The organism is Halorubrum alkaliphilum, assembly GCF_017873815.1.
Taxonomy (GTDB): domain Archaea; phylum Halobacteriota; class Halobacteria; order Halobacteriales; family Haloferacaceae; genus Halorubrum; species Halorubrum alkaliphilum.
This window is the reverse complement of sequence record NZ_JAGGKQ010000008.1, coordinates 1-54,954: the sequence shown is the minus strand read 5'-3', so window position 1 is coordinate 54,954 and position 54,954 is coordinate 1. Positions and strand designations below refer to the sequence as shown.

At 67.0% G+C, this 54,954-nt stretch carries 59 protein-coding genes (1 of these 59 only partly in view); 17 read left to right on the top strand and 42 right to left on the bottom strand.

Annotated elements, in window-relative coordinates:
• Together J2751_RS07350 and J2751_RS07345 are read left to right on the top strand one after the other, a co-directional pair.
• Nucleotides 1–172, top strand: partial view of a thiol-disulfide oxidoreductase DCC family protein gene (locus J2751_RS07350; RefSeq protein WP_209484664.1) — the 3' portion only. The gene continues 263 nt to the left of window position 1, outside the view; only the last 172 of its 435 coding nucleotides appear in the window; the start codon falls outside the window, past its left edge; the stop codon is at nucleotides 170–172.
• A gap of 2 nt (nucleotides 173–174) precedes the next feature.
• Entirely contained in the window at nucleotides 175–648 is a 474-nt protein-coding gene (locus J2751_RS07345; RefSeq protein ID WP_209484662.1) for a GIY-YIG nuclease family protein, read from the top strand.
• 10 nt (nucleotides 649–658) lie between these two features.
• On the opposite strand, the gene J2751_RS07340 is transcribed toward J2751_RS07345, so the two are convergent.
• The 3 genes from J2751_RS07340 to J2751_RS07330 all read right to left on the bottom strand — a co-directional run bounded on the left by J2751_RS07340 (nucleotide 659) and on the right by J2751_RS07330 (nucleotide 2,578).
• Nucleotides 659–1,102: an acyl-CoA thioesterase gene (locus J2751_RS07340; protein WP_245202671.1), complete on the bottom strand. Its 444-nt coding sequence runs from the start codon at nucleotides 1,100–1,102 to the stop codon at nucleotides 659–661.
• 151 nt (nucleotides 1,103–1,253) lie between these two features.
• The gene (locus J2751_RS07335) at nucleotides 1,254–1,724 is read right to left on the bottom strand and encodes a bifunctional nuclease family protein (RefSeq protein WP_209484659.1); all 471 of its coding nucleotides are present in this window, start codon (nucleotides 1,722–1,724) and stop codon (nucleotides 1,254–1,256) included.
• An 80-nt stretch (nucleotides 1,725–1,804) separates the two neighbouring features.
• Nucleotides 1,805–2,578 (bottom strand): ArsR/SmtB family transcription factor, encoded by a 774-nt coding sequence (locus J2751_RS07330; RefSeq protein ID WP_209484657.1) that lies wholly within the window; start codon nucleotides 2,576–2,578, stop codon nucleotides 1,805–1,807.
• 190 nt (nucleotides 2,579–2,768) lie between these two features.
• Between J2751_RS07330 and J2751_RS07325 the strand changes: the two genes are divergently transcribed.
• From J2751_RS07325 to purM, 3 genes are all read left to right on the top strand, one after another.
• Complete coding sequence (locus J2751_RS07325; protein WP_209484655.1) at nucleotides 2,769–4,532, top strand: TraB/GumN family protein; 1,764 nt, start codon at nucleotides 2,769–2,771, stop codon at nucleotides 4,530–4,532.
• Between the two features lie 13 nt (nucleotides 4,533–4,545).
• Entirely contained in the window at nucleotides 4,546–5,214 is a 669-nt protein-coding gene (locus J2751_RS07320) for a zinc metalloprotease (RefSeq protein ID WP_209484653.1), read from the top strand.
• Between the two features lie 71 nt (nucleotides 5,215–5,285).
• On the top strand, nucleotides 5,286–6,260 hold the full coding sequence (gene purM, locus J2751_RS07315; protein WP_209484651.1) for a phosphoribosylformylglycinamidine cyclo-ligase: 975 nt from the start codon (nucleotides 5,286–5,288) through the stop codon (nucleotides 6,258–6,260).
• Nucleotides 6,261–6,291: 31 nt separating this feature from the next.
• On the opposite strand, the gene J2751_RS07310 is transcribed toward purM, so the two are convergent.
• From J2751_RS07310 to J2751_RS07245, 14 genes are all read right to left on the bottom strand, one after another.
• Nucleotides 6,292–7,362 carry a sensor histidine kinase gene (locus tag J2751_RS07310; protein WP_245202667.1) on the bottom strand — a complete coding sequence of 357 codons (1,071 nt, stop codon included), beginning with the start codon at nucleotides 7,360–7,362 and terminating at the stop codon, nucleotides 6,292–6,294.
• 121 nt (nucleotides 7,363–7,483) lie between these two features.
• The gene (locus J2751_RS07305; protein ID WP_209484650.1) at nucleotides 7,484–8,023 is read right to left on the bottom strand and encodes a CBS domain-containing protein; all 540 of its coding nucleotides are present in this window, start codon (nucleotides 8,021–8,023) and stop codon (nucleotides 7,484–7,486) included.
• 63 nt (nucleotides 8,024–8,086) lie between these two features.
• Entirely contained in the window at nucleotides 8,087–8,464 is a 378-nt protein-coding gene (locus J2751_RS07300) for a DUF555 domain-containing protein (protein WP_209484648.1), read from the bottom strand.
• Between the two features lie 110 nt (nucleotides 8,465–8,574).
• Nucleotides 8,575–9,573 (bottom strand): isocitrate/isopropylmalate dehydrogenase family protein, encoded by a 999-nt coding sequence (locus J2751_RS07295; RefSeq protein ID WP_209484646.1) that lies wholly within the window; start codon nucleotides 9,571–9,573, stop codon nucleotides 8,575–8,577.
• Complete coding sequence (leuD, locus tag J2751_RS07290; protein WP_209484644.1) at nucleotides 9,574–10,197, bottom strand: 3-isopropylmalate dehydratase small subunit; 624 nt, start codon at nucleotides 10,195–10,197, stop codon at nucleotides 9,574–9,576.
• Entirely contained in the window at nucleotides 10,197–11,657 is a 1,461-nt protein-coding gene (gene leuC, locus J2751_RS07285; protein ID WP_209484642.1) for a 3-isopropylmalate dehydratase large subunit, read from the bottom strand. The genes leuD and leuC overlap by 1 nt, the downstream gene beginning before the upstream one ends.
• On the bottom strand, nucleotides 11,657–12,715 hold the full coding sequence (gene ilvC / locus J2751_RS07280) for a ketol-acid reductoisomerase (protein ID WP_209484640.1): 1,059 nt from the start codon (nucleotides 12,713–12,715) through the stop codon (nucleotides 11,657–11,659). Before ilvC ends, leuC begins: the two co-directional genes overlap by 1 nt.
• A gap of 7 nt (nucleotides 12,716–12,722) precedes the next feature.
• Nucleotides 12,723–13,406, bottom strand: a complete 684-nt coding sequence (ilvN, locus tag J2751_RS07275; RefSeq protein ID WP_209484638.1) for an acetolactate synthase small subunit — start codon at nucleotides 13,404–13,406, stop codon at nucleotides 12,723–12,725.
• The gene (ilvB, locus tag J2751_RS07270) at nucleotides 13,403–15,250 is read right to left on the bottom strand and encodes a biosynthetic-type acetolactate synthase large subunit (protein WP_209484635.1); all 1,848 of its coding nucleotides are present in this window, start codon (nucleotides 15,248–15,250) and stop codon (nucleotides 13,403–13,405) included. The genes ilvN and ilvB overlap by 4 nt, the downstream gene beginning before the upstream one ends.
• 367 nt (nucleotides 15,251–15,617) lie before the next feature.
• Complete coding sequence (locus J2751_RS07265; RefSeq protein WP_449405238.1) at nucleotides 15,618–16,820, bottom strand: LeuA family protein; 1,203 nt, start codon at nucleotides 16,818–16,820, stop codon at nucleotides 15,618–15,620.
• Between the two features lie 545 nt (nucleotides 16,821–17,365).
• Nucleotides 17,366–18,118 carry an ABC transporter ATP-binding protein gene (locus J2751_RS07260; RefSeq protein ID WP_209484633.1) on the bottom strand — a complete coding sequence of 251 codons (753 nt, stop codon included), beginning with the start codon at nucleotides 18,116–18,118 and terminating at the stop codon, nucleotides 17,366–17,368.
• Nucleotides 18,102–18,920, bottom strand: coding sequence for an ABC transporter permease (locus J2751_RS07255; RefSeq protein ID WP_209484632.1), 819 nt, complete (start codon nucleotides 18,918–18,920; stop codon nucleotides 18,102–18,104). Before J2751_RS07255 ends, J2751_RS07260 begins: the two co-directional genes overlap by 17 nt.
• A gap of 1 nt (nucleotide 18,921) precedes the next feature.
• A complete protein-coding gene (locus J2751_RS07250; RefSeq protein WP_209484629.1) occupies nucleotides 18,922–19,908 on the bottom strand; it encodes an aliphatic sulfonate ABC transporter substrate-binding protein in 987 nt (328 codons plus the stop codon).
• A 276-nt stretch (nucleotides 19,909–20,184) separates the two neighbouring features.
• Entirely contained in the window at nucleotides 20,185–20,457 is a 273-nt protein-coding gene (locus J2751_RS07245) for a DUF7111 family protein (RefSeq protein ID WP_209484627.1), read from the bottom strand.
• Nucleotides 20,458–21,012: 555 nt separating this feature from the next.
• Here J2751_RS07245 and J2751_RS07240 point away from each other — a divergent pair.
• Both J2751_RS07240 and J2751_RS07235 read left to right on the top strand, forming a co-directional pair.
• Nucleotides 21,013–21,942, top strand: a complete 930-nt coding sequence (locus J2751_RS07240; protein ID WP_209484625.1) for a 1,4-dihydroxy-2-naphthoate polyprenyltransferase — start codon at nucleotides 21,013–21,015, stop codon at nucleotides 21,940–21,942.
• The gene (locus tag J2751_RS07235) at nucleotides 21,942–23,027 is read left to right on the top strand and encodes a mandelate racemase/muconate lactonizing enzyme family protein (protein WP_209484623.1); all 1,086 of its coding nucleotides are present in this window, start codon (nucleotides 21,942–21,944) and stop codon (nucleotides 23,025–23,027) included. The genes J2751_RS07240 and J2751_RS07235 overlap by 1 nt, the downstream gene beginning before the upstream one ends.
• A gap of 19 nt (nucleotides 23,028–23,046) precedes the next feature.
• On the opposite strand, the gene J2751_RS07230 is transcribed toward J2751_RS07235, so the two are convergent.
• From J2751_RS07230 to J2751_RS07220, 3 genes are all read right to left on the bottom strand, one after another.
• Nucleotides 23,047–23,598 carry a hypothetical protein gene (locus J2751_RS07230; RefSeq protein ID WP_209484621.1) on the bottom strand — a complete coding sequence of 184 codons (552 nt, stop codon included), beginning with the start codon at nucleotides 23,596–23,598 and terminating at the stop codon, nucleotides 23,047–23,049.
• 66 nt (nucleotides 23,599–23,664) lie between these two features.
• Entirely contained in the window at nucleotides 23,665–24,045 is a 381-nt protein-coding gene (locus J2751_RS07225; RefSeq protein ID WP_209484618.1) for a hypothetical protein, read from the bottom strand.
• Between the two features lie 77 nt (nucleotides 24,046–24,122).
• Nucleotides 24,123–24,494 (bottom strand): hypothetical protein, encoded by a 372-nt coding sequence (locus J2751_RS07220; protein ID WP_209484616.1) that lies wholly within the window; start codon nucleotides 24,492–24,494, stop codon nucleotides 24,123–24,125.
• A gap of 134 nt (nucleotides 24,495–24,628) precedes the next feature.
• On the opposite strand from J2751_RS07220, the gene J2751_RS07215 reads away from it, so the two are divergent.
• Nucleotides 24,629–27,316 carry an AAA domain-containing protein gene (locus tag J2751_RS07215; protein ID WP_209484614.1) on the top strand — a complete coding sequence of 896 codons (2,688 nt, stop codon included), beginning with the start codon at nucleotides 24,629–24,631 and terminating at the stop codon, nucleotides 27,314–27,316.
• A 154-nt stretch (nucleotides 27,317–27,470) separates the two neighbouring features.
• Nucleotides 27,471–28,976: a DUF790 family protein gene (locus J2751_RS07210; protein WP_209484612.1), complete on the top strand. Its 1,506-nt coding sequence runs from the start codon at nucleotides 27,471–27,473 to the stop codon at nucleotides 28,974–28,976.
• A 52-nt stretch (nucleotides 28,977–29,028) separates the two neighbouring features.
• Here J2751_RS07210 and J2751_RS07205 read toward each other — a convergent pair whose 3' ends face one another.
• Entirely contained in the window at nucleotides 29,029–29,784 is a 756-nt protein-coding gene (locus tag J2751_RS07205; protein ID WP_209484610.1) for a cohesin domain-containing protein, read from the bottom strand.
• A 278-nt stretch (nucleotides 29,785–30,062) separates the two neighbouring features.
• Between J2751_RS07205 and J2751_RS07200 the strand changes: the two genes are divergently transcribed.
• Entirely contained in the window at nucleotides 30,063–31,295 is a 1,233-nt protein-coding gene (locus tag J2751_RS07200) for a YncE family protein (protein WP_209484608.1), read from the top strand.
• A 100-nt stretch (nucleotides 31,296–31,395) separates the two neighbouring features.
• Here the strand turns inward: J2751_RS07200 and J2751_RS07195 are convergent, their stop codons facing one another.
• The 16 genes from J2751_RS07195 to J2751_RS07120 form a co-directional block, all read right to left on the bottom strand.
• Nucleotides 31,396–33,189 (bottom strand): Na(+)/H(+) antiporter subunit D, encoded by a 1,794-nt coding sequence (locus J2751_RS07195; protein WP_209484606.1) that lies wholly within the window; start codon nucleotides 33,187–33,189, stop codon nucleotides 31,396–31,398.
• A complete protein-coding gene (locus J2751_RS07190; protein ID WP_209484604.1) occupies nucleotides 33,186–35,297 on the bottom strand; it encodes a cation:proton antiporter in 2,112 nt (703 codons plus the stop codon). Before J2751_RS07190 ends, J2751_RS07195 begins: the two co-directional genes overlap by 4 nt.
• A complete protein-coding gene (locus tag J2751_RS07185; RefSeq protein WP_209484746.1) occupies nucleotides 35,294–36,904 on the bottom strand; it encodes a proton-conducting transporter transmembrane domain-containing protein in 1,611 nt (536 codons plus the stop codon). The genes J2751_RS07190 and J2751_RS07185 overlap by 4 nt, the downstream gene beginning before the upstream one ends.
• Nucleotides 36,905–36,914: 10 nt before the next feature.
• Entirely contained in the window at nucleotides 36,915–37,412 is a 498-nt protein-coding gene (locus J2751_RS07180) for a cation:proton antiporter subunit C (RefSeq protein WP_209484602.1), read from the bottom strand.
• Nucleotides 37,409–38,041 carry an MnhB domain-containing protein gene (locus J2751_RS07175; protein WP_209484600.1) on the bottom strand — a complete coding sequence of 211 codons (633 nt, stop codon included), beginning with the start codon at nucleotides 38,039–38,041 and terminating at the stop codon, nucleotides 37,409–37,411. Before J2751_RS07175 ends, J2751_RS07180 begins: the two co-directional genes overlap by 4 nt.
• The gene (locus J2751_RS07170) at nucleotides 38,038–38,631 is read right to left on the bottom strand and encodes a DUF4040 domain-containing protein (protein WP_209484598.1); all 594 of its coding nucleotides are present in this window, start codon (nucleotides 38,629–38,631) and stop codon (nucleotides 38,038–38,040) included. The genes J2751_RS07175 and J2751_RS07170 overlap by 4 nt, the downstream gene beginning before the upstream one ends.
• Nucleotides 38,628–38,954, bottom strand: a complete 327-nt coding sequence (mnhG, locus tag J2751_RS07165; RefSeq protein ID WP_209484744.1) for a monovalent cation/H(+) antiporter subunit G — start codon at nucleotides 38,952–38,954, stop codon at nucleotides 38,628–38,630. Before mnhG ends, J2751_RS07170 begins: the two co-directional genes overlap by 4 nt.
• Complete coding sequence (locus J2751_RS07160) at nucleotides 38,954–39,259, bottom strand: cation:proton antiporter (protein ID WP_209484596.1); 306 nt, start codon at nucleotides 39,257–39,259, stop codon at nucleotides 38,954–38,956. The genes mnhG and J2751_RS07160 overlap by 1 nt, the downstream gene beginning before the upstream one ends.
• Nucleotides 39,256–40,455: a monovalent cation/H+ antiporter subunit E gene (locus tag J2751_RS07155; protein WP_209484594.1), complete on the bottom strand. Its 1,200-nt coding sequence runs from the start codon at nucleotides 40,453–40,455 to the stop codon at nucleotides 39,256–39,258. Before J2751_RS07155 ends, J2751_RS07160 begins: the two co-directional genes overlap by 4 nt.
• A gap of 148 nt (nucleotides 40,456–40,603) precedes the next feature.
• Nucleotides 40,604–41,773 (bottom strand): bifunctional phosphopantothenoylcysteine decarboxylase/phosphopantothenate--cysteine ligase CoaBC, encoded by a 1,170-nt coding sequence (coaBC, locus tag J2751_RS07150; RefSeq protein ID WP_209484592.1) that lies wholly within the window; start codon nucleotides 41,771–41,773, stop codon nucleotides 40,604–40,606.
• Nucleotides 41,774–41,911: 138 nt separating this feature from the next.
• A complete protein-coding gene (psmA, locus tag J2751_RS07145) occupies nucleotides 41,912–42,682 on the bottom strand; it encodes an archaeal proteasome endopeptidase complex subunit alpha (protein WP_209484590.1) in 771 nt (256 codons plus the stop codon).
• A 4-nt stretch (nucleotides 42,683–42,686) separates the two neighbouring features.
• A complete protein-coding gene (locus J2751_RS07140; RefSeq protein ID WP_209484589.1) occupies nucleotides 42,687–43,166 on the bottom strand; it encodes an Rpp14/Pop5 family protein in 480 nt (159 codons plus the stop codon).
• 43 nt (nucleotides 43,167–43,209) lie between these two features.
• Nucleotides 43,210–43,845 (bottom strand): class I SAM-dependent methyltransferase, encoded by a 636-nt coding sequence (locus J2751_RS07135; RefSeq protein WP_209484587.1) that lies wholly within the window; start codon nucleotides 43,843–43,845, stop codon nucleotides 43,210–43,212.
• Nucleotides 43,826–44,530 carry an RNase P subunit p30 family protein gene (locus J2751_RS07130; protein WP_209484585.1) on the bottom strand — a complete coding sequence of 235 codons (705 nt, stop codon included), beginning with the start codon at nucleotides 44,528–44,530 and terminating at the stop codon, nucleotides 43,826–43,828. The genes J2751_RS07135 and J2751_RS07130 overlap by 20 nt, the downstream gene beginning before the upstream one ends.
• Before the next feature lie 926 nt (nucleotides 44,531–45,456).
• Entirely contained in the window at nucleotides 45,457–45,654 is a 198-nt protein-coding gene (locus J2751_RS07125; RefSeq protein ID WP_209484583.1) for a DUF5800 family protein, read from the bottom strand.
• Between the two features lie 75 nt (nucleotides 45,655–45,729).
• The gene (locus J2751_RS07120) at nucleotides 45,730–45,909 is read right to left on the bottom strand and encodes a DUF5786 family protein (RefSeq protein WP_209484581.1); all 180 of its coding nucleotides are present in this window, start codon (nucleotides 45,907–45,909) and stop codon (nucleotides 45,730–45,732) included.
• Nucleotides 45,910–46,062: 153 nt separating this feature from the next.
• Between J2751_RS07120 and J2751_RS07115 the strand changes: the two genes are divergently transcribed.
• Nucleotides 46,063–47,262, top strand: coding sequence for a polymer-forming cytoskeletal protein (locus J2751_RS07115; RefSeq protein ID WP_209484579.1), 1,200 nt, complete (start codon nucleotides 46,063–46,065; stop codon nucleotides 47,260–47,262).
• 41 nt (nucleotides 47,263–47,303) lie between these two features.
• Here the strand turns inward: J2751_RS07115 and J2751_RS07110 are convergent, their stop codons facing one another.
• From J2751_RS07110 to J2751_RS07090, 5 genes are all read right to left on the bottom strand, one after another.
• Nucleotides 47,304–48,083, bottom strand: a complete 780-nt coding sequence (locus J2751_RS07110) for a ribonuclease H-like domain-containing protein (protein WP_209484577.1) — start codon at nucleotides 48,081–48,083, stop codon at nucleotides 47,304–47,306.
• A 68-nt stretch (nucleotides 48,084–48,151) separates the two neighbouring features.
• A complete protein-coding gene (locus J2751_RS07105; RefSeq protein ID WP_209484574.1) occupies nucleotides 48,152–49,192 on the bottom strand; it encodes an NAD(P)-dependent alcohol dehydrogenase in 1,041 nt (346 codons plus the stop codon).
• Between the two features lie 58 nt (nucleotides 49,193–49,250).
• Nucleotides 49,251–49,958, bottom strand: coding sequence for a metallophosphoesterase (locus J2751_RS07100; protein ID WP_209484572.1), 708 nt, complete (start codon nucleotides 49,956–49,958; stop codon nucleotides 49,251–49,253).
• The gene (locus J2751_RS07095) at nucleotides 49,955–50,674 is read right to left on the bottom strand and encodes a J domain-containing protein (RefSeq protein ID WP_209484570.1); all 720 of its coding nucleotides are present in this window, start codon (nucleotides 50,672–50,674) and stop codon (nucleotides 49,955–49,957) included. Before J2751_RS07095 ends, J2751_RS07100 begins: the two co-directional genes overlap by 4 nt.
• Before the next feature lie 87 nt (nucleotides 50,675–50,761).
• On the bottom strand, nucleotides 50,762–51,019 hold the full coding sequence (locus J2751_RS07090; RefSeq protein WP_209484568.1) for an MTH865 family protein: 258 nt from the start codon (nucleotides 51,017–51,019) through the stop codon (nucleotides 50,762–50,764).
• A 168-nt stretch (nucleotides 51,020–51,187) separates the two neighbouring features.
• Between J2751_RS07090 and J2751_RS07085 the strand changes: the two genes are divergently transcribed.
• From J2751_RS07085 to J2751_RS07060, 6 genes are all read left to right on the top strand, one after another.
• On the top strand, nucleotides 51,188–52,240 hold the full coding sequence (locus tag J2751_RS07085) for a M42 family metallopeptidase (protein WP_209484566.1): 1,053 nt from the start codon (nucleotides 51,188–51,190) through the stop codon (nucleotides 52,238–52,240).
• Nucleotides 52,241–52,373: 133 nt separating this feature from the next.
• Entirely contained in the window at nucleotides 52,374–52,655 is a 282-nt protein-coding gene (locus J2751_RS07080; protein WP_209484564.1) for a 50S ribosomal protein L44e, read from the top strand.
• Between the two features lie 2 nt (nucleotides 52,656–52,657).
• On the top strand, nucleotides 52,658–52,831 hold the full coding sequence (locus J2751_RS07075) for a 30S ribosomal protein S27e (protein WP_209484562.1): 174 nt from the start codon (nucleotides 52,658–52,660) through the stop codon (nucleotides 52,829–52,831).
• Nucleotides 52,832–52,849: 18 nt separating this feature from the next.
• A complete protein-coding gene (locus J2751_RS07070; protein WP_209484560.1) occupies nucleotides 52,850–53,650 on the top strand; it encodes a translation initiation factor IF-2 subunit alpha in 801 nt (266 codons plus the stop codon).
• A gap of 49 nt (nucleotides 53,651–53,699) precedes the next feature.
• Entirely contained in the window at nucleotides 53,700–53,894 is a 195-nt protein-coding gene (locus J2751_RS07065) for an RNA-protein complex protein Nop10 (RefSeq protein WP_209484558.1), read from the top strand.
• A 122-nt stretch (nucleotides 53,895–54,016) separates the two neighbouring features.
• Entirely contained in the window at nucleotides 54,017–54,772 is a 756-nt protein-coding gene (locus J2751_RS07060; protein ID WP_209484557.1) for a proteasome assembly chaperone family protein, read from the top strand.
• The last annotated feature ends 182 nt before the right edge of the window (nucleotides 54,773–54,954 follow it).

Below are 54,954 nucleotides of genomic sequence, written 5' to 3'. Positions count from 1 at the left end.
CGGTCTCGTTCGCGACAACTACGACCGGATCGCCGGGGTGGTCGGCGCGCTCTCGGGTCGCGGTCGCGACCCGGACGACTTCCACGACACGTACGAGCTGACCGACGAGGCGGCGGAGCTGGTCGACTCGCTCCGCCCGGCGGCGAGCGATCCGCCGGAACGGACCGCGTGACCGTGGCCGACGACGCGGCGGAGCGGGCTCCCGTCGGCGGCACCTATACCCTCGTCGTCGAGCTCCCGGAGCCGATCGCCATCGACGTCGGCGCGCTCGGCGAGCACGAGTTCCCCGCCGGCGCGTACGCCTACACCGGGAGCGCGCTCGGGTCGGGCGGGTTCTCGCGGGTTCGTCGGCACCGCCGGACCGCTCGCGGCGACCACGACGTGCGCCACTGGCACGTCGACTACTTCCTCGGACGCCCCGCGGCTCAGATCGACCGGGTCGTTCACGGGCCGGGAGCGGACGTCGAGTGTGCGGTGGCCGACCGGCTTCCCGACGGTCCGGTCGCTGGCTTCGGCGCGTCCGACTGTGACTGCGCCAGCCACCTCTCGTGGGCGACGGAGTTGGAAGACCTGATCGATCGGGTCGTGGAGACGTACGAGTCCGTGACCGAAACCGAGACACGGGGCTGTCGGAGATCGGATCCGTAACGCGGAGCCGTCAGACGTCGTAGCGCTCGACGACTTCCCGGAGCTGTTCGCGTCGCCCCTCCACGGCGCGCTCGCGGAGGGCCGCCTCCTCCGCGGTCGGGCTTTCGAGGTCCGGAACGGTCGTCGGCCCCCCCTCCTCGTCGAGCGCGACGAAAGTGAAGTACGAGGTGGTGGTGCGCCGGGTCTCTCCGGTTCGCGGGTTCTCCGCGCGCACCTCGACTTTCACGTCGAGGCTCGTCCGTCCGGTGTTGAACACGTACCCTTCGATGGTGACGACCTCACCCATCTCGATCGGCGCGATGAAGTCGACGTGGTCCATCGACGCGGTGACCACCTGTCGGCTGGCAAAGCGCATCCCCGCGATGGCGCCACAGATGTCCATCCAGTGGAGTACCGCTCCCCCGAGCGCCCGGCCGAGGTTGTTGGTGTCGTTCGGCAGGAGCATCTCCGTCATCTCGGTGTACGACTCGGCGAGCGTCGCCGTGGCCGTTCCCGCTTCTGGTTCCTCGTTCCCGCTCGTTTCCGTGTCCGGACTCGTCTCCGCGTCCGCCGTCGATTCCGGGTCGGTCATGTTCGCGATGGACGGTCCGGGAACTTGAACCCAGCTACCTTCCCTCGAATCCTCCGTCACCCTCGCCACCGTCTCCGCCGAACCGGATCGAGTCCGGCGGCCGCCCCGCCTCGTCTATCACCTCGTCGGAGACGACGACCGGGCACTCGACGCGGACCGCGAGCGCGAGCGCGTCCGACGGTCGGGCGTCGAAGACGAACGTCTCCGGCTCGCCGTCCTCGTATCGTTCGACGTCGACCTTGGCGTAGAAGGTGCCGTCCGTGAGGTCGTCGATCCGGATCCGATCCACCGCACCGCCGAACTCCGTGAGCACCTCGACGAAGAGATCGTGCGTGAGCGGGCGGTCGAACGGCTCCCCCTCGATGACGGTGCCGATCGACCGCGCCTGATCGCCGCTGACGAAGATCGGGACGTACCGATCCCGTGCGCGGAGGATGACTGCCGGGACGTCGCCACCGGGCGCGGAGCCGGCACCGACGCCGACGACCTCGGCTTCGTGTTCCATGTTTACGGGTTCGGTACGGCCGCATGAATAGTTGTCCCCGGGGGACGCACTGGGGCCCATCGATCGGTTTCTGCGGTCATCTATCGCTTGCTCCGGTACCAGTATGCCCACGCGAGCGTGAACACGAGTCCGGCCCCGAGAAAGAACACCACGCCGGGCTCCGCAAGCACTTCCGCGATGTCGACGAGGAGGTCCGCCCGCTCGCTCGCGCTGTCCTCGATCGCGAACCCGTCGTCGGGCTCGACGTCCGCCGCGGAGTCGAAGTCATCGACGTCTTCGTCCGCGGCCACGTCTTCCTCGACGTCCCCCGCTTCGTCTGACTCCTCGGCTGCGAACCCCACGTCGTCGTCCGCAGCATCCTCGTCGGCCGTTGCTGCCGGCGCGTCGTCGGCACCCCCCGTCGCGGTCTCCGAGAGGAACGACGTGAACGCTTCCTGGGTGGCGAGGGCGGCGAGACCGATGATCCCGTAGCCGCCGAGCAGTTTCTTCAGGGCGGTTTTGATCCCGGTCGACTCCTCGGAGCCGCCCGCGAACAACACGAGCGGCTCGTCGGTCGGCGCGTACACGTTCATCTCGCGGCCCTTCTCCGAGTAGGTCGTGTCGACGACGTCGACGACGTCGGCCTCGGAGAGCTTCGAAAGGTGGTACTGGACGTTCTGGAGGGACGTGTCGAGCTCGTCGGCGAGCTCCGAGGTCGTTGCCGGTTCCTCGTGCAGCGCGGAGAGGGCGTTCCTGGCGGTCTCGGAGCCGAGCGCGGAGATGACGTCCTCGGCGTCGTCGTCGTCGACGCCGACGACGCGCGGATCGCGGTCCTCCGGCGTGGAGTCCGGCAGGGAGGGTAACAGCCGGGACATGTGCCCGTATGAACGGTGCTATGATACAAATCTGTCGGGACGACCGGGCCGGAACGAACCGGTGCGTCGAACCGGGTGGACCGACGAGACTGCCGGTGCGTCGAACCGGGTGGACCGACGAGACTGCCGGACCGCTCGCCCCGGCACGGACTCACAAGCCCTAAACGCGGTGGCGAAGTACGTCGTGGTGATGACAGAGACGCCTGGGGGCTCGTCCGACGCGCCGTCGGATCCGTCGGCTCCCGCGGCGAACGCCGACGCGGACGCTCCCGGCAACCGCGACCCCGGATCGGTGACGGTCGTCGGGACCGCCCACATCTCGGAGCACTCCGTCGAGGAGGTCGAGGAGACGATCGATCGGGAGCGTCCCGATGTCGTCGCCGTCGAGCTCGACGAGGGTCGGTACCGCCAGATGAAAGGCGAGACTCCCGACGACCTCGACGCGGGCGACCTCCTGAAGGGGAACACCGTCTTCCAGTTTCTCGCCTACTGGATGCTCTCGTACGTCCAGACGCAACTCGGCGAGCGGTTCGACATCGATCCCGGCGCGGACATGAAAGCCGCTGTCGACGTCGCCGAGGGGCTCGGCATCGACGTCGCCCTTGTTGACCGCGACATCCAAACGACGATCCAGCGGTTCTGGGCCCGAATGACGATCATCGAGAAGCTGCGGATGGTCGGCGGCCTTGCGTTCGGGATCACGGACCCACGAGTCGTCGGCGTGACCGCCGGCTTGCTGGCCGGGATCTTCGCCGGTCCTGCGATCGGCGTTTTCGGTGGATCGGTCGGCATAACGGAACCGATCCTAACGAGCGTAACTGCGGGCGTGTTGGTAGCGGTCGTCGTCGGGGTCGTGGTCGATCAGGTCGGCCGGGTCGGACTCTCGCCCGACACCCGCCTGTTCGCCGCGGCGGGGGTCGGTGCGACGGCTGGACTCGCCGCAGTCGCACTCGGCTTCGCCGACGGGGTCGTTGCGACGTATCTCGGCGGGTTCACGGTCAGAGCGATCGGGAGCCTCGGGATCGGGATCGCGCTCGGCCTCACCGTCGGCTTCCTCGCGGCGTCGGCGTTGAGCGTGCTCGGGGTGCTCGGAAGCAACGAGCCCACCGACCACGGCGGAATCGAGTCGCTCGACATGGAGGATCTTACCGACACGGACGTGGTGACGATGATGATGGAGGAGTTCCGCCAGTTCTCGCCGGGCGGCGCGGAGGCACTCATCGACGAACGAGACGCCTTCATCGCCCACCGGCTCGTCGCGCTCCGGGACGCCGGCCACGACGTCGTCGCCGTCGTCGGCGCGGGCCACCGGGCCGGGATCGAGCGCTATCTCGCGGACCCGGACAGCCTCCCGCCGGTCGAGGGGTTAGTGGGGAAAGAGCAGGGTCGCGGGCTCCCCTGGAAGAAGCTGATCGGCTACGGGATCGCGATCGCATTCATCGCCTTCTTCGTCCTGCTGGCGATGGCCGGCGTTCGCAACGAGTTCCTGCTCCGGCTGTTCGGCGCGTGGTTCCTCATCAACGCCGTCTTCGCGTTCGGCTTCGCGAAGGTGGCCGGCGCGCGCTGGTCGTCGGCCGGCGTCGGCGGCGCGGTCGCGTGGATGACCTCGATCAACCCGCTTCTCGCTCCCGGCTGGTTCACCGGGTACGTGGAGTTGCGACACCTCACCGTGAACGTCGGCGACATTGGGAAACTCAACGAGTTGCTCTCGGACGAGAGCCTCTCTCCTACCGCTCTCGTTTCGTCGATGCTCGACGTGCCGCTGTTCAAACTCATCGTGGTCGTCGCGCTGACGAACGTCGGCAGCATCGTCGCGAGCTTCCTGTTCGTCGTGTACGTGATCCCGGTCATGTTCGGCGCGGAGATCGGCGGCGTCGACGAGATCAGCCGGCTCATGCTCGATGGCGCGCGAAACAGCGTCGACCTGATCCGCGGACTGGTCACAGCGGTCTAACACCTCGACACACATGGGAACCAACGTACGCGGTCGCCGGATCGGCGGCCTCTACTTCAGCGGCACCGAACTCAGAGATCTGCTCGTCGCGTGGCTCGCGCTCGGCGTCGCATTCATGCTGTTTTTCGCGGGTGGTGCCGCCGGCTTCGACCGGCTCCTCGCGGCGGGGGTCGTGTTACCGCTCGCGGTCAGTCTGTTGACTGCCGGGGTCGCCTTCCTGCTCCACGAGGTCGCCCACAAGGTCGTCGCCGTCCGATACGATCAGGTTGCGGAGTTCCGGGCCGACAACGGAATGCTGTTCGTGGCGGTGATGAGCGCACTACTCGGATTCATCTTCGCGGCCCCGGGCGCGGTCCACCACCGCGGGCGACTGACCGCGGCCGAGCACGGGCGGATCGCGCTCGCCGGCCCAGTGGTCAACCTCCTGTTGCTGGCGGTTTTCCTGCCGGTGCTGGCCGCCGGGATCCTGCTCGGCAACGAAGTCGTGAGTCTGATCGGTGAACGCGGCCTCGCGATCAACGTCTTCCTCGCGGCGTTCAACCTGATCCCGTACGGCCCCCTCGACGGGAGGACGGTGCTCGACTGGAGCAAGCCCGTCTGGGTCGCGATCTTTGTCCCCTCTGTTCTCCTCACGGTTGGTCTGGTGTTCGTCGGCGGACTCGGCTTCGGCGGACCCTTCTGATCGGCAACGCTGGCGGACGGCGATCGACGGGTAAGCGGTGTGTTTTTGCTCCGGCGCGCCACGAGACGTGTATGGCCGACAACGACGGCGACGAACTCACGTACGCCGACGCGGGCGTCGACATCGACGCGAGCGAGGCGGCGACGGCGGCGCTGATCGGGATGGTCGGGGACGGCGAGGGCGACTACGCCGGGCTCCTCGACATCGGTGACCGCTACCTCGCGCTCGCGACCGACGGCGTCGGGACGAAACTGCTCGTCGCGGAGGCGCTCGCCGACTACTCGACGGTCGGGATCGACTGTATCGCGATGAACGTCAACGATCTCGTCGCTGCCGGCGTCCGACCGGTGGCGTTCGTCGACTACCTCGCGGTCGAGGAGCCGGACGAGGCGTTCGCCGAGCAGGTCGGCGAGGGGCTCGCTGCCGGTGCGGACCGTGCCGACATCGAACTCGTTGGCGGCGAGACGGCGGTGATGCCCGAGGTCGTCCGCGGACTCGACCTCGCCGGGACCTGTGCTGGGCTCGCCGGCAAGGGCGCGGTGTTCGACGGCGAGGCAAAACCGGGTGACGCGCTCGTCGGCTGGCGCTCCTCGGGGATCCACTCGAACGGACTGACGCTTGCGCGCGAGGCAGTCACTCGAAGTCACGACTACGCCGATCCTGCGCCGTTCGAGGGGTACGAGACGCTCGGCGAAGCGCTACTTGAACCGACCCGAATCTACACCGATCTCCTCGATCCGATGCGTGACCACGGCGTCCACGGGGCGGCCCACATCACCGGCGGGGGCTGGAGCAACCTCGAACGGCTCGGCGAGAACCGGTACGCGGTTGAAGACCCGTTTGACGCACAGCCAGTGTTCGGCTTTGTCCAGTCCGAAGGCAACGTGTCCGACGAGGAAATGCATCGAACCTTCAATATGGGTACCGGGTTCGTCGCCGCGCTCGATCCCGAATCTGCCGAGTCGCTGGCGGCGGCTACCGGCGGTCGCGTCATTGGGCGCGTGGAGACAGGTGAGACCGTCGCGATCCGTGGACTCGAACTATAGCGATCGCAGGGTTCAACCCGTCCTGCGTTCGTCAGTCAAGGTCGACGTCGGTGATTTCGAGGCGCGCACCGCCCGTCTCGCTTTCCGTGACGCGCATGTCCCATCCGTGTGCTCTCGCTATCTCCCGGGCGATGTTGAGTCCGAATCCGGTTCCGTCGGCGTCGCTCGAAACGCCCGTGTCGAACACTCGCTCCCGCTCTGCTTCGGGGATCCCCGGCCCGTCGTCGGCAACGTAGATCCCTGTCGGACGGTTACTGTCGGCCCGCGTCGACGTGAACATCGGCTCCATCGTCCCGATCCGAACCGTCACGTCTGAGCCCCCGTGACGGACCGCGTTGCCGATTAGGTTCTCAAAGAGCTGTTTCACGCGCCCCGGATCGCCACGAATCGTCCGGTCGGTCTCGACGACGAGCGTCGCATCGGCCGTCTCGACGGTGTCCCAACAGGCCTCAATAAGCTCTCTAAGGTTAATTTCAGTGGCGTCCGTGACGGTTTTTCCCTCTCGCGCAAGGGTCAACAGATCGTCGATGAGCGTTAGACTCCGGTCAACGGCGTTGGCCGCGGGTTCGAGGTGTTCGCTTTCACACTCGTCACGCGCGAGCGCCAGTCGCCCCTGCGCGACGTTCAGCGGGCTCCGGAGGTCGTGTGAGACCACGGAAACGAACCGTTCCAGCCGCTCTCGCTCTCGTTGAGCGCGAATTCGGGCGTGATACGACGCCACCGCCGTGGGGATCCAGTCAGCGAGCGCCGCGTGGTCGTCGCCGGCAGTGGCGGCTCGGATGTACCCGGTTGCGCCGGCGGAGACGGCTCGACTGGCTATCGCCTCGCTTCCCGTGTCGGTGTAGAGAAGGAAGGGGAGGTCGGCGTCACGCTCCCGAACCGATTCCAGAAGATCGATTCCGTCCCGGTCCGGCAGTTCGTACGCCGACACGACACAGTCGTACTCACGGACCTCCAGTCGTCGTAACGCGCTGTCGGCGTCCACCACGGTGAACACATCGAGGCGGTCGTCCGTGCGTTCGAGCGCCGTCGCTATCGATGCTCTGGCGTCCGCGGTCCACCCGACGAGGAGGACTGATATCGAGCCGCCGATCGGATCCATCTCGGAATACCCTGTGTCGGATAGCATGACGTTTGTATTTAAAAGTGGGTGCTATGCTGGCTTCTCAACGTGGCGTGGGTGCGTAGTCCGGTGTTCTACAGGCGGAACAGGCTGAGCCGGTTCACGACAGGTGAGCCGCGATGTCGGCCTCGGTAATGATACCGACCGTCTCGCCGCCGTCGGTGACTATCACCGCCTTATAATGGTCTAACAGATTCCGCACTTCGTCGACGGTCGCGCCCGGCGCAACCGTCGGGAAGGACTCGCTCATTACCTCGCTAACCGGATGGTTTCCGACGTTCTCGCCGGCGTGAACGACATCACTCTGACTGATCGACCCCACTGGGACGCCGTTCTGTAACACCGGGAGCTGGGAGTACGCCTCACCCTCCATCAGGTCGACGGCCTCGCGCACGGCGTCGTCGGGCGCAACGCTGATCACGGTCTCGTTCATCAGGTCAGTTGCGCGAACGACCTCGCCCTCGGCCTCCTGAAGCGCATTGACAATACGACGGAGCGTCGACAGCCGTGGGTCGACATCGCCGCCCTCGATCCGGGCGATAAGCGGCTGTGAGACGCCCGCGGCGTCGGCCAACTCGTTCTGTGTCAGTTCGAGCGTCGTCCGTCGTTCCCGGAGGTCTTGGGGCGTCGGCAGTTCCATACGACTAATAACTAGGGGTTATTAGAAAAGCTTTCGTCGCCGGCTGCCCCGCCGACAGCGACGCTATCGACTCTCGTCGTCTTCGTCCTCGTCGTCGGCCTCGGTCTCGACGACTTCGATGACTTCCAGTGGCACGTCTCGGAGCGCCCCGCCGACCTCGCTTTTGGCGATCCGCTCGGCGTGTTCCGCGGTCTCGGCGTTGAACACGTCGATCTCCAGCAAGAGGCCGACGAGCGCGGTGTTAGCTGCGAGGAAGGCAGCGTCGAACGGCTCGCCGCACGCGGGGCAGCCGGTCAGTCCGGGCTCAACCTCGACGTACTGCTTGTCTGTCTCGTTGAGCCGCTTGCCGGCCTCACTGACCGCCACGCCGATGGCGTCGTCCGTCTCTTCAACGTCTCGCACCAACCAGGCTGCTTCCATCGCGACCGCGTAGTTGCTCATATCTCGGTGAACGACCCGCAGGGTTTCGTCTCTTGTGGTTCGTCGGCGAAGCGAATGATCGGTCGAAACTCGCACAGAATCGATTTATCGGCCCGAAGCGGGCGTATCTGCTACAGTCGCTCGATGATCGCGGCGGTGACCCCCTCGGTGGTTGCGTCCCCGCCGAGATCACCGGTTCGCGGGCCGTCCGCGAGAACCGACTCCACGGCGGACCGGATCGCTGCCGCCTCGTCTTGGTGGCCGAGGTACTCGACCAGCATCGCGGCCGAGAGGATCGCGGCCGTCGGGTTGGCAACCCCCTCGCCCGCGATGTCCGGCGCAGTACCGTGAACCGGCTCAAACAGCGCGTTTTCGTGACCAATGTTCGCCGACGGCAACAGGCCGAGCCCGCCGACAAGTCCCGCGGCGAGATCCGAGAGCACGTCGCCGGCGAGGTTCGGACAGACGATCGTCCCGTACTGGGTCGGGTCCAGCGGGAGTTTCGTCGCGAACGCGTCCATCAGCTCCTCGTCGGCGTCGATCCCGCGCTCCTCGGCGACCGCGAGCACCTCCTCGCGGAAGCGTCCGTCCGTCTCGCGCATCACGTTCGCCTTGTGCGCGACCGTGAACCCCGACTCGGGACCGTTTGCCGGTCCGCGTCCCTCCATCACGTACTCGCAGGCGAACTCGGCGAGTTCGCGCGAGGCGGAAGAGGTGACGACGCGCGTTAGCGTCGAGAGGTCGTCGCTCAGCCGGTCCTCGTGGCCCGAGTAGACTCCCTCGGTGTTCTCCCGGAGGAAGACCACGTCCGTCTCCGGGCGGAGCGCGTCGACGCCGGGATACGCTTTGGCCGGCCGAACGTTGACGAACGAGCCGACCGCCTCCCGCAGCGGGAGGATGACCTCGGCGGCCGTCTCACCGGCCGCGCCGAACAGCGTCGCATCCGCGTTCGCCGCCAGTTCGTAGGTCGCATCGGGGAGCGCCGCGCCGGTCTCGGCCTTCGTCGCGTCGCCCGCGTCCGCCTCGACGAACTCGAACTCCGGCTCGATCGCCTCCAACACGTCGATGGCCGCCGGAACGACCTCCTGCCCGATGCCGTCACCCTCGATGACGACGATCTCCTCAACCATTCAGTCGTCACCCTCGACGTACGGGAGCCCGTCGACCGTCGCGTCGACCTTGCTCCGGTTCGAGTACATCAGCGCCGTCGTGTCCCAGATCCCGTCGACGAGCGCCTCGCGCATCGCCCCGTCGATGTCGACGTCGATCGTCGTATCGCCGTAGGTGACCGTCTTCGCTTCCACGTCGATCTCGACGTCGCCGTCGGGGTTCGCCTCGATCCACTCCTGTAGTTCGACGACCGTCTCGTGGTCGGTCGTCACTGCGGGGATGCCGAGCGACTTACAGTTGTCTCGGAAGATTTCCGCGTACGACTCGCCGATCACGCCGTCGATCCCCCACCGCATCATCGCCTGCGGCGCGTGCTCTCGCGAGGAGCCACAGCCGAAGTTGGAGTTGACGACCGCGATCGATGCGCCCTCAAACCGGTTGAGCGGGTGATCGTTGAACTCGCCGTCGTCGTCCCGCCGGGCGTCGTAAAAGAGGTAGTCCGCCATATTGTCGAACGTGACCTCTTTCATAAACTTCGCCGGCAGGATCTGGTCGGTGTCCACGTCGTCGCCGGGGATCGGTACGCCAGTCCCCCCAACCTCTGTGATGTGCTGATCTGCGCCCGTGTCTGTGTCGGGGGCCATCAGTCAGCCACCTCCTCGACGCCGCCGGCACCGCCGGCCGGCTCGTCGTCCAGATAGTCGCGAGCGTCGACGACCTCACCCTCGACGGCCGCGGCCGCGACCATCGCCGGACTCATCAGCACGGTCCGACCGTCCTTCGATCCCTGCCGGCCGATGAAGTTCCGGTTCGAGGAGGACGCGCAGACCTCGTCGCCCTCCAGAGCGTCGTCGTTCATCGCGAGACACATCGAGCAGCCGGCGCGCCGCCACTGGAAGCCGGCGTTGATGAACGTCTCGTCGATGCCGCGCTCCTCACACTGCTGGCGGACGGTCTCGGAGCCGGGAACCGCCAGCGCACGCACGCCCTCGTCGACCGTGTGGCCCTCCAGTACCTTCGCGGCCTCGGCGAAGTCGGAGAGGCGGCCGTTCGTACAGGTGCCGAGGAAGGCCACGTCGACGTCGTACCCGACCATCGACTGTCCGGGATCGATCGCCATGTGATCGAGCGCCTGCTCGGCCGCCTCCCGGTCCGTCCGCGCCTCGAAGTCGTCGGGATGCGGGACGCGGTCGGTGATCTCGATCACCTGTCCGGGGTTGATCCCCCAGGTGACCATCGGGTCGATCCCGTCGGCGTCGACCGTGACCACGTCGTCGTACTCGGCGTCGTCGTCCGACCGTATCGACTCCCAGTACGCCTTCCGCTCCTCGAACGCCTCGCCCTCGGGGACGTACTCGCGTCCGCGGAGGTACTCGTAGGTCGTCTCGTCCGGGTTGACGTAGCCGGCGCGGGCACCGCCTTCGATGGACATGTTACACACCGCGAGCCGCCCCTCCATGTCGAGCGCCTCGATCGCGGGGCCGCCGTACTCGTAGACGTGGCCGACGCCGCCGTCGACGCCGAGGTCCTGGATCACTTTCATGATCACGTCCTTGGCGTAGACGCCCTCGCCGAGTTCGCCCTCGACTTCGATCCGGCGGACCTTCTGTTTGTCAGCCGCGATACAGCCCGTCGCGAGCACGTCACGGATCTGGCTCGTGCCGATGCCGACCCCGATAGACCCAAACGCGCCGTGGGTCGCGGTGTGGCTGTCGCCGCAGGCGACGGTCATTCCCGGCTGGGAGAGTCCCAACTCGGGCGCGACGACGTGCGTGATCCCCTGTTTGCCGGACTCGAAGCCGAAGAAGGTGATCCCGCTCTCGCTCGTGTTGCGTTCGAGCGCGGAGAGCATCTCTTCGGCCTGGTCATCGGCCAGCGGTCGCTCACGCTTTTCGGCCTCCGTGGGCGCGATGTGATCGGTCGTCGCAAACGTCCGATCCGGGTACGCAACATCGAGGTCACGCTCGCGAAGCATGCCGAACGCCTGCGGGCTCGTCACCTCGTGAACGAGATGGAGGCCGATGAACAGCTGGTCCTGTCCGTTCGGCAGCTCCGTGACCTTGTGTTTCTCCCATACCTCGTCGTACAGCGTCCCCTCGCTCATCAGGCCGTCACCTCGGCCGTCTCCTCGTCGTCCTCCTCGCTCTCGTCCTGCCACGCGAACAGCCCGCGAAGCTCCTCGCCGACGGCCTCGATCTCGTGGTTCTTCTCCGCGGTCCGGAGCTGCGTGTAGGAGGGTCGTCCCGCCTGGTTCTCCGCGATCCACTCGCGGGCGAACTGGCCGTTCTGGACCTTCTCTAAGACCTCCTCCATGTTCTCGCGGGCGTGTTCGTCGACGACCACGTCGCCCTGCGTGAGCCCGCCGTACTCGGCGGTGTCGGAGACGGAGTCCCACATACCGCCGAGCCCGTCCTCGTACATCAGGTCGACGATGAGCTTGAGCTCGTTGAGACACTCGAAGTACGCCATTTCCGGGGAGTAGCCGGCGTCGACGAGCGTCTCGTACCCCTGTTTCACCAGCGAGGTGACGCCGCCACAGAGGACGGCCTGCTCGCCGAACAGGTCGGTCTCAGTCTCCTCGCGGAACGATGTCTCGACGACGCCGGCACGGGTACAACCGATCGCGGCCGCGTACGCGAGCCCCTCGTCGTGCGCGTCGCCGGTCGCGTCCTGATACACCGCAAGCAGGCCGGGCGTCCCCTCGTCGTTCTCGTAGTTACGGCGGACGAGGTGGCCCGGCGACTTCGGCGCAACCATCGTCACGTCGACGTCCTCGGGCGGCTGGATCTGGTTGTAGTGGATGTTAAACCCGTGTGCGAACTGGAGCGTGTCGCCCGCCTCCAGGTTCGGCTCAACAGCGTTCTCGTATACGTCCGGCTGGACGGTATCGGGAACGAGCACGCTCACGACGTCGGCCTCCGCGGCCGCGTCCGCAGGGGTCTCCACGCGGAGTCCGTCGCTCTCGGCGGCCGTCCGGGAGGAGCTACTCTCGCGGAGGCCGACGACCACGTTGACGCCGCTCTCGGAGAGGTTCTGTGCGTGCGCGTGGCCCTGCGAGCCGTAGCCGAGTACGGCCACCGTCTTGTCGGCGATGTGACTCGGGTCCGCGTCGTCGTCGTAGTATACTGTCGAATCGAACGTTTGTGTGTCGTCTGCTGGCATTATGTGTCTAGTTGGTGTTCGGCGTCGTCGGTTCGCCGGCCGTGCCGGGTTTCTCTCCTGGTGCGGTGGGGACGGTCCCCTGCGCGAGCGCGGTCTGCCCCGTCCGGGCTATCTCGATGATCCCGAACTGGTCGAACGCGTCGAGCGCGTCGTCGATCGTCGTCTCGTCGCCCGTGAGTTCGACGGTGATGGTCTCGCTATCGGCGTCGAGCGTCGTTCCGTCGTACATCTCCGTGACCGCGTGGACCTTATCGGGTTCGTCGCCCTGTACCTTGAGCAAGACGAGTTCCGAAGTGATCGCGTTTCCGGACACCTCGCCGACGGAGATGACGGGCTTCAGCTTCGCGGTCTGTTTCTCGATCTGGTCGATCCCGGGGTCGGTCTCCTCGACGACCATCGTGATCCGGGAGTGACCCTCCACGGTCGTCGGACCGACCGTCAGGCTCTCGATGTTGAACTGTCGCCGTGAGACGAGCCCGGAGACGCGCGCGAGCACGCCGGGTTCGTCCTCGACGAGCGCGGAGATGACCGCGCGCCGGGTGTCGTGTTCCGCCTCGACGACGGGGTCGATACGGGTTCCTTCGAGGTTCCGTCGTCCCTCGGGATGGGGTCGGTCCTCGGGAGCGGGACCGGGCATACCGGCCGTCCGCTCCTCGTCGCCGTCGGTCGACCCGGACGTGTGGCCGCTCATAGCTGATCCTCCGAGAGGGCGAACTGCCCGTTCGCGCCGCCGCTCGGCACCATCGGCAGGACGTTCTCCTCTGGGTCGACGTGGAAGTCGATGACAGCCGGACCGTCGTACGCGAGCGCCTCCTCGACCGCGGGTGCGACCTCGTCGTAGCCGTCGACACGGATCCCGAGCGCGCCGAACGCCTCGGCGAGCTTGTCGAACTCGGGCATCCAGTTGTACTCGGAGGCCATGTGGCGCCCCTCGTAGAAGGCGTCCTGCCACTGCCGGACCATCCCGATATACTCGTTGTTGAGAACCGCGACGGTAATGTCGAGGTCCTCACGGACCGCGACCGACAGCTCCTGGAGCGTCATCAGGAAGGATCCGTCGCCGTCGAAACAGATCACGTCGCGGTCGGGGTCACCCATGGTGTCGGCGGCGACGCGCGCGCCGATCGCGGCGGGCAATCCGTATCCCATCGTGCCGAGCCCGTGTGAGGAGACCCACGTACGAGGTTCGGTGTACGTCCAGAACTGTGAGGCCCACATCTGGTGTTGGCCGACCCCCGTCGTCACGATCGTGTCGTCGTCGGTTGCCTCGTCGAACGCTTCGACGACGAACTGTGGCTTGAGCGGCTCGTCGTCGGGCGTGGCGTACGTCATCGGATACGTCTCCTGCCACTCCAGACACTGCTCGCGCCACTCGTCGGCGTCCGGCACGGTTCGGATCGCGGCCGTCAGCTGTTCGAGGACCGTCTCCGCGTCGCCAACCAGCGGATAGTCGGCGTGAACGTTCTTCGATATCTCGGCGGGGTCGATGTCGATGTGAACGACCTCCGCCTCCGGCGCGAACGTGTCGATGCCGCCGGTGAGCCGGTCGTCGAACCGGGTTCCGACCGCGATCAGGCAGTCGGTGTGCGTGATCGCCATGTTGGCGTAGCCGGTGCCGTGCATGCCTGCCCACGAGAGACACAGGTCGTCGTCCTCGGGGAACGAGCCGATCCCCGGCATCGTCGTCGTCACCGGAATCTCGTAGGTTCGTGCGAACGAGCGCGCGGCGTCGCTCGCCTCGCCCTTGATAACGCCGCCGCCGAACAGACAGACCGGACGGTCGGCTCGCTCGATCGCCCGCGCGGCCGCCTCCACCGCGTCCGCCCGTGCCTCCGGGTTCGGGTCGGTTCCGGGCGGTGCCTCCGCCGGACCGGGCGTTTCGTCGGTCTCTTCCTGTGTGACGTCCTTCGGGAGGTCGACGAGCGTCGGGCCGGGGCGACCGACTCGCGACAGCTCGAACGCCTCCCCGACAACGTCGCCGACCGAATCGGCGTCACCCGCGAAGTAGTTGTGTTTCGTGATCGGCCGAGTGACGCCGACCGTGTCCGTCTCCTGGAAGGCGTCGTTGCCGACGAACTCGGTCGGGACCTGCCCGGTCAACGCGAGCATGGAGTCGCTGTCCATGTCGGCGTCGGCGATACCGGTGACGAGGTTGGTCGCGCCGGGACCGGACGTGGCCAGACAGAGGCCGGGCTCGCCGGCGACGACGCCGTACGCGTCGGCGGCGTGCGCCGCGCCCTGCTCGTGGGCCATCGTCACGTGCCGGATCGACGAGCTATATAAGGCGTCGTAGACAGGCATGATCGCCCCGCCCTGCACGCCGAAGGCCGTCTCCGCGCCCGCGGCTTCGAGCGCGGAGACGACCGATGTCGCGCCGGTCGCGTTCGTTCCGTCCGTCGGCTCTGTGCCGTCCGCGTCCGGTGTACCGGTAGTCGTCGGGTCCGATCCGTCCCCCGATCCGTCCGCGTCGGACGCTGACGGCGGCTCCGTCTCCTCGGGGTCGTCATCTCGTTGGTGTGCTGCTGAATCGCTCATCGTCGTGTGTGGTGTGTTGGTGTCTCTCGGGTACGAGCGTCGTTCGATCCGAACGGCCGACAGACGGGCGGTTCCGGGCCCGGTCGTCGGCGTTCGTCGATACGTCGGGTCGGTGAGGAAGGGGTAGTGTAGGGGCTTATACCCCTACAATAATCGTCGCGACGGCCGCGGCTACGCCGGGGAGTGCCCGTGTCGTCGCGTTCCGTCGCATGTAGACTAGGCTGATGGCAGCCGCGTATAAATGTCTGTCGAGTTGTGGTATCATTCAACACGACAGTTCGGCCCACGATCGACTCCGTACCGAATCCGGTCCGGTGATCCCGGCGCAGCGGCTGCGGAGCGATCGCGGCGTCCGCGGGGGAGGCCATCAGAGACGGACCTCCTCCTCGCGGTTGACGTCGACCTCCCGGGCGAACCGCTCCACGTCGCCCGCAGTCACCTGCCGCTTACCGGAGCCGTACTCCTTGACGCGTTTGGTGATCTCGCGCACCTCGCCCTCGGTGGGGTCGAAGCCCGCCTCGACGAGGTGTTTTCGGACGCTGTGGGTGCCCGTGTGTTTACCCAACACGAACTCGCGTTCCGCGCCGACCATCTCCGGCGTCATCACGCCGGGTTCGAACGTATCGGCGTTCTCGATGACGCCCGCGGCGTGGATGCCCGACTCGTGGGCGAACGCGTTCCGCCCGGTGATCGGCTTGTTCGCCGGCACCGGGATGTCCGAGGCCTCCTCGACGATCCGGGCCAACTTCGTGATCTGTGTCGTATCGATGCCGGTGTCGACGCCGTACACCGACTCGACCGCCATCACGACCTCCTCGTAGGCGGCGTTGCCGGCGCGCTCGCCGATCCCGTTGACCGACACCTGCGCCTGCTCCGCACCGTTCTCGAAGCCGACGACCGCGTTCGCCGCGGCCATCCCGAAGTCGTCGTGGGTGTGGACGTCGACGCGCGCGTCCGTCGCCTCGACGACCGCCTTCACCGTCTTCCCGAAGCTGGTCGGCATCCCGACGCCGCAGGTGTCCGGGATGTTGATCCAGTCGGTGCCCGCGTCGGATACCGCCTCGACGATGTCGATCAGGTAGTCGGGGTCGGTCCGCGTCGCGTCCATCGGCGAGAACATACACTCGACGCCGGCGTCTTTCACCTGCTCGACGGCGTCGACCGCCCGCGATTTCGCCTCCTCGCGGGTGGCGTGCATTGAGTCCTCGAGTTGGACGTCGCTGGTGGAGACGAACACGTGGACCATCTCGACGCCGGCGTCGATGGCAGCGTCGATGTCGCCCTCGACGACGCGGGCCAGTCCACAGACGGTGGTGTCCGTCGCGCTCGCGATATCGCTCACGGCCTCGAACTCCGCCTCGGAGTTCACCGGGAACCCCGCCTCGATGACGTGGGTGTTCATGTCGTCCAGCGTCGCCGCTATGCGGCGTTTCTCGTCGTAGCTGAACGATGTCCGTGGTGACTGTTCGCCGTCTCGTAACGTCGTGTCGAAGATCCGTACAGGACCGATATCGATGTTAGAAGCTATCGTGCCCTGGAAGAACTCGACCCGCCGGGGTGTCCGACGAATCCTCCGTGATGTCTGTCATCGACTCACACCAGCGGGTACCGCTACTTAAAGGTTCCGCCGCTCGCAACATTCGACCGACGCGGACCGTCCGACAGCCCACCCGAAACCGGAAAACCGCAGTACCTCAACGCCACCGCAATACCTTATATAATATATACCAAACTCGTCTCCAAGCCGTTCTGCCGTTTCGGAACCGGGTTAATAAGGAGAATAGACGTTCGTTTCACTCCGGTCGTCGCTGGCGCGCGGCTCCGAGCGGGCCGACGAGGTGGCCGGCAGGGTGGGACACAGAGGAGCAGGCTGGCGCTTTGGAGGTGTCCACCGTCTATTCGTCGTCAACTGCTTATAAACGAATCAGCTGGGGTCTGAAAGCAGCAGATATCACCGCAACTATATATGAACAGCCGCCAGCAACACCACTAGTTCACGTATAAATAACTACCAGGCCGTATGGCGAGACCCACTCCCGGAGTCGATCACTACGCACTCTTCACCGAACGGTTGGTTCAGATGTATCTGGAGGAGAGGATTACAACGAAGTCGTCTCACAGCCCGAGCGCGTCCGTGATCGCGTCTCGAGCCGCGAGCAGCTCCGGGTCGGTCCGGTCGCGCGGGCGCGGTGCGTCCACGTCGACCACCGTCTCGACGGTCCCCGGCTGGCCACCGAGCACGACGACGCGGTCGGCGAGGTACGCCGCCTCCTCCACGTCGTGCGTGACGAGTGCGATCGTCGTCCCCTGCTCGGCCCACACCTCCAAGAGGTTGTCCTGCTGTTCGTACTTGGTGAGCTGGTCGAGCGCGGAGAACGGCTCGTCGAGCAGCAACACCTCGGGCCGATACGCGAGCCCCCGCGCCAGCGACACGCGCTGGGCCATCCCGCCGGAGAGCTCGCTCGGACGACTCCCGGCGAACCCGTCGAGACCGACCGTCTCGATCAGGTCGTCGACGCGGTCGCGGGCGGCGGCGTCGCCGCGGTCGACCCCGCTCGGGAGTCCGACCGCGACGTTCTCGCGCACGTCCGCCCACGCGAGGAGCCGGGGCTCCTGAAACACCATCCCGACCGCGTCGCTACCGCCGTCGCGGACGTCGACCCCGTCGACCGCGGCACGACCCTCGAAGTGCTCCTCTAGTCCGGACAGCACACGCAGCAGGGTCGACTTCCCGCAGCCGGAGGGGCCGACGACCGCGACGAACTCCCCCTCCTCGACCGTCAGGTCGACCCCGTCGAGCGCGACGGTGTCGCCGTACCGCTTCGTGAGCCCCTCGACCGCGAGGGTGTGGTCACCAGTCGACGACACGGCGTTCCACCCCCTTGACGGCGAGATCCGAGAGGTTTCCGAAGAACGCGAACAGCAGGATCGAGCCGACGATGATGTCGGGGCGCGCGAGCACCCGCCCGTCGCTCATCAGGAACCCGATCCCCTGACTCGCGGCGATTAGCTCCGCGGCCACGACGAACATCCACGCCAGCCCGACGCCGCCGCGGATCCCGACGAGCAGGCTCGGCACCGCGGCCGGAAAGACGACTCGACGGAGCGACTCGATCCGGCCGAGGTCGTACACCTCGGCCACCTCGATCAGCTCGTCGCCCACGTTCGCGATCCCCGTCGAGAGATTGAGATACACGGGGAAGAAGGCCCCGAGCGCGATGAGGAGCACCTTCGCGCTCTCGCCGATCCCGAACCACAACAGGAACAGCGGGACCCACGCCAGCGAGGGGATGTTCTTCAGGCTCTGGAGGAGCGGGTCGAGCAGGTCGTTCGCAAGCCCGTACAGCCCGGTTACGGTGCCGAAAACGACCCCGACGCTTACCCCGAGAAGGACCCCGAAGAACACGCGCTGGAGCGTGATCGAGATGTGGCCCCACAGCTCGCCGGAGACGCCCATCGCGTAGAGCGTCCCGACGACGCGGAGCGGCTCCGGCAGCTGGTGCGGGGCGAACACACCCGTAGCCACGAGTACGTGCCAGACCACGACGAGCCCGGCAGGTACGACGAGCCCCAGCAACCACCGGAACCGGCTGAGCGCCGGGAGGACGCCCGAGTCGCTCTCGGCGTCGTGGTCGGAGCCGATCCGGTCCGTCTCGCGGGTCGTCGCCATCTCACTCTCCTCCCGGGCCGATACCGGCCGCGAACCCCGTGTCGAGCAGCTCGTCGACGCTGCCCGCCGGGTCGGCGTCGTCGTTGACCAGTCCCTCACGTTCGAGGATCGGCGCGAGGTCGGAGAGCAGGTCGTGGTGGTCGTCACCGGGGATCTGCTCGGTGAGGTCGTTGCGCTCGGTGAACACTCGCTGGGCGACCGGTTCGGACATGTCGGACTCGCTCGCGAGGATCTCCGCCGTCTCCTCGGGGTTCTCTAGTGCCCACTCGCGGCCGCGCTCGTACGCTCTGATCACGCGACGGGCGTCCTCCGGACGGTCCGCGATGAACTCGTCAAGGAAGTTCAGGAACCCGTAGGTGTTGAAGTTCGGCTCGCGATAGAACAGCTCCGCGCCGTCGTGTTCGAGCTCCAACTCGGCCATGTGCGGATCGAGACCGGCCCACGCGTCCACGTCCTCCCGGACGAGCGACGACTGTCCCTCCGGGTGTTGGAGGTGGACGACCTCCACGTCGTCCTCGCTCAGTCCGGCATCGTCGAGCGCCTGAAGCAGGAAGAAGTACGGGTCGGTGCCGCGCGTCGCGGCGACCTGCTTCCCCTCCAGATCGGCTACGGTCTCGATGTCGCTATCCTCGAAGGCGACGAGGGCGGTCCACTCGGGCTCGGAGTAGATGTAGGGCGTCGTGATCGGGACGCCGTTTGAACGCGCCATCAGCGCGGCAACGCCGGCGGTCGAGGCGACCTCCGCCTGCCCGCCCTGTGAGTACTCGTTGGCCTGGTTGCTTCCGAGACTCAACACCCACTCGACCTCGACGTCAGTGTCGTCGAACGCCTCCGCCATCCACCCCTTCTCACGTAACACGAGGCTGACCGGGTTGTAGTAGGCGTAATCGACCGTCACCGTCCCACCATCGTTCCCCCCGATACAGCCGGCCAGCAGCGAGCTGCTGATCGCCGCGCCGGTGCCGCCGAGGAACTGTCTTCGCTTCATCGTAACGCTTCATATACGTCCCCTTCATAAGGCAATATGGCTATGGAGAATATTTAATCGCAGCTATGATGTTTGGTAGTAATTAATATAGGAGTGTGTGAAGCGTCGTCACAGAGAGATAACGGGTTTAAGCCGCGTTATCCCGAGGATAGCGGAGAGCGCGAACGTATTCCATCCGTGTCGCGGATCCGAGGTCGTGCGTGATACCGGATTCGATTGCTGGTATCGACGACTCGGTGCGGGGACGTATCGACGACTCGGTGCGGCATCCGAGCGTCACATACCCATGTCTGCCGCGTCCTCGGGAACCGGGAGATCGTGGACCTCGACGCCGAGCAGCTCGGCGGCGTGGTCGAGCGCCATGTCAAAGCCGTAGTACCGTTCGAGCTCGTCGCCGTCCGGGGCGGTTCGGACCTTCAACATCGCGTAGCCGTCGACGTTCTGGGCGACCGCTGCGGTCCGGCCGTCCGCCGAGAACGTGAGCAGGCGCTCCTCGTCAGTCTCCTCGTAGCGGGCGGTGACGCCGTTCGCTGCCGTCGTATCCGACATACCGATCGTACGGACCGAAGTGTGTCGTATCTGTCGGTCGATCCCGTCCACCCGCCTGTAAGGAGTCGATCCTGCCGGGCCGTTGAAACCCCAAGTGAATCGTTGCTGGCTCGGTACACGGGTTCGAAGATCCGAACGTTCGTTTATATGTCGTTGCTGTCGGATCGGCAGCGAACACCGCCAACGCCCCAGTCGATCGTTTATAAGCGATCGACGGCAACTCGGCCGTGAACGCCTCCAAAGCCCCAGCCGTGCGGGCGGCGCACGATCACTGTGCGCCTCAGTCACGCGTTTCACTCGCTCCCTGCGGTGTCGCCGGCGACCTCGCGCGCGTTTCTCGCGCGCGCCACCGCAATTTTTGTTATAAACCACCGCCGCCATCGCCCGTTCAGCCTTTAAATACGACCTCGTTGCCGTCGATCCGTGAGATTCACTCCCGCTATCGTTCAACGAACACTCCGTACTGCTCGATCACCTGTCGCGGATCGATCGGAGGGAGCCCACGAGAGCGGTTAGATGGTAACCTTAAGGGACGCCACCCGCCAATCACGCGTAATGAGTACCGAGACGTCGCGAGGGCGGGCGTGGCTGATCGCAGCGCGGCCGCAGACGCTTCCCGCGGCGGCCGCGCCCGTGATCGTCGGGGTCGGGCTCGCGGTCGAGGCGGGCGTGTTCGCTCCGCTGCCTGCGTTCGCGGCGTTCGTCGGCGCGGCGCTGATACAGGTCGGCACCAACTTCGCGAACGACTACTACGACGCGATTCAGGGTGCCGACACCGACGACCGCGAGGGGTTCACCCGCGTCGTCGCCAGCGGCCTCATCGAACCCGCGGAGGTCAAGCGGGCGATGTGGCTGACGTTCGCCGCGGCCATCGGCGTCGGCACGTACCTCGTCGCCGTCGGCGGCGTCCCGATCCTCGTCGTCGGACTGGCCTCGGTCGCGGCCGGGATCGCCTACACCGGCGGCCCCTATCCCCTCGGCTACCACGGGCTCGGCGACCTGTTCGTGTTCGTCTTCTTCGGCGTGATCGCCGTCACGGGCACCTACTACGTCCAAGCCGCCGCGCTCGCGGGCGGGGTGTTCCCGCTGTGGATCCCCGACGGGACCGTCACCCTCCCGGCGGTTGTCGCCAGCCTCCCCGTGGCCGCGCTGTCGACGAACATCCTCGTCGTGAACAACGTCCGGGACCGCGAGGAGGACGCGGAGACGGGCAAACGGACGCTCGCGGTCCGGTTCGGCTACCGTTTCTCCCGAGGACAGTTCCTCGCGCTCGTCGCGCTCGCGTACCTGGCACCGTTCTGGTTCCTCGCGAACGGCTACGGATTCGCGGCGCTCCTCCCGCTCGTCACCCTTCCGCTCGCGGCCGGCGTGAGCCGGACGGTACTGACTGAGACGGCCGGGGAGGCGCTCAACCCCGCGCTCGAATCGACCGGGAAACTGCTCGCGGCGTACGCCGTCGCGTTCGCCGTCGGCCTCGCGGTCTGATGCGGGTCCGTCCTTTCTCGGTCGACCTGTCGAGCCCGCTCCGGACCGCCCACGGAGAGATCGCCGAGCGCGAGGGGATTCTGGTCGGCGTCGGCGGGAGTAGCAACGGCGATGATGGCGGCAACGACAACCACCGCGGCTCCGCCACCGGCGTCGGCGAGGCGACCCCGTTGCCCGGCTGGACAGAGTCGTTGTCGGCGTGTGAGGCAGTCCTCGACGGCGACGGGTCTCCCGCCCCCAGCGATATCGACCCACACGAGACGCCCGCCGCCCGACACGGCGTCGCGGTCGCGGTCGCCGACGCGGCGGCTCGGGAGTCCGGACGGCCGCTCGCCGCGCGTCTCGCCGAACGAGCCGGCTTCTCGGGGGCAGCCGAACCGTTACCGTCGACATCCGTCCCGGTGAACGCGACGATCGGGGACGGGTCGAGATCGGAAACGGTCGCGGCGGCGGAGCGGGCCGTCGACGACGGGTACGGCTGTATAAAAGCCAAAGTCGGCGCGCGCCCGGTCGACGCCGACGTCTCGCGGCTCCGTGCGGTCCGCGAGGCGGTCGGTCCGACCGTCGAGTTGCGCGCCGACGCCAACGGCGCGTGGGATCTGGAGACCGCCCGACGGGCGCTGGACGGGCTGGAGGGTCTCGACCTCGCGTACGTCGAGCAGCCGCTTCCGGCGGAGAGCGTTGCCGAGACGGCCCGGCTTCGAGCGGAGACCTCGGTTCCCATCGCGCTCGACGAGTCGCTTGCGGACCACTCCATCGAGTCGGTCCTCGCGGCCGACGCCGCGGACGTCGTGGTTCTCAAGCCGATGGCCCTCGGCGGCCCGGACCGGGCAGTCGACGCCGCGAGGCGGGCTCGCGAGGCGGACGTCGAACCAGTGATCACGACGACGATCGATGCGGTCGTCGCGCGGACCGCGGCCGTCCACGTCGCCGGCGCGGTTCCGAACGTCGCGGCCTGTGGGCTCGCCACCGGCGAGTTGCTCGCGGCGGACCTCGCGCCGGACCCGTGTCCGGTCTCGGACGGACGGATCGCGGTTCCGGAGGGGCCGGGGCTCGCCGGCGACGCGTTCGAAGACTTGCTGTGAACGCGACGAGAATCGGTGGCTACTGGAACCCGCGACCGACGTCGTCGTCCTCGATCAGGTCGTCGAGCTCGCTGGAGAGCAGCCGTTCGGCCTCCTCGAAGGTGTCGCTCAACTCGTCGAGATCGTCGGGGCGTCCGTCGAACTCGTAATCCATCGGGCCGAACGCGGGCGAGTCAACCGCTTCCATCACGTCCTCGAACAGGTGGTCCGGGTCCGTCGGGGCCTCCGCGTGGACCTTCAGCGTCTCCTCCAGCCGAGTCGCCATCGTTTTCGCCTCCGCCTCGTCCTCGGGCGGGCTCCGCACCGCGAACCGACCGGGGGAGTCGTCGTCGGGAAGCAGCGGATCGAGCTCGTCGTCAACCTTCCGGGCGACCCGCGTGCCGACGCCGCGAAGCTCACGGGGGTTCTTCGCGTACGTCTTCAGCTGGTAGACGCCGACGCTCGGGTGGCCGAAGTAGAGGTCCTCGCCGAGTCCGTCGCGGCGGGACCCGGCGACGGCCCGCCAGCCGTCGGGATCGGTCGAATCGCTCGCCACGTCCGCAAGGATCTCTCGCCAGTTTCGGACGCGCATCGTCGCCGACAACTCGGGAGTGAGGCCGGATGAGCGTGTCGGTCGCGGCCGTCCAGCCGGGGATCCTCAGTCCGTGTCGACTCCCGCACGGTTCTCCTCGACGAACAGCGACAGGGCGACCGCCGCAAGGGTGAGCCCCAATACGCCGTTCACGGCACCTAACCGGAGAAAGTCTTGGCCGCCGAGCACCCAGACGACGCCCAGCGCAAGCACGTGCGCGATACCGACGAGGTACAACACGGGGTTCCAAAAGCGAGTGAGGAACAGGCCGATACCGAACAGGAAGCTCCCGGCGATCGCGAGGAACTGCGGCATCCCGGTCTCCGCCCAGACGACGAGGTTCACGGCGACGATGCCAACCGAGCAGCCGAGCCCCGTCCAGTAGCGGAGCCCCCACGAACCGACCGCATCGGTCCGGAGTAGCCGGTCGGTTTCGGATCCCTTCACGTCCTCGACGACTCGCGGGAGACGACAAAACCGTTTCCCCGGAACGGATCACACGGAGAGGACCCGAGAACCCTCGGCTACCGTCGCTCGTACACCGGCTTTCGCTGCGTCTGAACGTAGCGGTACACCGCCCGGGTCAGGAGCACCGATCCGATGACCAGAACGACGAGCGAGACCATCGAATCGGTGCCAGCGACGAAGTCGGAGACACCCCACAGCACCATCCCGACATACAGCGCAACCCTGAACCGGAACGTGTCGAACCCCTCATCGAGCAGTCCCCAGAGGACGACACCGGCGATGTAGAGGCTGACGGCGACCTCGCCGACCGCAGCAAGCCCCTCCTGTCCGATCCTGAAGTAGCCGCTCACGATCGACAGCGTCGCCAGCGCGAGGATGATGCCGCCGATGACCCGTCGCCCGTACCGGTCGTACAGCGAATCGCTCATACCTGTACTGACGGCTCCGTATATAAGGAGACTACGAGTTCGGTCGGCCGGGAGCGCTCTGGATAGACACGGCCTGCTCCTCTCATCTCTCACCGCACCGACAGCGTTTTTCGCGGCCGGCGAGGACAACGGGCGTGAACGTTCGGGGGCCGATCCTCTCCGTCGGGGAGGCGCGGACGGTGTCGACGTCGTACGGTGACCGGGAGCTCCGCGAGCTCCGGATCCGGCCGGAGCGCGGCGCAGGCGATCCGGTCGACGTGACGCTGTGGGGCGACTGGGCTGAGACCGCCGAGCACGCCGAACCGGGCATGGAGCTGTTGGTGACGGACGCGGAGGCGGACGAGTATGACGGCGAGACGGGCTACGCGACCACCGGCGACTCGTGGGTCGTCCTCGAACCCGACTTCCTCGTCGACGTGACGGGGATCCGCTCGTGGGTCCAGTGTCCGCGGATGTACTACTTAAATAAGCTCTCGGGGATCCCGCTGAACTACCCGGTCGTCAAGGGGAACATCGTCCACGAGGTGTTTGGCGATCTGTTGCGCGGGATGGATCTCGAGGCGTCCGTCTCGGACCGCGTGGCGGAGGCCGGCCTCGAACTCGGCCTGCTGGGGTACGAGGCCGAGGAGGTCGCCGACGAGGTGCGGCGGAATGCGGCCGCCATCGAGGGGTGGCTCGCACAGGGGACGCTGACCGACGGGGACACGTGGCGGTCGGAGTTCACCCTGATCTCGCCGACGTTCGGCTTAAAAGGGCGCGCGGACGCGCTCCGCCGCGGCACCCCCGTCGAACTCAAAACCGGCAAGAACACGAACCGGGAGCCCCGGTTTCAGGACAAGATACAGGCGGCCTGTTACGCCCTGATGTTGGAGGAGCGCGGCGTCGACCCGGACATCGGGACCCTCTTATACACCAAGAACACGGCGCTCGACCGCAACGAGGAGAGCGGCGACCTCGCGCCGGCCAAGGAGTTCCCGGTCGGGAACGGCCTCCTGAAGTTCGTCGTCCGCACGCGCAACGAACTCGCCGCGATGGAGTGGCGCGGGCTCAACGAGCGCGGCGAGCGCCCGACCGTTCCCACCGGCTACGAGGCGGACGCGAACTGTAGCTACTGTTTCGAGCAGGACACCTGTATGGTCGTCTCCGGGCGACTGAACCAAGAGTCGAAGGCGGGGCAGGTCGGCACCCCGGTCCCCGAGGCGGAGCGCGACTACTTCGACCGTTTTTACACCGCGATCGAGGAGGAGCGCCGCGAGACCCACGCGGAGTACCGGAAGCTGTGGGAGCAGACGCCCGCGGAGCGTGCCGCCGACGACCGCGCGCTGATCGATCTGGAGCCGGTCTCGCGGACGGAGATCGCGGAGAACCGCTGGGAGCTCCGGGCTCGCAGAACCGACGACGCCGTCTCGAAGCTCCGCGAGGGCGACGTGGCGCTCGCGAGCGACGGCGACCCCGTCTCCGGACACGGAGAGCTGGGCCGGATCCGCGAGTTGGGCGACGAGGTCGTCGTCGAGACGGACGAGCCGGTCGATCTCCACCGACTCGACGTGTATCCCTCCGAGATCTCCGTCGACCGGATGCTCACCGCCCTCCACGACGCCGTTTTAAAGGGTGACGAGCGTCGAAAGGACGTGATCTTCGGCGGTGATGACGACGAGGTCGAGCCGCCGCGGTTTCGTGATGACCACGGGACGTACATCGACAACAACGCGGCCCAGAACGAGGCCGTGAATCTGGCGGTGACCGCCGAGGACTGCGCGCTGATCCACGGCCCGCCGGGAACCGGGAAGACCTACACCATCGCCCGGACGATCCGCGCGCTCGTCGCCGACGGGAACCGGGTGTTGCTGTCGGCGTTCACCAACCGCGCCGTCGACAACGCGCTCGAAGCGCTCCGCGATCAGGGGTTTACGGACGTGCTCCGGGTCGGCAGCGAGACGGGCGTCCGCGACGACATGCAGGACGTGCGGCTGGTCCAGCGCGGCGACCCCAACCGGAAGGCGGCCGAGCTGCGGAACGCGCCGGTGATCGCCGCCACCACCGCCGCCTGCGGCTCCCGGGTGCTCCGCGAGTGCGAGTTCGACGTTGCCGTCGTCGACGAGGCCTCACAGCTCACGGAGCCGAGCACCCACGCCGCGATCACGCTCGCCGACCGCTTCGTCCTCGTCGGCGACCACGAGCAGCTTCCGCCGGTCGTCCGTGCGGAGAACGACCTTCAAACCTCCCTCTTCGAGCGGCTCGTCGAGGCGTATCCGGACGCGAGCGTCATGCTCGACCGACAGTACCGGATGAGCCAGCGGATCCAGGCGTTCGCCTCCACGGAGTTCTACGACGGCGCGTTGCGGCCGGCAACGCCCGAAGTCGCGGGGCGAACGCTCGCCGACCTCGGCGTCGATCCGGAGGACCTCCCCGCCGAACTTCGCGGCGGGGTCTCCGTCGTCGATCCCGACGGCGACCGCGACGGCAACCGCAACGTCCGGGAGGCCGAGCGGGTCGCCGAGGTCGTCGACGCCTATCTCGCGGCCGGCGTCGACCCAGACGACATCGGCGTCATCGCCCCGTTCCGCGCGCAGGTCGCGGAGATAAGCCGGCGAACGGCAGTCACCGTCGACACGGTCGACCGGTTCCAAGGCTCCTCGAAGGCGGTGATCGTCGTCTCGTTCGTCGCGACCGGCACGCTGGCGGGGCCCATCTTCGAGGACCACCGCCGCGTGAACGTCGCGCTGACCCGCGCGAAGAACCAGTTAACGCTCGTCGGCGACGCCGACGCGCTCTCCTCCGATCCCTTTTATACCCGAATGCTGGACTGGGCACGACGATAGTGCGTGATCGCTCCGCCGACAGGTCCAAACCCCCACCCGCCCGCACCGCAACCACAGCCTCATGCCTTTCAGCCTCGGCGGCGACCGTCCATCGCGCTTGCCTCCGTCGCGCCGGTCTCGATCGCTTATATATCCCCGTCGTCAACGTCGGAGCGTGTTACGGAAGGACCTCCTCCGGGTCTCCCGGGCGGGCGGCGGCTACCGGCCGGAGTTCGTCGGTCGCGAGCATCGACCGCTCGCCGCTCGCGTGCTCGGGACGTTTCACGCGGCCGTCGGCGACACGCGGGCGGAGCTGACGGACGCGCTGGAGTCGCTGGAGGCCGATTCCGACGACTTCAAGCTCGTTCGGGGGCTGGCAGCCCTCGTCGAACGCGAGTGCGAGTTCGAGACGCGGGCGACGGTCCCGCCGCCGCGGGTCCGCCGGGCCACCTTCGAGGCGGCCGAATCGGTCGGAGTCGCGAGCGACGAGGAGCGCGAACTGGCGATCGACCGAGCCGCGGATCGGCTCGGCGTCGACCCCGGCGTCGTCGACGGGGACCTGTACGCCGACCGCGACACGCGGCAGGTGCTCGTCGACGCCGACGTGCGCTGGGATCCCGACTCGCTGCTCGAACAGTACGACCTCTCGTTAGCACAGACCGCGCTGTTCGACGCCACCGAGATCCGGATCCGCTCGGTCGACCCCAAGGCGCTCGTGAGCGCGGTCAAACGACTTGGCCTGATGTACGAGCTCCGACGAACCGAGAGCGGACGGGAGCTGCTCGTCACCGGACCGGACACCCTCTTTCGCCGGACGAGGCGGTACGGGACCGCGTTCGCCCGGCTCCTCCGGACGGTCGCGGGAACGACGGAGTGGCGACTGGAGGCGACCATCGACGACCGCGGTACCGAGCGGACGATGACGCTCTCCGCGGGCGACGTGACGGTCCCAGGCGTCGACCCGGTCGCCGAACCCGCCTTCGACAGCGGGGTCGAGGCAGAGTTCGCGGGGCGGTTCCGCGGGCTCGACCTCGACTGGTCGCTAATTCGCGAGCCGGAGCCACTGGAGACGGGGACGCGGGTGATGATCCCGGACTTCGCGTTCGACTACGAGCACGCCGACTTCCGGCTCTACTTCGAGGTGATGGGCTTTTGGACCCCCGAGTACGTCGAAAAGAAGCTCGCCCAGCTCGCGGACGTGGAGGATGTCGAACTGCTCGTCGCGGTCGACGAGAGCCTCGGCGTCGGCGAGGAGATCGCCGCGCGCGACCACCGGGTCGTCACCTACTCGGGACACGTCCGGGTGAAGGACGTAGTTGACGTGTTACGCGAATACGAGTCGGAGTTCGTCGCCGACGCGGCCGCGGCACTCCCGGATGAGCTGGCCCCCGACGAGGACGTCGTCGATCTCACAGCGGTCGCGTCAGCGTTCGGGGTCGGCGTCGACGCGATCGAGGACAAGCGGTTCCCCGAGCACGAGCTCGTGGGGCGAACCCTCGTTCGACCCGCGGTGCTGGACGCGGTCGACGAGGCGCTCGCCCCCGGCGCGGCTCTCGAGGAGGCCGAGTCGGTTCTCGATGACCACGGGATAGCGGACGCGAGCGCCGCGCTCTCCCGACTCGGCTACCGGGTCGCGTGGGAGGGGTTAGGAGGCGGAACGCTGCGCGAGAAGAGCGGATAGCGGTCCGGCGCGAGACCCGGTTCGGAAGGTAGGGCGCGGCATCCACGTCGGCTCAACGGAGCCGCCGGACCGCTCCGATCGCGAGGGTTCCAACGGCGACGAGACCGAGACCGATGATCGCGGCCACCGTGGTCGCGCTCGGGTCGTCGCCCCCGGTCGCCCCGTCCTCTGCGTCGGGCGTCACGCCATCCGCCTCGGTTCCCCCGCTCTCGGTGCTGCCGATCTCGACGACGGCCTCACGATCAGTTAACACCGGCAACGGGTACTGAAGCAGCTGTGCGTCCGCCGACTCGAATCCCACCACCGTCTCGGTTGCGGGCGCGTCCGGGGCGACTTCGAAGGTGATCGTCGCCGTCGGCGTCCGGTCCTCAGCAGTGTCGCCCACGCCGCCCGCCGGCGGGTCCCGCTCGGCCGCGACGGTCACGAGACCGGCCGCCTCGTCGATGTCCGTCTCGTGGCTCACGGTCGTCTCCTCGCCGCGTTCGAGCCACGGGCCGGGTTCGACGTCGACGGCAGTCAGGAGTTCGGGGTCGTAGGCGACCGCGTACTCGTAGGACGCGACCCCGTCGTCGCTGTAGCCGGCCATCGCGCGGAACCAGACGTTCACCTCGACGGTGTCACCGCGGTCGACCTCCGTCTCGGCCGGATCGAAGCCGAGCAGTCCGGGGTTGTCGCCGGCGGCGGCGGGTCCGACCGGGGCCACCAGCCCGACCGCGAGCACCCCGCAAATCAGGACGAGTACGCTGATCCCGACCGTCACACGAGAACGCTCTCGTCGCGATCGAGCCTCGTGGTCCGGAACGGTCATATCGTGCCTACGAAGCGGCTCGAAAAGAGGCTGTCCGTGGGTACGGCCGCTACCGTGACTCGTGACGTAGTCGGTGGACGTGATCGGGCGACGGGCCCGTCTCTACGGACTGATATCGGCCCGATCGGATGTAGTGTGGTGTCCTCGTTTGAAGCAATATATGCGCCCACCTATGACGCGGGAATTCTGCCGATAACAGCGACTGTAGCGCCTCTACCGTACGATCCCGTTGTGAGTATCGACAGTGTTTACTTTCCGGGCCCGGATGACGATACACTATGGACCAAACGACTCGACGGACGTTCCTCGCGGGTGCTGCGGGCGCGAGTCTGGCCGGACTGGCCGGATGTGCCGACGACGACGTGGACGGCTACGAGATCTGGGGCGCGGACCAGGGGACGAACACGATATACATCCACGAACCGGACGGCGACGGTGGATTCGACGAGGTCGACGAGATCGACACCGGCGCGGAGGGCGGCGAGGTCCCGCACATGGTGGACTACTCGTCGGACTACGAGTACGCCGCGGTCGCCTGTACGGCGGGCGCGCGGACCCTCGTCTATCGGACCGAGGACCGCGAACTGGTCGCGAACCTCGAAACCGGCGCGGGCTCGCACTTCGCCGGCTTCTCGCCGGACGACGAGTACATCCACGTCGACGCCATCGGCGAGGAGGAGATCGTCCGCGTGGACGTGGACCTCGAGAACGAGGAGTTCGAGCAGGTCGACTCGATCGACGTCCGCGAGAACGACACGATCGTCGACGCGGGCATCGAGGACGGCTCGCCGATCTGTCACCAGTACGCGCAGGACGGCCGCTCGCTCCACACGATGGGACCGAGCTACCACGACGCCGCGCTCGTGATCGTCGACCATGACGACTTCTCGGTCGACCGCGCGTACTCCGGCGACGATATCCCGACGAACTGTGGGACCGTCTCACACCCGACCGAGGAGAAGTTCTACCTCACCGCGGGGCTTCCCTCCGATCCGGACGCGGACCCCGACGAGGATCCCGACGCCGCTGCGGGAGTGGGCGACTTCTACGTGTACGACACGGCCGAGGACGAAGTCACGACCGTCGAGTCGACGCGCGGCGTCGACGCGCACGGCTTCTGGTTCACTCCGGACGGGGAGGAGCTGTGGGTACTCAACCGCGAGACGAACGACGGGCTGGTCATCGACCCCGAGACCGACGAGGTCATCGACGAGATCGACGCGTTCGGCCCCGAACAGTCCGACGATCCCACCGAGTCGGACGCGCCGGACATCATGTGGGCGTCGCCTGACGGCGAGTACATGTTCGTCACCACTCGCGGACCGAACCCGCTCTCCGGCGACCCGCATGCGGCGACCGGATTCAACCCGGGATACGCCGTGTTCGACATCGACTCGCGCGAGCGCGTGGACATGGTCCAGCCGGACTCCGACAACCCTGACAGCGACTTTCACGGGATCGGCGTCCGGCCGATCGGCGAGTACGACGGGTTCACGTCGCCCTCGTACTGATCGACGGCAACACCGCCGATCAACCGAAACGACGCCGAAAGCCGACGACCGCCTATCCCTTTTCGAGGAGAGAACCCCGCCGTTTACGACGGGGAGAACGTCACCCGAGCAATAACGCGAACAGAGCCACCGCCGCCGCGAGCGTCAGGATCAGTACGCTTCGGCCGATTCCGGTCCGGATCTCGGCGTCGATCCCCGCCTCCGCCAACGCCGCGCGGGGGTTCATCGCGGTCCGCATCGTCGCGCCCGCGGTCCGCATCGTCAGGCGGTCGACGGCGGCCCACAGCTCCGTGACGCCCCACACCGCGCCGCGGCCGGCGTAGAACGCGGCCGGATGTAACACGGCATCGACGTCACGCATGTGGTGTGCGAGCCAGCCGAGTGGGCGCTTCAGCGAAAAGAACCCGACGAATCCGGCGGTCATGAGCACCGCAGCCTTCTCGATATGCCCGAACTGGAGCGGATCGAGGTAGTAGCTGTACGGGTTCGAGAGGTCGTTCGCGACGTCCGCGAACGGGAGTAGATCGAGCTGTGCGGTGTAGACGACGCCGAGAACGACGCACGCGACCGCAGCCATCGACATCCCGACCGTCTGGAGCGGTTTCGCGTCGGCGAGCCCGCGGTGTTCGGGCTTCGCCTCCCCGTGGAAGAAGATGTAGTAGCCGAGCTTGATGAACGACATGAACGTCCCGACCGCGCCGATCATCAACAGCCACCACAGCAGGTCATAGCCGAACAGCAGGGGATAGTTGCCGGATATCTGCTCGGTCGCGTCGAGCACGAGCCCCTTCGAGACGTAGCCGTTGAACCCGGGCACCGCGGTAATGGAGGCCGCACCGACGAGATAGATCAGGAACGCCACGGGCATCACCGTCCAGAGCCCGCCCATCTCCTTGATGTAGTTCGATCCGGTCCGATAGATCACGACGCCACACACCATGAACAGCAGGCTCTTGTACAGTACGTTGTTGAACAGGTGCGCGAACCCGCCGGCGACCGCGAACTGACCCCACTCGCCGCCGAGCGTCGCGAGCCCGATCCCCGCGAGCATGTATCCGACCTGCGCTTGGATGTGATACGAGAGCAGGCGGCGCGGGTCGTACTGAAGCAGGGCGAAGAAGACGCCGTAGACGGCCATGAACCCGCCGAGGTACGCGAGCCACCAGCCGCCCTCGGGGAACGCGCGGTACATCACGTACACCGCGGTCTTGGTGGTGAACACCGAGAGGAACACCGACGCCGCGATGTGTGGCCGCGGGTAGGTGTCCGGGATCCACGTGTGGAGGAAGATGAACCCGCAGTTGATCCCGATCCCGATCGCCGCGAGCACCGCCGCGGTCGCGTGGATCCCCGTCTCCGCGGTGAAGAGGAAGCTCCCGACCTCGACGAAGTGGACGACGACCGCCCCGAGCAGGATCGTGCCGCCGATCCCGTGGACGATGGCGTAGCGGTACCCCGCTCGGACGGCCTCGCCGCCGTATTGCCAGACGAGGAGAGTGCTCGTGACGGCCATCAGCTCCCAGAAGAAGATCACGGAGAGCCAGTCGCCGGCGTACACCGTGCCGACCGTCGAGGCGACGTACAACAGCGCGAACGACGTGAGCCACCGTGGCGCGTCGCTGGCGTACGCGTAGATCACGGCGGCCGTGGCGAGGAAGCCGATAACGAGTCCCATCATCGCGGAGAAGGGGTCGACGTTCAGGAAGACCACCGAGAAGCCGAGGAACTCCGTCGCGAGGTGGGTGCCGTCGGGCGCGAGCCACGCCTGTACGAACACGAACGCGGTCGCCGCCGCACCGAGCGCGTGGCCGACCGCGCGCGGGAGCGCGAGCACGAGCGCCGCCGCGACCGCGAGGACGAGGAACGGCGGCACCGCGGTCACCAGCCCGTTCATGGGCGAGCCACCTCCTCGGGGAGCCGCGTGTCGACTATCAGCTCGATCAGCTCCAGAAAGCCCATCTCGTAGGGGATCACGCCGAGCATGAGCGCCAGCGTCATCGCCGTGAGGATCGGCCCGAGCATGAACCACGTCGACTCGCGCCCGCGAAGGGCGTCGAGCCCGTCCACGCGCTCCCAACCGCCGGCTGGCGGACCACCGTGGTGGTCGTGTCCGCCGTGGTCGTCGTGCTCGTCATGGCTTTCGTGTCCGTCGTGAGTCTCGTGGCGGTCATCGTCGACGGCGTGGTCCTCGTCGTCGTGAGCGCGGTCATCGCGCTCGACGCCGAACGGAACGTTGACATCGGAGGGGCGCTGGTCGACCGCGTAGTCGCCGGTGTCGACGCGTTTCGCGGTCTCGGAGAAGTCCCGATCGCTCGTGTCGAAGTCCGGCCGAACCACGCCCTCCTCGTCGGTCGGGAGATCGTCGAACGATCCGCCGTTACCCTCCGAGTCGTCGTCCTCCGCGTCTGGGACGTCCGATCCGGTTGGCACGTCCGCGGTATCGGTTTCGCCATCGCCGTTCTCCGCGTTCTCGACGACCTCGTCGATTGGTTCGTCGTCAGTTGGTCCGTCGTTGACGGACTCGTCATCGTCGTCCTCGGGGGGGCGGCCCCCATCCGTAGCGGGGAGCGTCGACCGCGTCTCACCGCCCATTTTGAAGTCGACGAGCGGTTTCGCGTCGTGAGCGTCCTCCGACTCGAAGAAGGCGGTGTAGATCACCGGCCAGAAGTACGCCACGTTGAGCACGCCCGACAGCAGCAGCGCGCCCACGAGGTAGTACGCGACGGGCGTCAACTCCGCGCCCATTTGGATCCCGCCGATCAGCATGTAGTACTTGCTGACGAAGCCGGCGAGCAGCGGGATGCCGGCCATCCCGAGCGCCGCGACCGTGAACGCGCCCATCACCACCGGCATCCGCTTGCCGATCCCGGCCATCTTCGAGATGTAGTCGGTGTGGGTCTCGACGTGGATACACCCCGCACAGAAGAACAGGGTGAGTTTCATGAACGCGTGTGCCGGGATGTGGAGCAGCGCGCCGACGAGCCCGTACCACCCGAACAGTCCGAGCCCGAGGACGATGTAGCTCAGCTGACTCACCGTCGAGTACGCGAGCCGCTGTTTCAGATGGTCCTTCCGTAAGGCGATGAGCGAGGCCGCCGTGAGCGTGATCGCGCCGATGGTCGAGAGGACGAGTCCGGCGGTAAAGCCGAACGGCAGCGACAGCGAAAAGACGAGCTCGGGGCCGAACACGTCGAGTATCACCCGGGAGACGCCGAACGCGCCGGACTTGACGACCGCGACCGCGTGGAGCAGTCCGGAGACCGGCGTCGGCGCGACCATCGCCTCGGGGAGCCACTGGTGGAGCGGCATGATGCCGGCTTTCACGCCGAACCCGATCGCGAGCAGGAAGAAGGCGACCATCGCCAGCCCGGGGTCGGCGTTCGCGAGCTCCTGGATGCCACCGGGCGTGAACGCGACGGAGCCGGCGAGCCAGTACACCATGACGGTGCCGGCGAGCACGAGGACGCCGCCGCCGAACATCGTGTACGCGAGGTACTTCCGGCCGGCAGAGCGCGCCTCGTCCGTCTCGTCGTGTGCGACGAGCGGATACGTCGCGATCGACAACAGCTCGTAGAAGACGAAGATCGTCACGAGGTTGCCCGCGAACGCGATCCCCATGGTCGCCGACAGCGACACGGCGAAGGCGGCGAAGTACCGAGTCTGGTTGATCTCGTCGTTGCCGCGCATGTAGCCGATGCTGTAAAACGACGTGACGATCCACAGTCCGCTCGCGAGGAACGCGAACAGCATCCCGAGCGCGTCCGCCCGCAGCGCGAACTCGATCCCGGGCAGGAACGTCGCGATCGACGTCTCGTACACCGCGCCGTCGAGCACGCCGGGCAGCATCGACGCGACGATCCCGAACTTGACGAGCGCCGCGAGGAGTGTCCACCCCTCGCGAACGTTCGGCGAGCGGTACGACGCGACGATGAAGGCCGTCGCGACGAACGACACGAGGACTGCCAGCAACGGTCGGAGGTCGGATAGTGGAACGTCAGTCATGCGAACACCTCACTGAGGAACGGGTCGAACAGGTCCGCGAACGTCGCCCCGGCGAACCCGAGGGCGACGGCGGTAGCGGTAGCCAAAAGCAGGACGACGAACGCCCCTGTGGGGACGCGATCCGGGACGCCGAGCGTCGTCGGCGCACCGGACTTCGGCGAGATCGGGTCGTCCGCGTCGTGGTCGGCGGCCTGTCCGCCGTCGGCGACGACATTGCCGCCGTGTTCGTCGGTGTCAGCGACTCCCTCGCCGTGACCGTCGTCGAGGCCGACGCCGGCGAAGTACAGCTGTTCTATCAGCCGGGCGACGTACGCCAGCGTGAACAGCGTACTGATGAATATCACGGCCGCGATCCCGATCCCGACCGCGCCGCCGCCGGCACCGCTCTCCTGTACGGCGCCGAAGGCGATGTACCACTTCCCGAGGAAGCCGATCGAGGGGGGGATCCCGACCAGGGCGAGCCCGAGCACCGCGAGCGACCCCGCGGTGTACGGGGCGCGTCGAGCGAGACTCGCGAGGTCCTCGACGCGTCGAGCGCCGTACCCGAGCGCGAGCAGGCCGGCGGCGAGGAACAGCCCGAACTTCAACAGCCCGTGGCCGAGCAGGTGGACGATGCCGCCGAGCAGCGCCCACTCGTTGGCGAGCGCGACCGCGGCGGCGATCATCCCGAACTGGGCCACCGACGAGTACGCGAACATCCGCTTGAGATCCGACTGCATCGCTGCGAGCACGGAGCCCGCGAGGATCGAGACGCCGGTGACGACGAGCAGCACCGTCGTTATCGCGTCGTTTGCGAGCAGGAAGTCGACGGTGAACACGGTGTAGGTCACGCGGATCAGCGCGTACGCACCCGCCGTCGACACCAGCGCGGCGACGAATACCGTCACCGAGTCCGGCGCGCGCTGGTAGGCGTCCGGCTGCCAAGTGTGGACCGGGAACAGGGCGATCTTCAACGCGAAGCCGGCCACGATGAAGGCGAACCCGGCCTGTATCAGCGGATCCGTATAGGAGGCCTGTTCAACGATCTGCGTCTGGAGGTCGAGCATGTTCAGCGACCCCGTTGCGAGGAAGACGTATCCGACGCCGACGAGGTACAGCGACGCGCCGACGGTTCCCAACATCAGGTACTTCAGGGAGGCGTACGCGCTCGCACCCGACCGGTCGGCGGCGATGAGGGCGTACGTCGTGAGCCCGACGATCTCCAAGAAGACGAACAGGTTGAACAGGTCACCGGTGAGCACCACGCCCGAGAGTCCCCCGGTCAACAGGAGGTACCCGCTGTAGAACGCGTTTCCTCGCGGGCCGGCGACCCGAGAGAAGGCGAGCGTCGCCGCGGCAACGACGGCGATCAGGACGAGCACCGCCGCGGAGAGCTCGTCGGCGACGAGTTCGATCCCGACGGGGGGCTGGTAGCCGCCGAGCTCGTGGGCGAACCGCCCCGCCGTGTACACCTCGGCCGCGACCGCGCCCGCGATCCCGACGAGTCCGACGCTCGTGACCGCGGCGACCGACCAGCCGACATCGTCGTATCGGAGCCCGAGCGCCAGCGGGAGCGTCGCCGCCACGATGGGAACGACGACTGCCAACGGAAGGAGCAGCTCGATCAGCGGGAGCGGCTCACTCATTCGTCTCACCTCCGTCGGAGCGCGCGACACCCGCAGCGTCCGGCTCTTGACCGACCTCTGCGGGCAGCGACCCCTCCTCGCGCATCAGGTCTCGGAGGGTGTCGGCCCGAAGCGTCCCGTACTCGTCGTAGATCCGGATACAGAGCGCGAGCCCGACCGCGGTGAGGCTCACGCCGACGACGATGGCGGTGAGCACGATAACGTGTGGGAGTGGACTGGCGTAGGCCGCACCCTGCTCGGTCCCCGCAGGAATGATCGGGATCGCACCGCCCTCGACGTACGCGGAGACGACGAATAGCAGGAATATCGCGGTCTGGAACAGGTTGAGTCCGATCAGCTTCTTGATCAGGTTCGGATTGGCGATCATCATGTAGAGTCCGATACACAACAACAACGCGAACACCACGTACGCGTGGCGAGTGGCCAGCACGTCGAGCACTCCCGACGCTCCGATAACCGGCGCGGCCGAGAGAACGGAGGACGCGGTCATCGGTCGTCACCCCCGTCGGTTCGGGCGGTCGAGTCACCGGTACCGCTCGCGCCCCCCTCGGAGGAGAACCCACGCGCGAGCAGGAAGAACAGCCCCATGAGCACGCCGCTTACGATCGAGGCGATACCGAGGATCTCCACCGCCTCCATTCCGTACGTCACTCGGTTGATCCGCGAGAGCGGGACTGGGAGCAGTTCGTACTGAAGGAACGCCCCGCCTTGTGTCATCGTCACGATACCAATTCCAGCGAACACCAGCGTCCCGCCGACCGCGAGGCCGACGACGACCGTGTTCGCGAGCCACTCGCGGGTCGCCTCGATACCGAACGCGAAGGCGATCATGAACACGACCGCCGCCATGATCGCGCCGCCTTGGAACCCGCCGCCCGGCGAGCCGCCGCCGTGGAAGGTGACGAACAGTCCGTAGGTGAACGCGAACGGAGCGACCACCTTCACGGTCGGCATGATCACCTGACTCTCCGTGTACGGCGACCCCTGTCTCACCTCGGAGTCGAGCCGACCGGTTCGGGACGGGCCGTCAGTGTCAGAAGGAGCCCTGTCGCCGAAGCCATCGATACCCTCACTGGTGCCGTCGTCGAGGCTGTCCGAGCTTCCCGATCGATCGCTCATGCGAACACCTCCCGTCGTAACACGACGAGAACGGCGATCCCCGCGGCGAAGACGACGACCGCCTCGCCGAAGGTGTCGAACCCGCGGAACGCCGCGAGCACGGCCATCACGGCGTTCTCGACGCCGGTTTCCGCGTACGTTTCGGCGATGTACCACTGCGTAACGTCGACGTTGCTCCACGCGGGTGCGTCGGGGTCGCCGACGGCGGGGATCTCTGCCGTCGTCAAGAGAAGACCGACGAACAACAAGCCAGCCGCACCGGCGGCCGGGAGGTTCACCGACTCGAAGGCGACCTCGTGGTCGATACGGGTCGTCTTCGCGAGGGTGAGAAGCAACAGGATCGTCGTCACGCCGGCCGAGATGGCCGCCTCCGTCATCGCCACGTCGGGCGCGCGGTAGAACGTATACAATGCCGCCATCCCGAGGCTGTAGGCCCCGAAGACGATGACTGCGGCGAGCACGTCACGTGCGAGTGCCGTAACGATCGCCGTGAGGACGACGAAGACGAACAGGCTCGCCTCGATGGCGGTGACCTGTGCGATCACAGGCTGGGGTACGGAGCCGGCGGCGACGAGGTCGACTCCACTCATCGGCGCTCGTCACCCTCCGTCCACGGCACGATCCCCTCCTCGAAGGCGGCCCGGGCTATCGCGTGGGCCGCCGTCGGGTTCGTTACGAAGATGAAAAACAGCAGGATCACGGACTTGAATCCCGCACCCTCCCAGCCGATCACGAGCGCGACCGCGGCGAGCGCGAAGCCGGCCCCGAGCGTGTCGGCCTGTGAGGCGGTGTGTGCCCGCGAGTAGACATCGGGCAGCCGGATCACGCCCGTCATCGAGACGAACGTGAAGAACAGCCCGATGAGCACGAACAGGACGACCAGCCCGATTCGCACCGGTTCGAGCGTCTCGATCACAGGACTCCACCTCGCTCGACCGTGAACTTCGAGATGGCGACTGCCATCAGGAAGTTCAACAGGGCGTAGATCAGCGCGATGTCGAGGAACGTCGGCTCCGAGAGCGCCGCCCCCAACATCGCGAGGATGACGACCGTGTTGGTGCCGAGCACGTTCACCGCGAGCACCCGGTCCTGCATCGTCGGTCCCTTCACCGCACGGTAGAGCATGCCGACGGCGAGAACGACGAAGCCGGCCGCGGCCGCGAGCAGGAAGTCGCTCACGGTGTAGCCGGCGACGACCGTCGTTTCGACGAAACTCATTCGTCTGTCACCTCCGTCGTCTCGTCAGCGTCGCTTCCGGTGGGTGCGTCGCGCGTAGCGCCTGTATCGGTGTGTCGGCGATCGGTTTCGTCGCCGCCGTCCGCACGAGCGAGGGGGAGTTCTTCTGTCGCGTCCGGCCCCTGAAAGACCGCGACATCGTCGCGCTCGCGCGGGGTCGGAAGCCGAGCGGCCTCGCGACCGTAATAGATGAACCGGGTCCACCGCTCCAGGGAGCCGTCGAACAGTCCGTCCCGCGCCCACGGGATGAGCGACTGGACGTAGAGGTCCCCGTCACGCGCACGGACGGTCAGCGTTCCGGGGGTCAACGTGATCGAGTTCGCGAGCGTCATCAGCGGGAGACCGCTGCCGACGAGCACCCGCACCCGGTTCAACGTCGGGTCGATCGGGAGCCGGGGGTCGAGTATCACCCGCGCGACGACGAGATTCGATTTGAGTATCTCGAACAGCAGCACGGGAACGTAGACCAGCCCCCGAAGGACCCGCATCGGGGTCCGAGGGAACGACGGCTCGGTGTCGATACTGACCCGCGAGAGGGTGATCGCGACGATCGCCGCGCTCGCGACGCCGGTCAGCCAGTCAAACCAGTAGAGCGGATCGCCGAGGAGTAGGTAGAACGCAAACGAGGCACCGAACAGCGCGGCGAACCGCTTGCCGGTCGCCTCCTTACGTAGTCGTTCACGGCGCGTCGGGCGGGACACGGGTGCTTCCCGAACGACGAGGTCGGTGTTCGACAGTTCGAACGCCAGCGGCTGGAGCAGTGTCGTGTTCCCGACCGGCGTGTACTCCGGATCCAAAACGACGGAGTCTATTCCGTGATCGTCGGCGTACGTGACGATTTCGCGGGCATAATCGCCGGGGCCGAACAGGTACTCGTCGGCACCGACGACCGCGGTGGCGATCTCGACGCCTTCAACTTCGGCGTCGTCGAGGTCGGCGTCAGCCCACGCGGACACCCGGTCGAGAAGGCGTTCGGCGTCGGCGTTCCGTGCTGCCGTCTCGGGATCGTCCCGTCGCCACGAGGCGAGGACGACGAAGTGGATCGACTCGAACTCGCCGGCCGCAGCCGATTCGATGAGGTGTGTAACCGTGGTTCGGAGGGTCGACGTCGACTCGACGGGAACGACGACCGATCCGCGCTCGGGGGGCGGTGTGTCGTCGTCAGCCACCCGTGTCACCTCCCGCGGTGTCGGTAATGGCCGTCTGAATACACATGGTGATGTCTACCCGACGGGTGATTCTACCGACTCAAAACAGTTTGTATCCGTATCGACGCTGCCGGCTCCCGTGCCCACGAAACCCTGTCCGACACCGGCGTGTCGATGATCAATCGATCGTTTCGAGGATCCCGCCCAGCCGGTCGGCGATCCGTCCGGCGACGGCGTCCTTCGTGCCTGCTGCCTCCTCGGGATCGGTGCCGGGCGACCCCACGAGCAGGACCCGCGTGTGCTCTCCGCCCATCACGCTCGCGTCGTTGGCGACGACGAACGCGAGGTCGACGCGGTCGCGGATCCGCTCCGCCTCGGCGATCATCGCAGCGTCGTCACCCGCGGTCTCGGCTTTGAATCCGACGAGCGGGAGCTTCGGGTGCGCCTCCCGGACCGAATCGAGCAGTTTCGGTGTCGGCCGCAGATCGACCGATAGCGGGGAGCCAGAGCGGATCTTCTCGTCGACCGCGTCGGCGGTGAAATCCGAGATGGCCGCCGCCGACACCAGCGCATCCGCGGTCACTGCCGCCTCGCGGCAGGCCTCGATCATCTCGTCGGCAGTCTCGACCGCGAGCACGTCGGCGTAAGTCACGTCGCTGCCGTCGTGAACGAGCGTCACGTCCGCACCACGGACGTAGCAGGCGCGAGCGACCGCCCGTCCCGTCTTGCCGGACGCCCGGTTCGTCAGGATCCGGATCGGATCGATCCGCTCTTTCGTGGCCCCCGCGGTGACGACGACGTGGACCCCGGCAAGCGTGTCCGGCGTCGTCGCACGGGCGACCTCAGTGACGATCGCCGGCTCCGCCGCGATCTTCGCTTTTCCCTCCTCGACGCGGGGATCCGCAAACGTCACGCCCCACGCCGAGATCGTGTCGAGCGCGTCGAGCACGCCCGGGTGGTCGTACATCGGCTCGTGCATCGCCGGTGCCATCACGACCGGAACCCCCGCTCCAAGCGCGGTCGTCGCGCAGGTCGTCACGGGCGTGTCGTCGACCGCCGCGGCGATCTTTCCCGCGGTGTTCGCGGTCGCTGGCGCGAGAAGCAGCACGTCGGCCCACCCCTCCCGGCCACAGAGTTCGACGTGTTCGACATCACCGGTGATCTCCGTGACGACGGGCTCGTCGGTGGCGAAGTCGACCGCCCACGGGTGTACGATGTTCGTCGCGGCGGGTGTCATGACCGCGCGCACGCTCGCGCCCTGCCGGCGCAGTTCGTGGGCGAGTTCGACGACCTTCACCGCCGCGATGCTGCCCGACACGCCGAGCGCGACGTTGACGCCCTCCAACATTATCGGGATGGTTGTCTCTGCGAGGGATTATAAGGTGGTGGTGTGGAGCGAGCCGTTCGGCCGGGAGAAGAGGATACGGTGTGCGCGGTCGTCGCCGCCGTGTGGAACGAGCAGGAGCGTGACGGGGGACGGGTCGCGTTACTCCTCGGTCTCGTCGTCGCCGTTCTCGTCGTCCTCGGTCGGAAGCAGGTCGCGCTCCGCGAGGACGGTTTCGAGCTGCTCGTCCGTCCGCTCGGTGTACCGTTCGTCGTCCACCGTGATCGTGGCGACGCCGACTCCCTCGGGCGTCAGCTCGCCGTCATTCGACTCGGCGAGGGTATCGAGCGCGAGGCCGACCGCCTCATCGGTGGAGAGTCCAGCCTCGTACTTGTCTTCGAGGTAGTCGCGGAGGTCGCTCCGGTCGGAGCCGATCGAGAGCGCCTGCCACTCGTAGGGCGTGCCGGAGGGATCCGTCTCGAACAGGCGTGGCTCGCCGTCCTCGATCCCGCCGACGATGAGCGCGACGCCGAAGGGGCGCGCCCCGCCGATCTGGGTGTACTGCTGGATGTGGTCGGTGATCGTCTTCGTCAGGTTCTCGATGCCGATCGCCTCGCCGTAGCGGAGGCGGTTCACCTGCGCCTGCTGGCGCGCGAAGTCGATGAGCTGGCGGGCGTCCGCGACGTGGCCCGCGCTCGCGACGCCGACGTGGTCGTCGGCCTTGTGGAGCTTCTCGATGCTCGCCGGCTCCATCAGCGGGGAGCGAGCTCGCTTGTCCGCGGCGAGGACGACGCCGTCCTCCGCGCGGATGCCGACGCTCGCGGTCCCCCGTTTCACTGCCTCCCGGGCGTACTCGACCTGGTAGAGCCTGCCGTCGGGAGAGAAGATGGTGATTCCTCGGTCGTACGCCTGTTGTTGGGATTGGCCCTGCATGATATCACTCGATGTCGAACGCCGCCGCGCCGACGTACCCCGACCCGACCCGAACGTCGTACACGTCTCCACGCACGACGGCGGTCTGATCGGCATCCTCGAACGCGACGTCTCGCTGTGTCGAACTGCCGGCCGCGCGACCCATATATCTTTCTTCACAGGCACGCACCGTCCCCGAAACCCCGCGTATCCGGATCCCGACGGGATCGTCGTCGACCTCGCTCACGCACGCGATGGCTGCACGCGCGTCGTCGAGGTGTCCGTGCCGGACCCGAACGACGGCTTCGCCTTCCCCGTCCGAGAAGGAGAAGGAGAGCAACTTCAACCCGGCGTCCGCGCTCCCCGTGTCGCCGAGGAGGTTGCCCGCACCGTACCACAGCGCGCGCTGGAACCCCCGACGGTCGACGTCGGCGTCGGGCCACGCCTCCAACCCGACGGCGACGTATCGCCATCGCGGTCGGAGGTGTTTCGGGAGGTGTTTCACGGACCGAACACCCCTACACCGGTCGTTGGCGCGCGCGCCGCCATCATTCCGCCCCCGGAACCTCGTCGCCCGAGCCGATCCGTTCGGCGACGAGAACGCCGACCTGGTCGTGGACGCGCTCCGCGACCGTCACCGCGAAGCCGACGTCGGTGAACGCCTCGACGAGCGTGCCGACCGTCGCCGGGTCGTCGACCTCGGGGCTGTAGAACGGCTCCTCGGGGTTCGGCTCGCCGAAGAAGGTTACGTCGCCGAGGACGATCCGGCGGGCCCCCGTCTCCGCCATCACGCGGATCGCCTCGCGCTTCTCGTCGTCCGCGAGGTGGTGGAGCGCGAAGTTCGAGGTGACGATGTCGATGTCGACGTCGCCGAGGTTCGGCTCGCGGAACTCGCCGTACGCGAACTCGACGTTCGTGATCCGTGCTTCGGACGCCTTGCGTCGGCCCTGCTCCATCATCCCCTCGCTGATGTCGCGGGCGAGCACTCGTCTCGCGTCCGGCGCGAGCGCGAGGGCTATTGCCCCGGTGCCGGCACCGAAGTCCGCGACGGTGTCCTCGGGCCCCGGATCGGCATAGGAGACGACGAGGTCGGCACAGGCGTGATATTCGTCGCTCTTGGAGTCGTCGTACTCCGCCGCCTTCTCCGAGAACCGCTCGGCGTGTTCATCGACCGGTTTCTTCATGTCTCCCACGTCGGACCCCCGGCTCTATGAAGGCCCCGGAGCGTCGCTCCCGGTTCCGCTCCGCGATCTCCCGCCACGCACGGAGCCCGTCGCGAACCCATTCGGGGTCGAAGCCGGCGCGCTCGGCGACGGCGACCAGCTCGCGAGGTGGTCGGAGTTCGAGATGGGAGGTTGCGTTCGCACTGACGACGTGGGGGGCGTCGTAGTAGGTCACGATCTCGCGGAGCTTCCGTAGGTCCGAAAGCGCCCGCACCCGCTTGCCGCCGGTCGCGCGCAACACCGGCCCGAAGTCGAACTCCACGTGGACGCCGTTGTCGCGGGCGGCCTTCGCGAGAACGTGGTTGAACCCGCCGGAGTCGCCGTTCGGCCGGACGAGCACGTCGATGCGGGGTTCCTCGACCGCGTACCGGTTCAGCCCGTCGTCGCCCCCGACGACACAGACGAGCGTGTGATCGGGGCGGCGAGAGCCGACCGCGCCGGACGCGGCCGTCCGATCGCCGGCATCGATCTCGACCGCGTCGACCACGTCGATCCCGTACTCCTCGGCGATGTCGGAGTAGGTGGCGGGATCCGCGCTCGTCCCCGTGCGGACGACTACCCCGTCGTACCCGTATCGTGCCGCGGTTGCCGCGTGACGCGCGACGGTGGTCTCGCCGTCCGGGTGTGCGTGGACCGCCTCGTACATGGACCACGTTTCTCATCGGCACGGTATCGGCGTTGCGCTTTCGGGACGGGCGGGTTGAACGGGTGGAGTCCCTTTTCAGGATCGGACCGTCGTCCTACGGCCGACCGTCGGAGACCACGTTTCGAGTGATTTCGGGAGTAGATCGCAGATCGATAGCAACGAGATCGTATTTAAAAGGTATTTGAGCGGTAGCGACGATATTTTATAAGTAATCGATGCGGTGGCGCGCCCCGGTTCGCGCCCTTTTAAGTGCGCGAACCGCGAGGGACCGAGGGTCCCTCTGGCAGCCGGCGCTACGCGCCGGCGACGACGGCGCGAGGGAGTCGGCGACCCCCGCCGAGCGGTCCGGCGGGGGTCGCCGACAGGGCGAGAGCAAAGCTCTCGCTTGCAACCGGCGGCAAAGCCGCCGGTGACGAGGCTGGGGAGGCCTGAGGTGCGATTGCTGTGTGGGTGGGACTCAAAGGGGCAGTCGCCGGACTACGTCCGGCTGCCCGAGGCGCGGAGCGCCTCGCTGCCGTTGCGGGCGGCGTAGGCGTTCACGAGAGCTCCGCTCTCGTGAGCCAATCAGAACGCGCAGCGTTCTGATGACGACGCAAGCACCGCAGGAGCGAACGGAGTGAGCGACGAGGAGCGTGGTTCGAGAGAGCGAAGCTCTCTCGTCATTGCCAGAAATCGGAGATTTTTGGCTAGCAGTCAGAACTCAAAGAGTTCTGACGACATCCCGAAAATCTTCGATTTTCGGACGACAGCGAGCGTACGCCGCCCGCACGGCTGGGGCTTTGAAGCAGTTCACCGCCGATCCGCAGTCTCTGATTTATAAACGGACGACTGGAGCTTTCAACTTGTCCACCCTCCCGTCAGATACTTATAAACGTCCGTCTCACCGAGGACTAACACGGAGCCACGGGTCGGCCGGAGACGACCGACTACAACACGTCGCCGATGCGGACCGGTTCGCCGTTGAGTTCGGGCTCCTCGGCGATGATCTGGAGGACCTCGTGATCGGTCACGTCCCGGTATCCCTTCCCCGTGGCCTCCTCGATCAGATCCTTCTCCAGTTCGAACTCGGTGCCCTGATACACGACGTCGACACCGTCCTCGTTGAACGTCAGCTCGGTGCTCATACGGCATCGTAGCCGACCGACTGATAAAAGCGGCGTGACACGAGCGTCTCCGTCGTCGGTCGGTCCGATATCGAGTTACTCGTCGTCGTCGTCCTTCATCGCGGCGAGGCGGCCGACGAGTTCGTCGGTGTCGTCGCCGCCCTCGACGGAGACGTCGCCGTCGTGTTCGTGCTCGTGGACGTTCACGGCGTCCTCGTCGTCGGTGTCAACCTCCTGTCCCCCCTGCTCGCTTTCGTCGTACGATCCGAATCCCATACTACGGCTTTCGGGAGGTCAGTGAAAAAGGCGGTGACCGCCGCGTGCTGCGACACGGCTCCACACACCGGGTGAGCGACGGGGGTGTCTGTGCGTCCGACGTGCGTCTGACTCCCCCTGTCGTTTATATTTCCCGGGTGACTGCTACCGGGTGTGCCAGTACGCGGCGGCAGTCCGATAGACGAACTCGCGGTTCCTTCGGGAACCACCGTCGAGGAGCACGACGTCGTCGTCGACGGCGACGTGCTCGTCGGCGGTCAGTCGACGGTCGAGTTCGGGCTCCGCGGCCGCAACGTCGCGATCGGCGAGCGCGTCGAGGTGGACGACGACATCGAGGCCGACGGCGACTGTCGGCTTGACACGTGGTGTACCGTCGACGGCAACGTGCTCGTCGGCGAGGACGCCTACCTCGGCGAACGCGTCACCGTCACGGGTCGACTGATGGTCTCCGGCGACCTCGACATCGGCGACGACGTGAACATCGAGGAGGGGTTCGAGGCGAACGGCTGGATCGTCATCCGGAACCCGGTCCCCACCCTTGTCTTCTACTTCATCGTGCTCTCACAGCTGCTCAGGGCGGGCGAAACCGACGCCGCCGACGAGCTTGCCGAAGCCCTTGCCGACGGCGACGACGTGCGCGATCCCCTCCTGATCCCGCGCGGCGCGGAGGTCTCCGACGACGCCTGGCGGGTGTCGACGCCCGCGACCGTTGGCGACGACTGTCGGATCCACGGGAACCTGCGTGCGGAGTCGATCACGGTCGGCGAGCGCAACGAGGTGTTCGGCTCGCTTCGGGCCCGCGAGGGCGTGTCCGTCGGGGCCGACACCACGATCCACGGTGACGTCACGACCCGGAATGGAACGGTCACCGTGGAGGCGGGCGCACGCGTCCTCGGGGACGTGTCCGGCGGCGACCTCGTGATCTACGAGGGTGCGGAGATCGACGGCAGTCTCCGGGCCCGTGGCGAAATGAAGCTGATCCAGTCGACGGGCGAGCCCGGATCGGACAATGAGCGGATCGAGGAAGATGAGTCGGACGATGCGGAGCGGTCAGACGATGCGGAGCGGTCAGACGATGCGGAGCGGTCAGACGATGCGGAGCGGTCGGCGTCCGAAGCCGGCGTCGACGCCGCCGAGGACCGCGATGACGACGACGCCGAGGACGCCAGCAGCGAGAACCTCGGTGACGGTGACGACACGGAGACCACGGACGGTGAACACGGCGTGGACGATGGACCGGATGGCGACACGAACGGTACTGACGGCACGAGTAGCGCAACGGATCTTCCTGAAAGATCGGCCAACGACGAGACGATGAACGAAGCCATCGAAGACACTGCCGACCCGCCGTGATCGGTTATGCGCTCCCCGTGAGTTCCGTCAGCTTTGTCTGATCAGTTCCGGTCCGCCGCACCGCCGACGATCGGTTGGAACACGTCCTCGTGGAGCGACTCCGAGACGACATCGGCGAGCGTTCGCAGGTTCTCCGTGTCCTCGCGGTTGTACGACACCAGCGTGTCGAGCGCGTCGTCGTCGTCTCCGCGCTCGTACTCACGCCACAGCCGGACCGCGTCGCGTCCGGACAGGTCGGGGCGGTCGCGACCGATCCCAATCTCCTTCTCGATGGGTTTCAGCCCGCCTGAGAGCCCGATCCGCTTACACGGGTACATCAGATCGAGGTGGGGCGTGTCGACGTCGATCCCGAAGGAGGTCTCCAAAAACGGGACATCGAACCGCGCACCGTTGAACGTCGCGAGCAAGTCGGCGTCCCGGAACTGTGCTTCGAGGCGGCGAGCCGTGAGGTCGTCGCCGGCGACGAGCGTGGTCGTCTCGCCGTCCTGATGAAAGCTGACGGTCGTCACTCGGTCGCGGCGTTCGTCGAGGCCGGTCGTCTCGATGTCGAAAAAGCAGGTCGTGTCACGGAAGTTCTCGTAGAGCCGCCAGCGCTCGCCGCTCGGAAACCGCCGATCGAAGTACGGGGCGTCCCCGTCGTCGAGGTGAGCCCGCGCGTCCGCGATGAACGACTCGATCCGGCCGGCTGTCGTCGAGCCGACGCCGGCGACGTCGACGTCGCGGTCGAAGTCGTCCCACGTCCGAACACCCCGCTCCCAGAGACGGCGTTCGGTTCGCTCGCCGACCCCCTCGACCGGGATGAAGCTGTTCTCGATTCGCATGTACGGTTCCGGGCGGCGCGTGGGCAAAAACCTCGCGGAGGTCGCGCGGAGGCCGTGCGGAGTCGTCGTCAGGGGACGATGACCGCTCGCCCGTCGATCTCGCCGTGTTCGAGCATCTCCGCGACATCGTTCACTTCGTCGAGATCGTACCGGCTCGTGTGGAGGTCGACGTCGCCCTGCTCGACCAGCGCGACGAGTTCCTGGAGCTCGGCATAGCGACCGACGATATTGCCGACGAACGAGAACTCTCCGTTGACGAGCGCCTGTGCCGGCTCGTGGATGTGACCGCCATACCCGATGATGTGGTGATCGCCACCCGCAGCGGTGATGTCGGGCGCGTACGCCGTCGTCACGTCCTCGCCGACGAAGTCTAACACCTGTGCGGCGCCGGTACCGTCGGTGATACCCTCCAACTCCGCCGGAACGTCGGCATCGGTCGGGTTGACGACGTGATCGGCGCCATAGCGCTGGGCCAACTCCAGCGCGGACGGTTTCACGTCGACGGCCGTGATCCGCGCGGCGCTCATGGCGTTCAGACACTGGAGGCCGATGTGGCCGAGTCCGCCGACGCCGATGACGACGGCGTGGTCGCCGGGGTTCAGCTCCGAAACGGCCTTTTTGGCGGCGTGATACGCCGTAATCCCGGCGTCCGCGTGAGGCGCGATGTCGATCGGTTCGACGCCACTCGGCAGGGGGATCACTGACCGCTCGCTCGTGTGGAGGTACTCGGCGAACCCGCCGTCAGTTGTCAGTCCGTTGAACGCGTCGTTCTCGCAGTACATCGTCTCGCCGAGCCGGCAGGGGCGACACGTCCCACAGGTCTGGACGGGGTGACAGATCACCGGGTCGCCCTCGGAGACGAGTTCGACCTCGGAGCCGGTTTCGACGACGGTGCCGGCGTTCTCATGGCCGAGCGTCATCGGTAGCGGCTGTGGCACGTACTGCTCCCACATCCCCTCGATGATGTGGTTGTCCGTCTGACACCACCCCGCGCCCTCGACGGCGACGATCACGTCGTCGGGCCCCGCCACTTCGGGCTCGGCGACCTCGTCGATCGAGAGTCCGCTCGTCATGTCCTCCGTGTACTCGTGGAGTCTGGCTGCTTCCATATGACAGACGTGATCAGGAACGATCATAAACGTTAGTTGTTAACACTCCGCAATTGGCTCACAATAGTGACCTGAACTCCCCCAGCGGCGGGAATCGAAGCGGCTCGCCGCTGCCCGGCTCGATAACGATCGGCTCCAACCGGTTCGCGTCGGCGACGAGCGGCGTCTCGAACTCGTCCGTCGCCACGTTTCCCACGTCGACACCCGGCGCGAGGCGGGTGAACGCGGGGAGACAGAGCACGTCGCCGGCGCGATAGGTTTCGTTCCCGTACAGGAAACAGGGTCGTCGGTCGCCCTCGATCTCGATCGTCGGGTGGACGTGGCCGAAGACGTACCGATCGCCGCTCCGTCGAGGGGGCTCGTGACCGTGGCAGATCACGGCCCGTGGTGTCCTCGTGTCCTCGCCGACCACGTACTCGTCGTGGACGATCCCGTCCCACGCCGCCGAAAGCGCGCTATCGTGGTTGCCGGCGACGAGTTCGAGAGTCGCGTCCGCGTCACGACAGGTCTCCGTGAGGCGATCGAGGGTCTTCAGACTCCGAGCGCTGACTCCATCGAACGTGTGGACGACGTCGCCGGCAACCACGACCGTCTCGGGTTCGAACCGTTCGAGGAGCGACGCGAGCCGTTCGTGGAGGTCCTCTCGCTCGCCGATCGGGAGGGCGACCGCGGACGACTCGTCGCGTCCGACGTGGAGGTCCGCAAGCACGAGCACGTCCGGCACTTCGAAGTAGGCGGCTCGGTCGGCGAAGGCGACGTCGTTCATCGACGGGAGTCCGACCGGGGTGCGCGACCGGTTCTCGATCCCCGTCTCGCGCGGTCGGTCGGATTCCCGCCGTTCCGGGACCCGGAGCGCGATCCGCCCTCAGCGTGGTCGCTCGCGGTCGCGTACGCCTCTTGGACGCGCATGAACGCGCCCTCGTCGCCGCCGCGGTCCGGATGCGTCTCCTTGACGCGCTCACGGTACGCCCGCTTCACCTCGTCGCTGTCGGCGTCCGCGGGCAGTCCGAGTTCCGCGAAGGCGTCGTCGACAGGGTCATCGCGCCGCGGCCGGTCCGGATCGGGGCCCCAGTCGGGTTCCGTCACGTCGAACGGAAGCCGGCGTCCGAGCCCCCGCCCGGGCATCTCGTGTTCACAGAGGACGGTGTAGACCCCCTCGCCGTCGAGCCGGAAGTAGTCGTGCGCGTCGAACGTGACGGCTACCTCGCGCTCGGGGAGATAGAAGGGGACGGTGACGCCGCCGACGGGGTGGTCCTCGTGGAACCGCTCGCCGATCGCCGTCAGGTACGACCGGATCTCCGCGTGTCGCCGGTCGTCTCCCGCCGATCCTGTCGTCTCCGACGTCCCGATCTTGGGCTCTGGCGTCGGCGCGAGGCGGTTGCCGAAATAAAACACGAGCGCGACGCCGACGGACGCGAGGATCCCGAGGGCCGCACCTAAGAGGACCCACGGCGGAACGACGATGGCTCCCTCAGCGGTCACGCTCCTCGTTACGGTTCCGTCCGTATCAACCTCACGTCGAAACGGGAGTGATCTCGTCCCGAAACGGGGACGGTTCGAGCCGAGCGTTCAGATCATGCCTTTCGCTTCGAGTCCCTCCAGGATATCGTCGACGAGGGACTCGACGTCGTCGTAGGGGAACTCCTGTTCGCTGCCGAGTTTGGCGGCCATCTCCATGGCGGTGAGACTCACGTCGCCCGCCTCGAACTTGGTACCCGGCCCGTTCGGGAGCGCCGGCACGAGATCCATCTGGTTCTCGACCGGGTAGTCGGCACCGCCGAACGCGTCCATGAACTGTTCGCGGAGTTCCGCTTTGACGTCCGTCATACACTGGTGTCCCCGGAGCGGCCGCAAAAGCGTTGCGGAACAACGATAAACTGGTTTGTCGTTTTAGAAAGGAGGCGAGACGTTCCGAGACGGGTAGCCCCCGTCGGATAGGAGGCGACCCGTGCCGGAACCTGCGGTACTTTGACCTTGGCGTCGCCAGCGATCGACATGGTGTTCGATTTCGACTACGATCTGTTGTGTGAGCTGACCGAAGCGCGGGGCGTCCCCGGCTACGAGGATGACGTGCGCGAGGTCGTCCGCCGGGAGTTCGCGGACCGCGTCGACCGCGTGGAGACCGACGCGATGGGGAACGTCGTCGGAACGATCGAGGGCGACTCGGACTACTCGGTCGCGGTCGCCGCCCACATGGACGAGATCGGGTTCATGGTTCGACACGTCACCGACGAGGGGTTCGTCCAGGTCGACCCGCTCGGCGGCTTCGACGCGCGCGTGCTCCGGGCACAACGCGTCACCGTCCACGGCGACGAGGACCTCACCGGCGTCATCGGGTCGGTCCCGCCGCACACGCTCACGGAGGAACAACGGGAGACGGACGACGAGGTGAAAGACGTGTTCATCGACCTCGGCCGCGACGCCGAGACGGTCGCGGATCTGGTGAGCGTCGGCGATCTGGTCACCCTCGACCAGACGACGACACGAATGGGGAACCGGGTGACCGGAAAGGCGCTCGACGATCGAGTCTGTGTGTTCGCGATGCTTGCGGCCGCGGCGCGGATAGCGGATCCGGACGTGACGATCCACTTCGCGGCGACGGTTCAGGAGGAGGTCGGTCTCCGCGGGGCGAGAGCGCTCGGCGTCGACATCGACCCGGATCTGGCGGTCGCGCTCGACGTCACGGTCGCCAACGACGTGCCACAGATAGCGGGAGAGGCCGACGCGGTGACGGAACTCGGCGCGGGGACCGCGATCAAGCTCAAGGACTCCTCGGTGATCACCAGTCCGAAGGTCCACGGCCGGCTGACCGACGTCGCGGAAGCCGAGGGGATCGACCACCAACACGAGGTGTTGCCCGCGGGCGGCACCGATACCGCCGGCTTCCAGAACACCCACGGCGCGAAACCCGTCGGCGCGATCTCGATCCCGACCCGGTATCTCCACACGGTAACGGAGACCGCCGACGGTGACGACGTTGCGGCGACGATCGACCTGCTGACGGCGTTTCTGGAGTCCGAGACCGGCGATCACGACTACACGCTGTGAGGAAGAGTACGCTCTCGCGGGGTATCCGACGACACCCCGCGAGAGCCGAGATAGACACGCGTCGGGGACGGGCCGTCACAGACCAAACCCGTTTTAAGCGTCGGCGACGAACCGCGTCACAAGGTCGATATCCATGGAAATGCCACGTCGTTTCAATACGTACTGCCCTCACTGTGACTCCCATCAGGAGCACGAGGTCGAGAAGGTCCGATCGGGTCGAGCGACCGGAATGAAACGCGACGCGCGACAGCAGCGCCGCGCGCTCGCGACGATCGGCAACGCCGGCGGGTACTCGAAGGTGCCCGGTGGCGACAAGCCGACGAAGAAGACCCACCTGAACTACCGCTGTAGCGACTGCGGGAAGGCCCACATGCGCGAGGGCTGGCGCGCGGGCCGGCTCACGTTCCAGGAGTAAGCATGGCGGGAAGCTTCCACCTTCTGGCCTGCGGCGACTGTGAGAACGAACAGGTCGTCTTCGGCAAGGCCTCCTCGACGGTGTCGTGTGCGGTCTGTGGCACGACGCTCGCGACGCCAACCGGCGGGGAGGCGGAGCTACACGGCGAGATAGTCGAAACCGTTGAGGCGCGGTAACCGCCTCGCCGCTCCGTCATGAAGTACAGCGGCTGGCCCGAACCCGGCGAACTGGTGGTCGGCGACGTCGACGAGATCGCCGACTTCGGCGTGTTCGTCGATCTCGACCAGTACGAGGACAAACGCGGCCTCTGTCACATCAGCGAGGTCGCCTCCGGCTGGATCAAGAACGTCCGCGACCACGTCCGCGAGGGACAGACCGTCGTCGCGAAGGTGCTCGAGGTCGACGAGTCCTCGAACCAGATCGACCTGTCGATCAAGGACGTCAACGAACACCAGCGCAAGGAGACGATACAGGACTGGAAGAACGAGCGCAAGGCCGACAACTGGATGCTGATCGCCCTCGGCGAGGATGTCGACGACGACCGGTACACCGGCGTCGCCAACGCGCTCTTAGTCGAGTACGAATCGCTGTACGACGCCTTCGAGGCAGCCGCGATCAGCGGCGACGAGGCGCTTGAAGACGTCGACATCGACGAGGAGGCGGCCGACGCGATCGTCGCCGCCGCCCGGGACAACGTCTCGGTCCCCTACGTCGACGTCACCGGCTACGTCGACCTCGAATCGCCGGCATCCGACGGCGTCGACGACGTCAAAGCCGCCCTCGAAGCGGCGGAAGGAAACGGCGAGATCCCCGACGGCGTCGAACTCGATGTCGGCTACGTCGGCTCACCGGAGTACCGGATCAAGGTCCGCGCGCCGGACTACAAGACAGCCGAACACCAGCTCGAGGCGGCCGCGGGACGCGCTCGCGAGTCGATCGAGTCCAACGGCGGGACCGGCGGCTTCCACCGCGAGCGACGCGAGGACGACGAGTAGCCCGTTCGGTTCGTTTTCAGCCACCACGCGCCCTTTCACGTCATCACTCATGCACTCGGATATTCGGGTCTGTGCGAACTGGGAGACGACCCATGACCGACCGGTGTACACGCTCGGCGACAGGTGTCCGGTCTGTGACGGTCCCGCGGCGAACAGCGCCCCGGCCCCGTTCGACCCGACCGATCGCTACGGAGAATACCGTCGGCGGGCACGGCCGGCCGGGCCGGACGAGCAGGACGAATAGGACGGGCGGACGAGTGGATGTTGCCGGAAACGGACGGTTCTCGCTGATCGGGAAGGTCGGGCGTCCGCGTCGCGACGACCGAATAGCCACCCTCTTGTGACTGCCACCTCTCTAGATCCGGTATGGACGACATCGAGATCGACGAGGTGGCGACGCCGGAGCTCGACGACCCGGTACTGATCGAGGGGCTTCCGGGCGTCGGCCACGTAGGGAAGCTCGCGGCCGAACACCTCCTCGAGGAGTTCGACGGCGAGCTCGTGCGACGGGTGTACGCGACGGAGTTCCCGCCACAGGTGAGCGTCGAGGGCGAGGACGGCGTCGCGTCGTTGACGTGTGCGGAGTTCCACGCGGTCGACACCGGGGGCTCCGACCTGCTCGTGTTGACCGGGGACCACCAAGCCGGGTCGAACGAGGGTCACTACCGACTCACCTCCACGTTTCTCGACGTCGCCGAGTCGTTCGGCGCGGAGCGGGCGTTCGCGCTCGGCGGCGTGCCGACCGGCGAACTCGTCGAGGAGTACACGGTGCTCGGGGCCGTCTCGGAGGCATCGCTGGCCGATGAGCTCCGGGAGGCCGACGTCGAGTTCCGTCCCGACGAGCCGGCCGGCGGGATCGTCGGCGTCTCGGGGCTCGTGTTGGGGCTTGGCGGTCGACGCGGTATCGGGGCGGCGTGTCTGATGGGTGAGACAAGCGGCTACCTCGTCGATCCGAAGAGCGCACAGGCCGTGCTGGAAGTTCTTGAGACCATGCTCGACTTCGAGGTCGACTACGCCTCCCTCGAGGACCGTGCCGAGGAGATGGAGGAGGTCGTCGGTAAGATCCGCGAGATGCAGGACGGACCCGCGGTCCCCGACGACGACCTACGGTACATCGGGTAGGAGCCGACGACACCGCCGGGGTGCCCGGCAGGTGGTGAACGCCATCCCGCTGTGATCGCGTGGACACAGTGGTGAGCGATAGCAGGTGTAACCGACCCCACCCTACTTCGCTCACCCTGACGGGTTCGCTCGTGGAGGGTGGGGCTTTGATGTGGGACTCGCCGTCAGTTGTCGCAGGGGAG

Excerpts from the sequence above, each read along its gene's own strand:
- J2751_RS07125 (WP_209484583.1), bottom strand. The coding sequence starts at position 45,654 with ATGAGCACCGAGCTGACGTTCAACGAGGACGGTGTCGACGTCGTGTAT.
- J2751_RS07325 (WP_209484655.1), top strand. The coding sequence starts at position 2,769 with ATGACAGAGACGCCTGGGGGCTCGTCCGACGCGCCGTCGGATCCGTCG.
- J2751_RS07065 (WP_209484558.1), top strand. The coding sequence starts at position 53,700 with ATGCACTCGGATATTCGGGTCTGTGCGAACTGGGAGACGACCCATGAC.
- J2751_RS07245 (WP_209484627.1), bottom strand. The coding sequence starts at position 20,457 with ATGTCGGATACGACGGCAGCGAACGGCGTCACCGCCCGCTACGAGGAG.
- J2751_RS07105 (WP_209484574.1), bottom strand. The coding sequence starts at position 49,192 with ATGGAAGCAGCCAGACTCCACGAGTACACGGAGGACATGACGAGCGGA.
- J2751_RS07310 (WP_245202667.1), bottom strand. The coding sequence starts at position 7,362 with ATGGATCCGATCGGCGGCTCGATATCAGTCCTCCTCGTCGGGTGGACC.
- J2751_RS07220 (WP_209484616.1), bottom strand. The coding sequence starts at position 24,494 with ATGAGCGATTCGCTGTACGACCGGTACGGGCGACGGGTCATCGGCGGC.
- J2751_RS07120 (WP_209484581.1), bottom strand. The coding sequence starts at position 45,909 with ATGGGATTCGGATCGTACGACGAAAGCGAGCAGGGGGGACAGGAGGTT.
- J2751_RS07250 (WP_209484629.1), bottom strand. The coding sequence starts at position 19,908 with ATGAAGCGAAGACAGTTCCTCGGCGGCACCGGCGCGGCGATCAGCAGC.
- J2751_RS07205 (WP_209484610.1), bottom strand. The coding sequence starts at position 29,784 with ATGACCGTTCCGGACCACGAGGCTCGATCGCGACGAGAGCGTTCTCGT.
- J2751_RS07340 (WP_245202671.1), bottom strand. The coding sequence starts at position 1,102 with ATGACGGAGATGCTCCTGCCGAACGACACCAACAACCTCGGCCGGGCG.
- J2751_RS07085 (WP_209484566.1), top strand. The coding sequence starts at position 51,188 with ATGGTGTTCGATTTCGACTACGATCTGTTGTGTGAGCTGACCGAAGCG.
- J2751_RS07295 (WP_209484646.1), bottom strand. The coding sequence starts at position 9,573 with ATGGTTGAGGAGATCGTCGTCATCGAGGGTGACGGCATCGGGCAGGAG.
- J2751_RS07230 (WP_209484621.1), bottom strand. The coding sequence starts at position 23,598 with ATGCGCGTCCGAAACTGGCGAGAGATCCTTGCGGACGTGGCGAGCGAT.
- J2751_RS07240 (WP_209484625.1), top strand. The coding sequence starts at position 21,013 with ATGAGTACCGAGACGTCGCGAGGGCGGGCGTGGCTGATCGCAGCGCGG.
- J2751_RS07130 (WP_209484585.1), bottom strand. The coding sequence starts at position 44,530 with ATGTACGAGGCGGTCCACGCACACCCGGACGGCGAGACCACCGTCGCG.
- J2751_RS07190 (WP_209484604.1), bottom strand. The coding sequence starts at position 35,297 with ATGACTGACGTTCCACTATCCGACCTCCGACCGTTGCTGGCAGTCCTC.
- J2751_RS07060 (WP_209484557.1), top strand. The coding sequence starts at position 54,017 with ATGGACGACATCGAGATCGACGAGGTGGCGACGCCGGAGCTCGACGAC.
- J2751_RS07170 (WP_209484598.1), bottom strand. The coding sequence starts at position 38,631 with ATGAGTGGAGTCGACCTCGTCGCCGCCGGCTCCGTACCCCAGCCTGTG.
- leuC (WP_209484642.1), bottom strand. The coding sequence starts at position 11,657 with ATGAGCGAGGGGACGCTGTACGACGAGGTATGGGAGAAACACAAGGTC.
- J2751_RS07175 (WP_209484600.1), bottom strand. The coding sequence starts at position 38,041 with ATGAGCGATCGATCGGGAAGCTCGGACAGCCTCGACGACGGCACCAGT.
- J2751_RS07070 (WP_209484560.1), top strand. The coding sequence starts at position 52,850 with ATGAAGTACAGCGGCTGGCCCGAACCCGGCGAACTGGTGGTCGGCGAC.
- J2751_RS07195 (WP_209484606.1), bottom strand. The coding sequence starts at position 33,189 with ATGAACGGGCTGGTGACCGCGGTGCCGCCGTTCCTCGTCCTCGCGGTC.
- J2751_RS07300 (WP_209484648.1), bottom strand. The coding sequence starts at position 8,464 with ATGAGCAACTACGCGGTCGCGATGGAAGCAGCCTGGTTGGTGCGAGAC.
- J2751_RS07075 (WP_209484562.1), top strand. The coding sequence starts at position 52,658 with ATGGCGGGAAGCTTCCACCTTCTGGCCTGCGGCGACTGTGAGAACGAA.
- J2751_RS07200 (WP_209484608.1), top strand. The coding sequence starts at position 30,063 with ATGGACCAAACGACTCGACGGACGTTCCTCGCGGGTGCTGCGGGCGCG.
- J2751_RS07110 (WP_209484577.1), bottom strand. The coding sequence starts at position 48,083 with ATGCGAATCGAGAACAGCTTCATCCCGGTCGAGGGGGTCGGCGAGCGA.
- purM (WP_209484651.1), top strand. The coding sequence starts at position 5,286 with ATGGCCGACAACGACGGCGACGAACTCACGTACGCCGACGCGGGCGTC.
- coaBC (WP_209484592.1), bottom strand. The coding sequence starts at position 41,773 with ATGTTGGAGGGCGTCAACGTCGCGCTCGGCGTGTCGGGCAGCATCGCG.
- J2751_RS07305 (WP_209484650.1), bottom strand. The coding sequence starts at position 8,023 with ATGGAACTGCCGACGCCCCAAGACCTCCGGGAACGACGGACGACGCTC.
- J2751_RS07080 (WP_209484564.1), top strand. The coding sequence starts at position 52,374 with ATGGAAATGCCACGTCGTTTCAATACGTACTGCCCTCACTGTGACTCC.
- leuD (WP_209484644.1), bottom strand. The coding sequence starts at position 10,197 with ATGGCCCCCGACACAGACACGGGCGCAGATCAGCACATCACAGAGGTT.
- J2751_RS07180 (WP_209484602.1), bottom strand. The coding sequence starts at position 37,412 with ATGACCGCGTCCTCCGTTCTCTCGGCCGCGCCGGTTATCGGAGCGTCG.
- J2751_RS07090 (WP_209484568.1), bottom strand. The coding sequence starts at position 51,019 with ATGACGGACGTCAAAGCGGAACTCCGCGAACAGTTCATGGACGCGTTC.
- ilvC (WP_209484640.1), bottom strand. The coding sequence starts at position 12,715 with ATGCCAGCAGACGACACACAAACGTTCGATTCGACAGTATACTACGAC.
- ilvN (WP_209484638.1), bottom strand. The coding sequence starts at position 13,406 with ATGAGCGGCCACACGTCCGGGTCGACCGACGGCGACGAGGAGCGGACG.
- J2751_RS07320 (WP_209484653.1), top strand. The coding sequence starts at position 4,546 with ATGGGAACCAACGTACGCGGTCGCCGGATCGGCGGCCTCTACTTCAGC.
- J2751_RS07160 (WP_209484596.1), bottom strand. The coding sequence starts at position 39,259 with ATGAGTTTCGTCGAAACGACGGTCGTCGCCGGCTACACCGTGAGCGAC.
- J2751_RS07335 (WP_209484659.1), bottom strand. The coding sequence starts at position 1,724 with ATGGAACACGAAGCCGAGGTCGTCGGCGTCGGTGCCGGCTCCGCGCCC.
- J2751_RS07135 (WP_209484587.1), bottom strand. The coding sequence starts at position 43,845 with ATGAAGAAACCGGTCGATGAACACGCCGAGCGGTTCTCGGAGAAGGCG.
- J2751_RS07255 (WP_209484632.1), bottom strand. The coding sequence starts at position 18,920 with ATGGCGACGACCCGCGAGACGGACCGGATCGGCTCCGACCACGACGCC.
- J2751_RS07235 (WP_209484623.1), top strand. The coding sequence starts at position 21,942 with ATGCGGGTCCGTCCTTTCTCGGTCGACCTGTCGAGCCCGCTCCGGACC.
- J2751_RS07330 (WP_209484657.1), bottom strand. The coding sequence starts at position 2,578 with ATGTCCCGGCTGTTACCCTCCCTGCCGGACTCCACGCCGGAGGACCGC.
- ilvB (WP_209484635.1), bottom strand. The coding sequence starts at position 15,250 with ATGAGCGATTCAGCAGCACACCAACGAGATGACGACCCCGAGGAGACG.
- J2751_RS07100 (WP_209484572.1), bottom strand. The coding sequence starts at position 49,958 with ATGAACGACGTCGCCTTCGCCGACCGAGCCGCCTACTTCGAAGTGCCG.
- psmA (WP_209484590.1), bottom strand. The coding sequence starts at position 42,682 with ATGCAGGGCCAATCCCAACAACAGGCGTACGACCGAGGAATCACCATC.